This is a genomic window from Herpetosiphon geysericola, from assembly GCF_001306135.1.
Taxonomy (GTDB): domain Bacteria; phylum Chloroflexota; class Chloroflexia; order Chloroflexales; family Herpetosiphonaceae; genus Herpetosiphon; species Herpetosiphon geysericola.
Genome location: NZ_LGKP01000046.1, coordinates 57,672 through 113,166, shown reverse-complemented (window position 1 = coordinate 113,166; position 55,495 = coordinate 57,672). Strand labels below are relative to the sequence as shown.

Below are 55,495 nucleotides of genomic sequence, written 5' to 3'. Positions count from 1 at the left end.
CCATTCGAGCGATATTTGAGCCGCTGCTGGTTGACAGCCAAGGGTTGCTCACCATATTCAAAATGGCTGAATGTGCCAATGTTTTGCTCATCAAGCGTAATCACCAAAATGCCATGCGATGAATATGCTTGATCATACGAGCGGGGGAATGTTTCGTAGTTCAAACGCATATAGTCGCCTTGCAACAGCGAACGCGGATCAACTGGCGCTAATTCGAGATAAACCACCCGACCTGTATTGATAATTTCTTCGCGTTGCACAACGCTATAATTGACCAAACCGAGACATGCAATCAAGCTAAGAATAATTAATCCAATCCGAATACTCATAACGCTTCCTTTTGATTTAATTTGATGATTAATGCCCGAATTACCAATAATGTTAAGCCACTAGCAAATAAGATGATTGATTTGTAAAGCAACGAAATATTAAGATTGTAATAATACAAGCTCAATGCACTAAGCAATGCCAAGCAGCCAAACCCAAACATCACCCAATAGCCGCGCCAATAGCTGAGTACCAGGATCAGTAAAGCGATAATGATTGCTGGCGTGTTGAAGCCAATAAAGGCAATAAACAATAAGCCAATGCCGATCGACCCAAGTTCAATTGGGTTTAACTGATAGGCAAATTCATTAATAATCATCCAGATGCTGATGCCTAAGCAGATGATCCCCACCAGTGCTGGCAGCATGAAAAAATTGCTGCGTAGCGCGAGATCAGCCCAATCAACATTGGTAAATATGCTTGACGCTCCCATAAACAGCAGGATTCCATAGCCTATGGGTGCGGCACTTGGCCAAAGCTCATCGGCGTGAATTTTTGGTTCGAGCCATAGAAAGCCCGAAAACATGATAATTAAGCAACTCAACAGCAAATAAATATAATTGAAATTTTCGTTCCAACGACTCAGATCGCCAACAATCACATGGATGGCGGCGATAATTGCCAACGTTGCAATCAAGCGTTGAATGAAATCGCGTTGAATTGCAAACAGGACGATTTCGAGCACGATTACGCCAAGCGCCGATCCAATGTATGATCCATCGAGGATCACAACCCAGCCAATAACTGCCAAAATTTGGCCCGCAATGCTAGTTGCAAGCGCAAACTGATGGACAAATGTTGATGAGCTTTTGTTGTGATGCAACCCAGCCGAAACTCCACATAGAATCAGGCCAACAATTAACGCCCCAACTTCATTAATGATGATGCGAGTGATGACCAAAAAGCCAATAAACAGCAAGGCTGCCAACCATGCACCAATGCCGGCAAAAATGCGCATATACCACGGATATTCGCTTGGCGGCTGGGCAGCGGGCACAAAGCCTGGTGGCTCAAGCTCAAGGTCGGCGAATAATTGGCGAATGCTATAGCGTGCTGTGTTCATGCATGGCCTCCTTGCAATTGTTGCCGTTGACGCACCCAAACAATTGAGCCGATTGTTTGACCCAAAATAATCATGCCTAACACCAAGAAACTGATTGCAAAATCATCGGAGAGCCATTCGATCAGCCAGCGATCAACAAAAAACCAGATCGTGCCAAGGCCTGCCAAGGCGAGCAACCCATCAAAATTAATAAAATAGTGATAAGCAGTTATTGCAGCTAGTACGCCAAGCGCCAAAACGTAAAGCAAGATCGCCATAGTACTCACGTCGGTCGCTGAGTAACTGTAGACTTCATCGCCAAAGTAATTGCTGATAAGTATCAGTATCCAAAGCGTCATTAAGCCAAGCACGCGATGAAACCAATTTGTTTGTAGCCAAGCAAGCTTGCGTTGGCGCAAAAATTCAACCACGGCAAAACTTAGCCCATTGAAGCTAAACAGGCTCAATAATTCCTTCGTATGGCTAAAATCACCAGTTTGTTCATAGTAGAGGCTTAGCGTAAGATTCCACAATGCCCACCACAACAGCCACAACGGGGCAAAATTACCAGCAATGGCAAAGCCAGTGATAACCAAGGCCCAATTCAAAAAGAGGGTGTAGGCATCGGCTCCAGTTTGATAAATTTGGCCAAATAGGGCCATGAGTGCGCCAACCAAACAAGCGCTGACGGTCAGCAAAATTTTGCCTTCGATGCGCTCAAGCCCATACCACAAGGCAGCAACCGTACTAAGCAGCAAGCCGCCTTGCACTAAACCAAGTTTGACAAAGCGATGCATCGTTTGCCAATTAAAGGCAAAAAAGAAAAAGACACCGCAGACGGCCAAGCCTGCCCCAAGCACCAACAACATCAGATTCAAAAATTTGACCCAAGCTTGAGCATTCGGGGTAAATCCACTAAGCTGTAAAGCTCGTTGCAGCAGCGAACGATCGATAATGCCCTGATTGACGTAATGTTGGATTGATTCACGGGTAGGGGCTTGATCCAGCGGATCAGGAAGTTCAAGCATACAAGCCTTTCTTTCTATCACTCTAGCCCGGTGTTCTGCCTATTCTAGGCCCAAATTGCTACTATCGAATGTAACCAAAGATACAGCCATGGGATGATTTGGCTGCTGTAAGAACTACCAAAACTAGCAACCATTGGCTGTTTGAAGCGTTGATTATTGGCTTACCATGGGCTATGATGTCCAGCATTATCTCTCCGTGTACACCAGCACTTGCCATTTTACAGGAGCACCTGCATGTCGAAGATTCTTTCAATCCACTCGTTTCGGGGTGGCACGGGTAAATCAAACACAACTGCTAATCTCGCCAGCCTGATTGCCGCGACTGGTCGGCGGGTTGGGGTTATCGATACCGATATCATGTCGCCTGGTATTCACGTGCTCTTTGGCCTCGACGATGCCAGCATGAAATATTCGCTCAACGACTATTTGTGGGGCAAATGCGAAATCAAGCAAGCGGCCTACGATGTTAGCTCCAAGGTCAAGGGCTTGAATGCAGGCCAAATTTTTCTGATTCCTTCGAGCATTAAGGCTGGCGAAATTGCCCGCGTGCTGCGTGAAGGCTACGATGTGGGCTTGCTCAACGATGGTTTTCATCGCTTGGTCGAGGAGCTGAAGCTCGATGTGTTGTTGATCGATACGCACCCTGGCTTGAATGAAGAAACCTTGCTCTCGATTGCGATCTCTGATGCGTTGATTATTATTTTGCGCCCAGACTCGCAAGATTATCAAGGCACTGGGGTGACGGTTGATGTGGCGCATAAATTGGATGTGCCGCAGCTCTTTTTATTGGTCAATAAAGTGCCAACCTCGTTCAACTTTGCTGAGGTCAAGGCCCGAGTCGAAAAAACCTACAACGCCGAGGTTGCCGCCGTCTTGCCGCACTCCGATGAGATGATGACCCTTGCAAGTTCAGGCATTTTCGCGTTGCAATATCCCGATCATCCATTAACTCAATCCTTACGCGCGGTCGCCAATCGCTTAGTCTAATTGTGGAATGATGGCGAGGCATCCATGCCCAAGATTATTTCGATCCATTCGTTTCGCCCAGGCACTGGTAAATCGCAATTAACTGCTAATATTGCGACGATCTTGGCAGCAGCTGGCCAACGGGTCGCAATTATTGATAGTGATGTTAGCTCGCCCTCAATTCAAGCGATTTTTGGCGTGGCTGATAGCGCGATCACCCATAGCCTGAATGATTTTCTCTGGGGCAAGTGTGGCATCGAAGCGACAGCCGTTGAGCTGAACTCTAGCATTCGCCATGCCCTCAAAGGTCAGCTGTATCTCGTGCCATTTGCCACCCGCAATAGCACAATCGATTACGATATTCTCTTGCTTAGCGATAGTTTCGAGCTGTTGATCAATACTTTGGGCTTGGATGTGTTGTTGATTGATACCCAACCAGGTGTGCAATTTGCTGCCTTGCCATCCATTGCTTTTTCCGATATTCAGCTGCTGGTGTTGCAATTGCGCGAGCAAGATTTGCAAGGTACTGGCGTGGTGATCGATATTTCCGAGCAGCTTGGCATTGACGAGATGGTGCTGGTTGTCAACCAAATTCCTGAGCATTATAATTTGCGCGAAGTTCAGCAAAAAATCGAACAAATTTATCAACGCCCGGTCTTGGCTGCCTTGCCCTACGCCGAATTGTTGGCCGAGTATCAGCCAGCAACCGATGCCAACGCCCATATTTTTGTTGTCGACCATCCCGACCATCCTATCTCCCTACTGTTGACTAATGTGGCTGCAACCCTGACCGCTTAATCGCTGCGGACATTGTTGTACTTGCGCAAAGGATGCGAGCTGCATGCTCAAACGCTTGGAACAAGGCTTAAAAGTCCAACCGCAAGAATGGCGCTTGGTGCTTGCGCTCATGGGCTTGCTGGGATTAAATACGTTGGTGCTTGAACTGGCCGATGTGGTGGCCATGGCAGGCTTTATTAGCAGCCTTGGCACCGAACAGCTCTTGTGGCTTTGGCCAGTTGGCATGTTGCTGACGATTGTTGCTGCTGGCAGCTATGCGCTGATTGTTGATCGAACTGAGCGGGTCAAGCTGATTCAGCGCTTGTTGGCTGGTTTTGGTGCCTGCTATCTGGGGCTGTTGGCGCTGTTTTGGTTCAAGGCTCCTGCTTGGCTGCTTTATCCAGCCTTATCGATCCTCAACGAACAGCAATATGCCATATTTCCCTTGGCATTTTGGGCCTTAGCCAATGATATTTATGCCACGTCCGAGGCCAAGCGTTTATTTCCCTTGCTTGGCGCAGGCGCGACCATCGGCAGCCTCTTGGGCAACGGCCTGGCAGCGCTCATCGCCACATGGATGGTTGGTAACGACCACGACAACACGAACTTGGTGCTTGGTTTATGCGCTGGCTTCTGCTTTTTGGGGATTGGCTTCGTCTGGCTGATCTTTCATCAATCCGAATTGCGCGCGCGCCAAAGCAAAAGTGAACGCGAATCGATTCGCGCGACCTTTAATACTGGCTTGGATGTGATTCGCCATGTGCCATTGTTTCGCTTGCTAGCGCTGGTGTTATTTACAACTGGCTTGGCGTTAACCGTGATCGAATTTCACTTTTTGCGCAGCATTGACCAGATTGTGGCCGCCGATCCGTTGCGTTTTCAGCAACTGTATGGCTTCTACAAATTAGGTTTTGTGCTGGTGCTTTTGCTGTTTCAATGGCTGTTGGCTGGGCGGTTGCTCAGCAAAACTAGCCCCAAACAAGCCTTTATCGCGCTGCCCATCGTTCTGTTGCTGTGTATTCTGGGAGCTTTGGCGCAACCACTGATTGGCGGGTTGATTGGCCGTTTTGGGGCGCGTTTGGCCCAAACTGGCTGGGATGAACCCTTGCGCAAATCGGTGCAGAGTATTGTTCCCGACGAGCGGCGCGGGCGCGTAAGCGTTTTTCTTGATAGCTATTGTTATTCATTCGCGACAATCGTTGGCTGTGGGGTGATTAGCCTGATCTTGTTGCCAAGCTGGCTTGGTGGGCTAGCCGCTTCGCTAAGCACGCTGCTGTACCTTGGTTTTGCCTTGCTGGCCACGGCTGTTGGCCTGTGGGCTGCTTGGCGCATCCGCCATGTCTACGATAAAAGTCTGCTGAACTGGCGACTGTCGCGCTCTCGACGAAGGAGCGTCCTCGATGGCATCGAGTTCTGAGGCGCGCTTAGCTCAGTTTGGCGAATTAGAGCCATTGTGGCATAAGTTGCAAGATAGCGTGCGTTGGCCGATGATTCCGCCGCAAGCCAACCATGATGCGCCCAAGGGCATGCAGCTACGGGCTATTTTGGGGGCTGAGGCCAGCGAGATTGAGCTTGTGCAGGCTCTATTCGCCACAATTTTCCCGCATTTGGCCCATTATGAACCATTTTTGGCCATGTATGCAGAGCCGTTTTCGCGCAGCCATCCAGCCACGCTTGACCATTTGTGGCTGATTGAGCACAATGGCAAGCCTGTTGGGGTGCGTATGTTCAGCTATCTGTATCGGCGTAATTTTGGCCACGGCGCATTTATCGGCATCAATCAGCAAGTGCGCGGTACGGGCATTGGCCGTTGGTTGGTGCAAGCAACCCATCAACAGTTGGCGCTTGATGCCTTGTATAGCGGCAATGGGGCGGTTTTGGGCTATAGTGCTGAAGTCACGCGGGTTGAGGATGGGCTGCATGAAGATGAACGCCAAGAGCGTGAGGCGCGGCTACGCTTTCATCTCAATAATGGTGCTGTGTTATTGCCAGTTGAGTATATCGAGCCACCAGTAATAAAAAATAGTGACGAGCAGGCAGCGCGCCAACTGCCAATTGCGCCACAACCAATGCATTTAGTCTTTTATCCCAGCCAGCAGCAGCCGTTGAAGCTCACGACAATTCAAGCAATTGTGCAAGCGATTTACCATGATGTTTACTATTTGGATGACGATAATCCTTTTGTGCAGCACGCGCTTGCGTCGTTGCGGTGAGGAATAGCATTCTATGACAGCCGTAGCACCTAAAAGCCGTTTTTTGAGCCTGCGTTGGCGTTTATTGGCCATTTTTACCATGTTGTTTTTAAGTGTTTTAACCGGAGTCTTCATCTGGTTTTTGAATTATGCCACCAACAATGCCCAAGCAGAGCTTGAAGCCGATTTGATGGCGATTGCCAAAACTGCCGCCGCTGGTATCGATGGCGATGAACATAGCGCGCTGTATACCCAAGGCCAAATCGATGATCCAACCTATCTCAAAATTAATGCCTACTTGCGCGAAGTTAAAACGATTAATCCCAAGGCTTCGGGCATTTATAGCTTTGTGCAATTGCCCAACGAGCCAGAACAAGCGCGCTTTGTGGTGAGCGCGGCGATTCCGCCTGGCCAAACACCAACCCCACGCGAACAAGCGTTGGCTAGCGAATCAAGCGCTGGCTGTACGATTCGGCCAGATACCCGCCCGCTGATTAATGCACCATTTACGGCGGCTGGTGGTTTTACGCCCGATATGGCGCGTGGCTTGCGCGAACCAAGCATCGATCCCAATCCATCGACTGATCAGTGGGGCGAATGGATTGCAGGCGCTGCGCCGATTTACAATGCTAAAGGTGAGACAGTTGGCGCGGTTGGGGTTGATCTGTGTGTGGCCGAAGTAGCTGCTGTGCGCAATCGAATTAGCCAAACCCTTATTCCAGGCTTTTTGCTTGTGACCGCGCTTTTGGCGATTGCGGTTTATCTGATTGCCCACCGCCTGACCCGCCCAATTATTGGCTTAACTGCGGTTGCCACCCAAATTAGCAATGGCGATTATAGCTCCGAAGTGCCCGAAAGTAGCAGTCGCTGGCGTGATGAAGTTGCGACGCTTGCCAGCGTCTTTGCCATGATGGTCGATAAAGTGCGCGAACGGGAAAACAAGTTGCGCCAACAGGTTGCCGAATTGCAAATTATTGTTGATGAGGGCCAGCGCAAACAGCAAGTTGATGAAATTGTCGATAGCGATTTCTTCCGTAATTTGCAAGAAAAAGCGCGTGAAGCTCGCCAACGCCGCGACCGTCGTCCGCCCGACCAAACGAGCTAATTGGAATCACCCGATCACCGTGGAGTGAGTATGGAGCATTCCGACGAAATCCATGCTGGCCTGAGCATCTTGGATCTTCAGCATTTGAGCTTGGCCGAACGCAGCCTGATTCGGGCGATTTTGCGCCAGCGTGAGGTTGCTGAGCCAAAGCTTGGCGAGGCACTCGCTGCATTGCCAGATGCTCAAACATTCAGCGGGCTTGAAATTCAACAGGCACTTGCAGCGCTGCTTGAACAGCAATATCTCATTTTAATTGCTGGCGAGCCACGGTGCTATAAAGTTAATTTGCGCGCCAAAGCCAGCAATCTGCCGCGTTCAAACAATCCTGCGGCTCAAAGCCCTGCGCCCAATGATGAGCCTCAGGCGCGGCCTAGAATCGCCACGCTTTGGCAGACGCTCGACCAAGCAACAGCACCACGCGATCTGCCAAACTTCGACGATCAAGCCAACGAAGAGCACACTTAAATGGCAACATGACAGTTGATCCTGCCGTGTTGCCATTTAAAACTAGTGGGTTTTTTCTAAGGCTGTTTGGGCCACGAAATGCTCGGTCTTGTAGCTGCCAGCATCGCTTTGGAAGGTAATTGCAAAGCGATTCCACATATTAATCGTGCTAATTGCGGTAACTAATTTAACCAATTCGCTTTCGCTAAATGCGCCAAGCAAGCGTTGATAGAACTCGTCGGCAACGTGGTTTAGGGCAATTTGGGTCAACACTTCGGTTAATTCAAGCGCCAAGCGTTCGCGCTGATTGTAGTAGGGCGTATCGCGCCATGCATTCAGCCCATAAATCCGTTGCTCGGTTTCGCCAGCGCTGCGGGCATCTTTGGTGTGCATATCGAGGCAATAGCCACAACGATTAATTTGCGAAGCGCGAATTTCAATTAAGTTGACAATCGCTGGCTCTAAGCCGCTGTTGTGCGCAAGGTCACTCAATTTTAATAACGGTTTAAAGGCTTCAGGAAGGGTTGCCATATAATCTAAACGAGCTCTCATTGCTAGAAACCTCACACAAAAGAAATTCGATAGCTGTATTCTAGCAAGCGCTGTGGTTGCTACCAGTGCCAATTTTTGATCAGTTAATGGTACCAGTTTGGAGTTGCTGTAAAATCTGTCCAAGCTGCTCGATTCCAGCCCGCATAAGCTCTGGGCTAAAGCCTGCATAGCCAAGCAAAATTCCTTGGCGACTGAGTGGCCGCAACGCAAAATGGTTGACATTCTCGATCAAGAGGCCGCGCTGTGCCGCTAAGCTGGTTACCATTTGAGCATCAATACCCGCTGGGAGCCACGCCGTGCAATACATTCCCGCAGGCGGCGCATTGACTTCTAAGCCAAGTTCGCGCAGCAATTGCAGCATATAATCGCGGCGCTGAGCATAGAGTTGGCACATGCGATGAAGATGGCGGCTGAAATGGCCTGCATTGATAAATTCGGCTAAGGTTGCTTGATTAATTAATGGCGTATGCACATCGGCCAAGCGCCGCAACAGCGTGAACGGCTCAACCAAATTTGGCGGCACAACTAGGTAGCCAATTCGCAAAGCAGGAAATAGCACTTTGCTGAAGGTGCCAACGTAGAGCACCCGCTCTGCTTGATCAAGGCTATACAGCGAGGCAATTGGGCGGCCAGCGTAGCGATATTCGCTATCATAATCATCTTCAAGAATATAGGCTTGCTGCTGGGCGGCCCATTCCAAAAGTTGCAATCTACGGCTAAGGCTCAGCGTGCTGCCAAGCGGAAATTGATGTGAGGGCGTGACATACACCAAGCGGGCATGGGGCGCGAGCGCAATGCCGCTGGCCACCTGCAAGCCCTCGTGATCGACTGGCACTGGCACGATGCTGGCCCCAGCCCCCAACAAGACCCCACGCACACCCAAATAGCCAGGATCTTCCATCCAAACCTGTTCGCCCGCGTTGAGTAAGCCATGAATGGCTAGATTGAGCGCTGCCTGCGCCCCATTTGTAATCAAAATTTGCTCTGGGCTGCATTGCACTTGGCGGGTTAATCCGATGTGCTTGGCGATTGCCTCGCGTAACGGTGCATAGCCCTTCGCAGCTTGATAGCCTAAGCTGGCCTTGCCTAAATGACGAATTTGTTGATGTTGCAACCGTTGCCATAAGCCGCTGGGAAAATCGGCGATTGCTGGAATGCCCGAGCTGAGCGGTTGGCCAATTAAGTGCGCGCTGGTTGCATTGTTGGTCATTTGGGGCGCGTAAATTTGGTCTAAGGCATGGTCAGCTAAGCGATGTTGGGCTTGGCTGGGATTTGCTTGGTTGGATGATTGCAACGTTGGCAGATCAAGCTCAGGCAGATTGCGCGCTACAAATGTGCCTTGGCCGCTATAACTTTCAAGATACCCTTCGGCAATTAGTTGCTCGTAGGCATTCAGCACGGTATTGCGCGAAAGGCTAAGTTGGCTAGCGAGGCTGCGGCTGGAAGGCAATTGCATGCCGCGCTTAAGCTCGCCGTTTAAAATCGCTTGGCGCACATGTTGGTAAAGTTGTTGATAAAGGGGCTGGCTATCAGCACTTACCAATAATGGCTTGATCATACTGCATACACTCCTCGCAAGAATCAATTGCTAGTATAGCCACATTGAGCACCAATATTCGCTTGTTTTTGTGAAATTGCTACTTGACTTTTTGAAGTAAACGTGTATACTGAAATAGAACATTTGTTTTATTGGTGATAGAGGAACTTGGCCGATGAACGCAGCTGAGCAACCGAGCGCTGATTTTCCGCCTAAACTAAGCCGCCCTGCCTATAGAGCCTTGCTGCATGCTGGCTACACGAGTTTGGCCCAGCTAACCCAGGTGACCACTCTTGAGCTTGGCAAACTGCATGGCATGGGGCCAAAAGGCATCCGGCAGTTGCGCGAAGCGTTGGCTGCCAAGGGCCTAACCTTTGCTGATGAAACAAATACGCAGGATTGAGTTTGTGTTGAATGTAAGGAGTGACGACGTGAATACTCAAGTGTTTATTAATCTCGCAGTGCAAGACCTCCCCAAATCAATTGAATTTTTCAAAGGCCTCGGCTACGAACAAGATTTGCAATTTAGTGATGAAACTGCTGCCAGCATTGTGATTAGCGAAACAATTTATGTGATGCTGCTGACTCATCCCAAGTTCAAAGAATTTATTCCAAAAAATGCTGCGATTAGCGATGCCCGCAGCGCAACTGAAGTGCTGGTGTCGTTGACCATGGACAGCCGCGAAGCTGTTGACCAAATGTATGACAAGGCGCTTTCGCTTGGGGCTACCAGTTTCAGCGAGCCAATTGAAATGGGTGCGATGTACAGTCGCAGCATTCAAGATTTCGATGGCCATATTTGGGAATTCTTTAATATGGACATGAACGCTGCCCCACCCCAATAACGCTTAGCAAATAGTTTGCTTTACAACAGCACCATGAATCCATGGTGCTGTTTGTATTCCTGAGGTTTTGTTTTACACTTAGCTGGCAATTCAGCGAATGGTGGAGCTATGACGCAAGCATTGGTTGATGGAACCGTTATTCGTGGCCATGGCGTGGCTTCAGGCCACGCCAGCGATTCGCCGTATCCAGCGGGCACAATTGCCATGCAACAGCCCTATTTTGCCGCTTTGGGGCTTGATCTAACGGGCTTGTATTTGGCAACGATTAATCTTGATATTCAGCCAGCCCAATGGCGGCTGTTGCAAGCAGATTATACCTTTCGCGCACTACGCTGGACTGATTTACACCCGCCAGAAGATTTTTCATTTATTCATTGTCAGCTACTGTGGCAAGCCCAACGCTATGCTGGCTACATTTATTATCCGCATCCAGCGACCAAAATCCAACATTTTCAATCGCCGAGGATGCTGGAATTAGTGCTGCCATGGATTGCAACGATCAGTTATGGAGCGCGAGCACGCTTAATCTATCGTGCTGAGCAAATTCAAATTGAGCCGGCTGCTCTGCTATAATCGCAGCCAAAGCCGACCATTTTAGCAGGACATAACACTATGTTTGGACGTGAAATTCTTGGGCATCCGGCTGCCGCCTTGCGCCGCGAGTGGATTGTGACCAATGGTGCTGGAGCCTATGCCATGGGTTCGCTGTTGGCAAATGCGCCAATTCGTAAATACCATGGCTTGTTGATTGCCGCCTTAGAGCCGCCCCTAGGCCGAACCTTGTTGGTTGGTGGCTTGCAAGCAAGCGCGCAATATGGCAGCGAAACCTACGCATTAAGCAGCTTTGAATATAGCGATGGCCGATTAAGCGAGGGCTATCGCAACCTTGAAACCTGGCACTTGGATGGCACGATTCCAACTGCGCGCTATGGTTTGGCCGAAGCAGTGCTTAGCCAACGCATTTGGATGGAAGATGGCGCCAATACAACCTATGTGCTGTTGACCCATGAGCGGGGCAACGACCAGATTAACCTCTGCTTGCGGCCTTTGCTGACCGAGCGCGATCACCACGATACAACAGTTCAGGCCGATTGGCAGCCACGTTTTAGCGAATTAGCCAATGGCGTGTTGATGACGACTCCTGCTGGAACCAAGGTGCGCATGATCTGCGACCAAGCAACCTGGCAAAGCGAGCCAGCAAGCTGGGTCGAAGAAATTTACTATCGTGAAGAGTTAGAACGTGGCTATCCCGATACAGCGCGTTTGGTGCAAGCTGGCGAATTTAGTGCAAGCTTGCAACCAGGCCAAAGCCTAACCTTGGTATTTTCGACCGAGGCCGAGCCAAGCACCGATGGCCTGACGGCATTGGCACGTGAGCAAGCTCGCCAAGCAGCATTATTGGAGCAAGCGCGGCTCTTGCAAAAAGCGCCCGATTTTATTAAGCAACTGGTGTATGCAGCCGATCAATTTATGGTGCGGCGGGCGGTGCAATTGCCCGATGGCAGCACATGGCAAGGCTGGAGCGTGATTGCTGGATATCCATGGTTCAGCGATTGGGGCCGCGATACGATGATTGCTTTGCCTGGCTTGTTGATGGCAACTGGGCGGGCCAATTTGGCTGCTGATGTATTGCGCACGTGGAGCCATTTTTTGAGCCAAGGCATGTTGCCCAACCGCTTTCCTGATGTTGGCGCTGAGCCAGAATACAACACTGTCGATGCCACGCTTTGGTTTTTTCAAGCGTTACGCACAGTCTATCAAGCAACTGGCGATATTCAATTGGTTGCCGATTTATACCCCAAACTGGTTGAGATTATTGATTGGCATGAACGCGGCACGCGCTACTCGATCAAAGTGGCCGATGATTATCTGCTGACTGCTGGCGAACCCAATGTGCAATTAACATGGATGGATGCTAAGTTTGAGGATTGGGTGGTTACGCCGCGCGAAGGCAAAGCAGTTGAAATTAACGCCTTGTGGTATAGCGCCTTGCGCACTTTAGGCGAATTTGCCACCTTATTGGGCTATGATCACGATGTTGAGCGCTTTCGGCTGGCTGCTGAACATGTGGCGATTGGCTACCAACGCTTTTGGTCGGCAGAACACGGCTATCTCTACGATGTGATCGACGGCCCCCATGGCGCTGACCCTGCCTTGCGGCCTAATCAACTATTCGCGGTTTCGGTTGCGCACTCGCCGCTTGACGATGCCAAGGCCAAAGCGGTGGTGGATAGTTGTGCGCGCCATCTGCTGACATCATATGGGCTGCGCTCGTTGGCTCCCCACGATCCACACTATCTTGGCCTTTATGGCGGCGATTTGAAAACCCGTGATGCTTCGTATCATCAAGGCATTACTTGGGGCTGGCTGATTGGCCCATTTATTAGTGCGGTGAGCAAAGTGTATGGGGTCGAGCAAGCGCGGAGCTACTTGCAACCGTTCGCCGATCACCTCCGCGATGCTGGCATTGGCTCGGTGAGCGAAATTTTCGATGGCGACACGCCGATTACACCGCGTGGCTGTCCATGGCAGGCTTGGAGCGTGGCCGAATTGCTGCGCTGTAGCGTCGAGCTGAATAGTCGCTAATTCAACCGTTACAACCTTCGTTATTAAGAATTGATAGGTCTATCCGATTCAATTAAGATTCGCCACCCTTCCGTCCCTCCCCTGGAGGGAAACGCAGGGGGTTTTCATTCCCCTGCACCCCCTAAAGGACGATTGAAGGATTATCCTCGTTCGAGGATATCACCAAATACCCTTGTTGGAAAGCCCCTCGCCCGTCGGTCGGGAGCGGGGTTGAGGTGAGGGAACACACCGAATTCGGGCTTGCTATGGCCCAAAAAACCACTATATAGAGCGGGCCGGGCTATGCTATAATGCAGCCTGTTGCCACTGCCCTGTAGGAGACCCAACCAATGACGCACTACTACCCTGATGGTGCTGCCCCGGTCGTCATGCATACGGTTGCACGCATCGAACGCCAACTGCCAGTTGAAGGAGAAGTGCTGGTGCGGGTTGGCAGTCGGGTGGAGCCAGATGATATCGTATTGAGAGCGCAATACCCTCTTGATCCACAAATTATTAATATTGCGCGCGATCTTGGTGTATTGCCGACCCAAGTTTATTCGAAAATGAAAAAAGAAGAGGGCAATAAAGTCGCCAAGGGTGAAGTGCTGGCGCGGGCTGGATTAATTGCTGGCGCTAGCGTGGTAGCTCCGGTTGCTGGTACAATAACAACGATTGATCGCAGCACAGGCTATGTCACCCTCACCCCTAATCCCCTGCCAATCGAACTTAAAGCTCAAGTTCGCGGGATTGTGATGGAAGTGCCTGATTCGCGCACGGTAATTATCGAAACGCCAGCCTCGTATGTACAAGGCATTTTTGGCCTTGGCGGCGAGCGTTTTGGGGTGCTGCGCTTGTTGGTGACTGACCCTAAAGAGCAAGTTGATATTAGCTCGATCGATGCGCGTTCGGCCTATGCAATTTTGATTGGCGGCGCGAGCATTACGGCGGCAGCCTTGCGTAGAGCAATCGATGAGCAAGTGCGCGGCGTGATTGTTGGTGGCATCGAAGAACACGAATTGCGTGATTTCCTTGGCGATGATGGTTTTGATGCATGGCGCACAGGCTATAATACATGGCGCTTGCCAGCCCCGCCCTACAATCGTGATCCCGGCCTGACCTTGATGATCACTGAAGGTTTTGGGGTGCATCCGATGAACGAAGCGTTGTTCAAAACGCTATCGTTATATGATCAACAAGAAGCCTTGATCGAAGGCGTAACCCAACTGCGTAGCCCTCAACGCCGCCCACGGGTGGTGATTCCACTCTCGCGGGTTCGCAATATTGAGCAAGCAGCCGTCATTAAAGCAAGTTTAGCGGTTGGCAGCCCAGCCCGTATTGTAGCTGGACCCCATCGCGGGACGGTTGGCACTGTGCGCAGTTTCCCAGCCCTACCCCAACTCTTGCCCTCTGGTGTTCGTTCGCATGTCGTTGAAATAACCCTTAGTGATGGGAAGCAAACGCTGCTACCGGCAGCAGCACTTGAACCCCTGTCACCCTGATCCTACCAAGCTAGGTTGATCGAGGAGTGTAGTTGGCCATGACCGAACGCCAACCCAACGAAGCCTCTGAGTATAGTCGCGCGCCGACTATTCTTGTTGTCGATGATGATACGACGATTTGCCGCTATTGCTCGAAAGCGCTGCGCAATGTCGGCTATCAAGTTGTTGATACAACGTCGGGCTTGGTCGCGCTTGATTATATGCGCCATCAAGGGTTCGATTTGTTGTTGACCGATATTAAAATGCCTGAGATGAGCGGCCTAGAGTTGGCTCGGCAGGCTCGGGCGTTAAATCCAGGCTTGGCTGTGATTATCATGACTGGCCAAACTACCTTGGAAACGCTGCGCGAGGCGGTGCAACAGGGCGTAACCAGCTATCTGAGCAAGCCCTTTGAGATTGAAGAAATGCGCTTGAGCGTTGCCCAAGTGTTGCATCAACGAGCAACGGTGTTGCAAAAGGTCAAGCTTGAAGCAATTGTGCATCAACTCGAATTAAGCAGTGCCTTTAATCGCACGCTTTCGCTGAGTGAATTGTGCGGCGAGATTGTGCGGGTTACCAATAGCGAAATTGGCTGTCAATTTGGCTATTTCTTGTTGCAACAGCCTGAGGAAGCACCACGGTTGCTGATGGGTAATGCCACTCATCCCCAATTGAATGAAGTTGGTTGGCAGTTATTGCAAGAAACCTATCACCAGCAACAGCCAATTCAAACCACACTCAATTTAGCCAATACTGAACATAACGTCATTACGTTTCCCTTGCGGGTTGGCGGGGCGATGATCGGCAGCGCTTTATTTGATTATACTGAAGCCTTGCCGAGCGCTCAGATCGAAGGCATGATGCTGTTGCTGAATCAAGCAGCCTCTGCCTTGAATAATGCCCAGCTTTTTACGCGGGTACAAGAGGCCAACGGGCGTTTGCAAGAGCTTGATCGGCTGAAAAGCGAGTTTATTTCGATCACCTCGCATGAGTTGCGCACGCCGCTAGCGGTGGTGCTTGGCTATGGCATCGTGATTCAAGAACGCAGCGAGCAGCCAATTCGCACCTATCTTGATCGTTTGGTCGAGAGCGCTCAGCGCATGAAGGAAATTATCGACGATATGACCCACCTGCGGCGTTTGGATACGCGCCAAACCGAGTTGCAGGTTGAGCCAATTGTGCTTGATGAATTGCTGTATGAAGTTATCGAGCAAATGCAAGGCCTGGCCCAAAAGAAAGCCCAAACGATCTCATTGGCCACGCCGCCCGATGCACTTTGCACCTTGTATGCAGATCGGGCCAAAATTGCCTTGGTGTTGATGAGTTTGCTCTCAAACGCCATGAAATTTACCCCAGCAGAGGGCATGATTACGCTGCGAGCATGGTGCGAGACGGTGCAAGCTGTGCCCTATGAACACACCTATTTCAAAGGCACGCTACAACCTGGGCCATGGGTGTTTGTGAGCATCAGCGATTCGGGCATTGGGATTCCTGAATCGCAGTTGCAACGGATTTTCGATCGGTTTTACCAAGTAGCCCAATCACTCACCCGTGAGTATGGGGGTACTGGGGTAGGTTTAGCCCTTGTGCAAGGCTTGGTTGCATTGCATAATGGTCATGTTTGGGTTCAAAGCGAAGAAGGTCGCGGCAGTACGTTCACGGTTGCACTGCCACAGCGGGGGCTTTAGCCTCACAAGTAGGAGTTTGTATGGGCTACAGGGTCTTTGTGGTAGCTGGTGATAATACGGTGCTTCAATCGCTGAGTACGGCTGTCACAGGCGAAATTGAGCTTTCGATGCTGCAATCGTCCAACGAGGCATTGTGGGAATTGCAACAAATTGCGCCCGATGTCTTGATTGCCGATTATGATTTGCCCGGGTTTAGCGGCTTGGATTTGGCAGATCTTGTGCCAAATTTTGCGCCCGACACGCGGGTGATTCTGGTCGCTCGTTCGGCCAACCCAGAGGTTGCTGAGCAAGCAGCCCAGCGCGGCGTATTTCGGTTTATTGACCGCAATTTAACGGCAGTTTTGGTGCTTGATGCTTTAGATGAAGCGCTGCAAGCAGCGCCACCACCGCGTCCGGTCGAGCCTGAACCAGTCTACGAACCAGAGCCAGAGCCAGAACCACAGCCTCAAGCACCGTCGCGCTTTGCGCCACCGCCAAGCGTTTCTAAAGCGCCTGCGCCTGCCAAAATGGGTGGCCCACCGCCAGTTTCCAAAGCGCCAACTCCTGTAGTGCGGACAACTACGCCAGCCCCAGCGCCAGCCAGCATCAGTAAAGGACCGCCACCTGTTAGCCCACGCCCAACTGCACCACCTCAGCGCTCGCGGACTGCGCCACCGCCTGTTAGTGCGCGCCCAGCGCCAGCGACGCGCTCAGCGCCACCACCAGTTAGCCCACGGCCTACCGCCCAACAACCAACGCGGCCTGCGGCAACTCCTGCACGGCCAGCAACAACTCCGGCGCGCCCTGCTGCCCCAACCCAGCAAACGCCACCGCCAGCTCAGCAAACGCCACCACCAGCGAGCAATGCTGATGATGTGTTTGGCTCGAAGTTGCGCAGCGGTGGTTCGTTGGTCTTGACTGCTGAAACTTTGGCTCCCTTGGTAGCCAAACTCAAAGATCTCGGGGTGCAGCTCGGTGCTCAATCAACAATTTTGACCGACCGCTGGGGCGTTCCGTTGGTTGAAGAAGGCCACACCTCGCTGCCATTGCCGCCATTTTTGCCCTTGTTGGCCACCAGCTTTTCGACGATGGTCGATTATACCCGCCAACTGCATAACGATCCTGGCAGCGGCCTGTATATGCACGAAGGCGACATCTACGATTTTTATATTTTTGATGTCGGCAAGCAATTTTTGTTGGTTATGGTCTTCGATAAAACCATCGCCGCCCCCAAACTGGGCACGGTTTGGTTGTATGCCAAGCGTGCTGTGCGCGAATTGGCCGACGAGCTTGAGGGCTAATTGCCTATCAATGAAGCTGTGTAGCCAAGCCTCAGCAACTACACAGCTTCGTTCTCAGCATCCATTCACCCGCTAGAATGCAACTGATTAACCCTTCGGTGTCTTGCCTACATCCCATTTTCCATCGTATTCTAGGCCTAGCTAATCCGCACTTGCGACAATGACGTCACTGCATCTTTTGTGTTGTGAGGTATCCACCATGACAACCCACGCAGCTACCGGTGCATCGCAGATTGAGCACAGCTATAACGCTGGTTTTGCCGCCGCCGAGCAAGCTTGCTCGCAGCTTGCCCCCCATTTGCCCACCTGTCTAATCGCCTTTACCACCGATACCTATGATCAAGCAGCAGTTGTGCAGGGAATTCGTGCTGCCAGCCAGCAAGCGCCATTAATCGGTTGCTGCGCAGGCGGTATTATTAGTAATGCTGGCACCTATACCAATGGCGTGGTGGTTCTGGCATTGACATCCGATGCGCTCAAACTCGATTTAGGCTTAGTGGCCGGAGTAAAAGCCGATCCCAGCAAGGTTGCCGATCAATTGGCCGATCAATTGGCCGATCAATTGGAAGCTGCCTTGGATCAGGCAGCTGGTTCGCAGGCAGCGCTCGTGCTGGTCGATGGTTTGGCTGGCACCTTGACCGATTTTGTGCAACATGCAACTGCCGCGTTTGGCCCACTCTGCCCGATGGTTGGCGGCGGCGCTGGCGATAGTTTCCAGTTCAAACAGACCTATCAATTTGTCAACGATCAGGTGATTAGCGATGGGGCGGCGGTTGGGGTGTTGCAATCGCCCACGCCAATGGGAATTGGGGTGCAACATGGCTGGGAGCCAGCGGCCCGTGGCTTGGTCGTTACTCGCAGCGAAGGCACAATCATCTATGAGCTTGATGGTCGACCTGCCTTTGCGGTTTACCAGGAGCTGTTTCCCGATTTGACAGTCGAAAATTTTGGCCGCTTTGTGATTGACCACCCCATTGGCTTGCCCCAAATTAATGGCGAGTTTTTGATTCGTGATCCACTGCGCACCCATCCCGATGGCTCGATTGAATGTATTGCCAGCGTGCCCAAAAACGTGGTTGCCCACATTATGCATGGCTCGCCCGAAACCTTGTTCAACGCAGCCCAACTGGCGACCAAACGTGCTTTAGCTGCGATTGAAGGGCCGCCAGCAGCCTTAATTATTTTCGATTGTGTTTCGCGCTTGGCAATGCTTGGCGACGAAGCTGCGACCGAAGTTCAACGTATTCGCGAAGTTGCAGGCTTGGATGTGCCAGTGGTTGGGATGTTTAGTTTTGGCGAAATTGCCGCTGCGGAAACTGGCGGCGCATTGTTCCACAATAAAACCGTTGTTGTGTACGCTATTGGTCAGGCCTGACCATTGAACGGATGACGTTGTATGCTCAATCGTGAAATCGAACTAGCCATTCTCTATGAAATTTCGTCGCTGCCTTTAACGTTAACAACGATTGAGGCCACCTTGGATGTTGCCCTCGATAAAGTAACCAGATTGTTTGCCTGCGAAGTGGCGATTTGCTATCTGCTCGAAGCGCCGTTGCAATTGGTTGCTAAGGCTGCGCGTGGTGTGCGGCTCAAGCGGGTTTTGGCCACGATTGAGCTAACAGAGCCAGCCCAACTTGGCACCTATAGCCAAGCATGGCAGGGAGGCGAAGCGTTGCCATGGCCAATTGATCCCTTGCAAGGCCAATATCCAATGCAAGCAGCCATGGGCCTGCCAATTTGGAATGAAGGCGCATTGTTGGGTTGGATTTTTGCGGGGCGCTTGAAAGGCCAGACATTTAGCACCGTCGAAATCTCGTTATTTAATATTTTTGCCAACCGCATTGGCAGCGCTTTGGCGATTACGCTTGGGCGATTGCGCGATCAGCAGCAGCAACGCGATTTAGCTCAAGCCAATGCTCAGCTAGAGCAAACCCTCAGCCGATTAACCGATGTGTATCAAGAGCAAGAACGATTGCTGCAAACCATTCGCGAGCTTTCAGCGCCATTGCTGCAAATTGCCGATGCAGTGATGTTGTTGCCGCTAATTGGCACGGTTGACCAAGAGCGAGCCAGCCAAATAACCGCCAACGTCTTGCAGACAATCAGCCAACATCATGCCACAGTGTGTATTATTGATATTACGGGGATTGCGGCGCTCGATTATATTGCCGCCAATAGCCTATTGCAGCTGGCTCAATCGGCGCGCTTGCTCGGAACCCAAATTATTCTATGTGGGATTTCGCCCGATGTGGCCCAAATTTTGGTCTCGTTGAGCATGGATTTAGCTGGGATGCGCACAACCAACGATTTGCAGCATGCCTTGCGTTTAGCCTTTCAACTGGCTGGCTCGCGTGGTTATAAACTGTTTGCTTAACCAACAAATGGGTGAACTCAACCCATTGAGCGCACCCATTTTTGTATCCCGACCTACTTGGGCCTAATCTGGCTCCCAGACACCTTCGCCATCCATTACCCGTTGTAATTGTTCTGGAAACCGATCGTGGCGTAAAGGTTTGCCAATAAACCCATCGAACCCCGCAGCGCGTACTTTGGCAACGTCTTCTGCTGTGTTATCAGCACTGACTGCAACCACGATTGCATTCAGTAATTTTGGATGAACCCGAATCTTTTCGAGAATGCTGTATCCGTCATCACCAGGCAAATTTAAATCAAGCAAGACTAAATTAATTGGTGGAACGTCGTTTTTTGCCATAAATGCGAAAAGCTGCTTTCCTGATGGCCGAACATTACAATAGCGCACGCGTGGGTCATCATTGAGCATTTCGGTAATAATCCACATGTTGTCGGCGTTATCTTCGACAACCATAACAAACGCTTTTTGAATTGGGGGCATCGCTGCATCCTTTCTGTGGTATATGGAGCGCGATAATGGCGTAGCGATCTCACTCTATTGTATGCGACACTTGAAAAAAGTACAACTAGCAGCGTTACGACAGCCCTACGAATCCATCCACACAGTCAGCTTCAATTAACGCATACATTGCCTTATTTTAAGTAATTATTAATGAATTTTGCTTGCAGCTGGATAGCGAATGCAACACGCAGCCCAAAGATCTGCATAATGTGCAGGATTCGATGCAGCTTGCCAGCTAATTTGCCCCCGACCAACGAGCAACTCAAAATGAACAGCTGTATCAATTGGCTCCGATGATACCATGGCTCTAGGCGCAAGCAGCAATCAATCAGCCTTGAAAAACGTTGCAACTGTTTGGTAGATCGTGCTCTAAGCAGCGCAGACTACGCGTAGATAGACCAACGCCCCGCTTGATCAATTGATCAGCGGGGCGTTGGCTAATTAAAAAAAGAACGTGGTTTAGTGATTTAACATGTTCAAGGCATCTTTGCGTTCGCTGACGAAGCGGTTTTTCAAGCCTTGAATAACCCCAGCATCGCTGGTATTTTTGAAGTAGGCTAAGCGACCGTTTGGCAGGGTTTTGCTGCGCTCGGTATAAATCGCATTAATAATTTGCGATTCGCTCATTTGGCTGATATTTTGGCCTTTGAGGGCATTGGTGATAACGCTTGCGCCTGGGCCATGTTGGACTGACGTTGACCAAACAACATCGCGCAAGGCTGGTGAGTATTTGCTCACATCGAGGCCTGCTGCGCTGAGTTTGTTCACTTGGGGTTGATAGTGAGTGTTTTCAATATACTGATGTTGGGCAGCTTTAAAGCCTTCTGGATCGCGTGCAGCGATTTGTTTCCATTTGGCGGTAAATTCTGCACTACCAGGTTTCAAGCCTTCAAACTCTTTAGCATATTGTTGGCCAGCTGGGTTGCGCAAAAATTCAGCGACCCGTCCGCCATTGACGGCAACCAGTTTGCCATCTTTTTTGATCATGGTTTGGCTGGTCATTTGGTATGAACCGTATGAAGCCCCACCAAGGTCGCCCTTGCCCGATGAAACGGTGCCTGGGCCACGTCCGCCAGTTTCGTATTTTTCGGAAAGTTTGCCAATGCTTGAGCCGCTGGCTGCTGCACTTGCGCTGCCACCGCCACCAGAAGCTTTAGCGCCACCAGTTGGTTGTGCAGAGGCACTAGCAGTACCACCGCCACCACCGCCACCGCCACCGCCGCCACCGGAAGCTTTAGCGCCGCCAGCTGGTTGCGCAGAGGCACTAGCAGTACCACCACCACCGCCGCCACCGCCGCCACTGCCGCCAGCCATAACGCCAGCACCAGCGCTTGCAGTGGTTGTTGCTGTTTCAGCAGCACCACCACTTGCGGCACCACCACCAGAAGCGCCAGCACCTTGGGTGCTTGCTGAACCGCCGCCGGTCAGATCGCCTTTAAACAAGCCTGAGGCTTCTTGCTCTGCTTGTTGCATAACCTTTTTGATTTCTAAGGTTGTGCCTTGGGCTACTTGTAATGAGTTGATCAAGCGTTGAACTGCTGGCAACAGATCGGCTTGCATTTCGCGTTGAAAGGCATCCGATGCAGCGCCGATCCAGGTTGAACGTAAGTTTTCAATGGTTTGTTTGAGCGTGCTTTGCAATGCCGTAACGCTATCAGCATTTTTGCTTAGGCGTTGGGCAACTTGGTCAAGTACTTCAAAATCAGCTTGAACGATTGGTGCGGCCATGAATCCTCCAACACTCGCGTGCTAAAAGATGGAAATAGCCCTCGACGGTAGGCTATCGCCAGAAATCTTAACCGTATCCTGCTCTGGGGAATCATGGTAGTGTGTTGGTTGCTATACCACGACTGCCTTATAATGACATAAAAGTGCGATTTGTGTCAAATGGCTTTTAAAATAGCTAGATAGCTTCGTTTTGGAACCAATGCGGCTGTGGTTGATAGCTGTGGCCAGTATTTTGGCGCCGTGTGCCACTGAGGGCCAATGAATCGGCGACAATCAACCGCCATGGCGCAGCAACCGTATGCGGGTCGCTATTGATCCCAATGCGCGGGGTTTGGATAATTGCACTATCAGCCAAGCTTAGGCCTTGCTCAACCCACAATCCAGCCCCACTCGAACAGACATCAACGCCATCAAGCCGCTTGTCGATCGCCATCGCGCGACACAGCATGCCCGGCCCGCTAGCAATCCGCAGCGGTTTGACCAGATCTTTTTGGCCAAGCTCGGCCATGGTTGCAATTCCAGCCAATGGCTCGATCGCCCGAATCAGCACCGCCGCGCCTTCATCAAGCCCTTGCGTTACCACATTTAAGCAATGATAGATGCCATAAATGATGTAGACATAACTAATGCCACCCAATGCGAACATCGAACGGGCGCGTGGGGTGTTGCGACGATGGGCATGGCAGGAAGGATCATCAGGGGTATAGGCTTCAGTTTCAACAATCCGCCCGCGTAATTCTTCGCCACTGGCTAAGCGCCGCACCAAGGTACAGCCCAAAAGCTCACGCGCAACCAACAACGAATGGCGTTGGTAAAAATCAGCACTCAGAATCTGCGTCATACAACGTACCTATTTTCTAGCTCAATTGTGCTGATAAGTATAGCTGATTTTAGGGGTTTAGGTGGTGCTGAGCCAGGTCAAGCTAGCAATAATCAAAAATACCAGCCACGAGGGATGCTTGGCGCGCGAGCCAATCAAGGCAACGCCAAAACAGAGCAAGAAGGCAATTGAACTGGTGCGCAGCAGGGTGATGTGGCTTGCTGCAAGGTTGGTTTGCTGGGCGCAATCAAAAAAGAGCCATGCCATTGCCAAGCCTAAAATACTGGTGATGTGCCAGGTAAAGCGCAGCGTTGGTAAGCGCGATTGTAGCAGTTTATTAGAAGTTGTTTGGATTTGGCGGGCTAATGGACGCAAGATTAAGCGCTCGCCCAAAACGCTGTGGGCTACCGCCATCAGCATGGTGAGTAATCCTGCGACCATTAAAAAGCTATTCATCGCTTAAACTCGTTCACTGCGATAAATGGATGCGCAACACTTGCAATGCGCCAGCCTCAATTTGTTGAATCCGCTGCCGCGTGCGCCCAACAACTGCGCCAACTTCGGAAAGCGAACGACTTTTGCCATCGTTCAGGCCATAGCGCAAAGTCAACACCTCTTGCTCTTGCTCAGAAAGTTGGTTAAGCATTGCCCGCGTATATTGGGCATCGATGCTGGTCAGCAAGCATTCAAGTTCGTCTTCCCAATCTTCGTCGGGCAAGCTATCGCCAAGCAACATATCGGTTTCTTCATTTTTCGGGGTTGCCAGCGAAATTGGCACTTGAGCAATGCTCAGTAAATCGCAAATTTTCTCTTCTGGTACGCCCAATGCAGTGCTAATTTCGTGGGCGCTTGGTTCACGGCCAAGGGCTTGCAGCAATTTGGTTTCAACTCGCCGCACTTTGATCAAGAGTTCCCAGCGATGAACTGGCAAGCGAATAAGCCGACCTTGATTGGCCAGCGAACGGGTAATCGCTTGGCGAATCCACCATGTTGCATAGGTGGAGAAGCGCACGCCTTTGGTTGCATCAAAGCGCTCAATTGCATTCATAAGGCCAATATTGCCCTCTTGAATTAAATCTTGGAAGGGCAGACCAAAGCCGCGGTAGCGTTTAGCAATACTGACGACTAAGCGCAAATTAGCCCGCACTAGTTGCTCGTGGGCTGGCTCTCGAAGCTTGCTCACGCATTGCTCAAAGAGGGCGCAACTTGGGCAGCGTTCAATCCGACAAGCTGCTGAGGGTTGGGCTTGACGAGCCACATGAACAATCTGGGTTAGCTTTTGCTCCTCTTCTGCTGCTAGGAGTGGAGTTTCAGCAATTTCATTAAGATAACGTTGCAGCCCGTCATCAAGGGCTGGTTCGTTGCTGGCGTGCAACATCATTGGTTCACTCCTATTAAATCGATGCTGTGGCGGGCGTATAGCTAGTCTAACCACGATCAGCCAGCTTGGCATCAGGTCGCGACCTGATCTTGAGGTTGTTAATTGGCTGGTTGGGGTATCCGCCGCCAGCATTTTGTGGCATAGCCTCTGCTATAGATGGGGTTCAGAATTAATAAGCTAGAGTGCTAGCTAGCGCCCTAGGTAGTCAATGAGGTTCACATTTATGCAAAGCGAAGCCAATGCTGACGCTTCACCAACCGTTGCTAGTTTGCCCGATGGGGTTTGGATGGGTGCGCACGATCAAGGCAATGGCAAGGTTGCTTTTGCGCTGTATGCACCGTGGAAGCAGAGCGTCCACCTGATTGGCTCGTTTAACGATTGGGATCAAACCGCCGACCCGTTAAGTATCTCGGATCGTGGCGTTTGGTGGATTATCAAAGAGAATTTAACGCCTGGCGAACATGCCTATCAATTTGTCGTCGATGGCGAAACGATTATCGGCGATCCCTATGCCCGTGAATTGCGCTGGGCTGGCGGCGATCAACCGCAAGCAATTATCCACGTTGGTGAGCCAGCCTATGAGTGGCACGATGCTGATTTTGGCATTCGTCCACTCAATGAATTGGTGATTTACGAAATTCATGTTGGCGATTTTAGCGAGGCTGGAACGTTCAAAGCGGTGACCGAGCGCATTCCTTATTTGCAGGATTTAGGCGTTAACGCGCTTGAACTGATGCCTTTGTTTGAGTTTCCAGGTGATCGTTCGTGGGGCTACAATCCCGCCTACTTTTTCGCGCCTGAATCAACCTATGGCACGCCTGCAGATTTGCGCGAACTGATCGATACGGCGCACCAACATGGCATTGGCGTGATTTTGGATGTGGTGTTTAATCACGTCGATCACTCAAGCCCGATCAATTATTTGTATCCCTACGATCAAAGCCCGTTCTTTAGCAGCGATGGCAACCCATGGGGCTTCCCCGATTTGAACCACTGGAACGAAGCGGTCAAGCAATTGATGAGCGATGTGCAACAATATTGGCTCAGCGATATGCACGTCGATGGCTTCCGCTATGACCATGCTGAAGGCATTGGCTTCGATGGCGAGAACGGGGTTTCGTTCTTGGGCTGGCAAGCACGCCAAGTCAAGCAGCATGTCTATTTGATTGCCGAAAATCTCAAAGATTACACTGGCATGGTGCTCAACACCGATATGGATTCGTCGTGGCATCGCTCGTTCCATTCGCAAATGTTTGCCAACTTGCGCGAGGGCGATTTCGAGGGCAATCAATATGGCAATGTTGAAGCAACTATGGGCATTGTTGATTTTCGCAATGCTGGCTATAGCGATAATGCGCAAGCGATCAATTATCTTGAATCGCACGACGAGCAGCGGATTATTTACGAAGCTCAAACCAATGGCAATATTAGCCGCGAAACTGCCTATTTGAAATCACGCTTGGGTGCGATTGTGCTGTTTACCGCTGCTGGCGTGCCCATGCTCTACCATGGCCAAGAATTTGGCATGGATACCGAGCGCACAATCGATAAGAATGTGCTGAAGTGGGAGCTGTTGGAAACGCCAGAAGGCAGCGATTTGCACGCATTTTATCGAGGCATGATCCAATTGCGTACCTCGTCGAAGGCCTTGGTTGGCAACAATGTTCAACCAATTGCGGTCGATGCTGAGCGCAAATTGTTGGCCTACTATCGTTGGGCCGACGATGGCAGCGAGCATGTAATTGTGGTGGTCAATTTTGGCATCACCCTGCAATACCTTGATGTGCATTTCCCAGTTGGTGGCCTATGGCACGAATGGGTCTATAACTACGATCGCGAAACGCCGGAAGGCATTGCCACGATCGAAGTGCCTGGATCTGGTGGCAAGGTCTTTGTGCTACGCTAAAACGCGGTGTTCTATTAACCCCAACCCCTCTTCTGCTAGGCAGGAGAGGGGCTTTTTTATGCCGAACAGCGCTATTTTGAGCCATAGTTGTAGGCTGATGCTAAATAATATTCGAACGAATGTGTTGATTTTGGCCTAAAATCTGCTATACTAGCTGCATTTGGGAGGCTTATGCACGTTCTTGTACCATCAACCACCCAGCTCGTCTGGCAATCGCGCCAATATATTGATGGCGCTTATGCAGCTCCATTGGAATTGCCTGCTATCGCCGAGCAGATTGGCTTTTCGCACTATCATTTTTTACGCCTCTTTCAGCGCAACTTTGAAATTACGCCGCACCAATATTTAATTCAACGCCGCCTTGAACGCGCCCGCGATCTGCTGATTAGCAGCGATTTATCGGTGACTGAGGTTTGTTTTGCCGTTGGGTTTCAAAGCCTTGGCTCATTTAGTAGCCTCTTTCAACGCAGCACAGGCCACGCGCCGAGCCACTATCGCCGCCGCCATTTTCAAGGCATCAGCCTGCCGCGCCACTTTATCCCCGGCTGCTATCGCACGATTTTTGGGCTTGGTTTGCAGCGCGCCAACTAGCTGCGCAATTTTCAAGAAGTTTTCTGCTGCTGCTTCCTGTATACTCACGTTATGAACGAATGTTCGACTGTGTTAGGAGCAACAATGATTACCAAACTTTCGCATGCCACCATTTACGTGCTTGACCATGAGCTAGCCTATGATTTTTATGTGAATAAATTGGGTTTTGACGTGCGTATGGATATGAAGTTGGATAATGGCTTTCGCTGGTTGACGGTCGGCCCAAAGAACCAGCCTGAAGTCGATATTGTGCTGTTTGAGGTCAAAGAGGGTGGCACGATGATGAGCAATGAGATTGTGGCGCAAATGCGAGCCTTATTACAAACTGGCGTGGTTGGGCCTGGCGTTTTCCAAACTGACGATTGTGATGCGAGCTATAACGAATTCAAAGAGCGTGGCGTTGAGTTTGTGGCTCCACCACAAGATCAATTTTATGGGATCGAAGCAACCTTCAAAGATCCCTTTGGCAATATTTTCAGCCTAACCCAGCCCAAATAGCCTAAACGATGTGGTTGCGCCAATCGGCGATGAACTGGCGTTGGAGATCGTTACTGGGCGATGGATAACGCTCATCACGGGAGCCTTGGCGTAACGCAGCAATGTGGGCCAAGGCTTCGGTGTATTCCCAGCCATGCTGTATGAGCAAACAGCCAAGCACGGTGCCCGTTCTGCCCAAGCCGCCCCAACAATGTACATAGACGGTTCGTTGCTGGTCAAGCGCCACAATAATCCGCGCAAGAATCGCCTGCATCTGCACGATTGATGGAACCTGCATATCGGGAATTGGCGCATGGTAACGAATCGGTACTGGTTGTTGATTCAATTGCACTTGCTGAAATGCCGCCAGATAATCGCCAAGCTCGTGGGTTTCGTCCTGCTCAGTCAGGTCAATAAAAAGGCTGATATTTGCTGCACTGAAGCGTTGCAAGCGCACATGCAGTGGTTCTTTATCTTGCAACATTGGATGTTCGCCAGCAAGCAAGCGATTTGGAAGCACCCAATAAGCAGCTGGAATTGGCACAGTGGGCATGCTTTCAGGTTCGGCTGGGCTTAGGCGTGGATGTTTCGCTGCCATTAATTGCTCACTCGTGAGCTGGTTTTAGCGGCATGCAGTTGGCGCAGTAGCTCGGCTGTTGCTGTATTGGCTGGGAAAAACGCCTCAATCGCCAATTCAGAAACCGTCACATCGATTGGCGTGCCAAACACCATGGTTGTGCTAAAAAAGCTGAGCACACCGTGTGGAGTGCGTAACGCAAAGGGCAAGGCAATATCCATGGTTTCATGGTAGGCAGGAATTGGCGTGGAATGCGCTTGATTGGTAGGATAGGCTGCCAATTCTTGGTAGAGTTCGCTCAACGAGCCATCGGCGGTTAGCTCGATTTGATGGCGTAACCGGGCCAACAAATGGGCTTTCCAGGCTGCCAAATTGACGATTTGCGGTGCCAAGCCCTGAGGATGTAAGCTCAAGCGTAGCACATTAACTGGTGGGGTCAAGAGTTCGCTTGCAACGCCTGCCAGAAAATAATCAATACAATTATTCGCCATGATCATCTGCCAATGGCGATTAATCGCAATCGCCGGATATGGCTCGTGACCGTGTAAGACATGCTGAATTGCCTCACGCGCAGGGTCTAAATCATCATCATCAAGCGAACGCTCGCTGAACAACGGCGCATAGCCTGCTGCCACCAAGAGCACATTTTGCTCGCGCAATGGCACTTCTAAATGCTCGGCCAAGTGCAACAGCATATCGCGGCTTGGCTGCGAGCGCCCAGTCTCCAAGAAACTCAAATGTTTGGTCGAAATATTGGCATCGCTGGCCAGATCGAGCTGGCTCAAATGGCGTCGTTGCCGCCATGTACGGATGAGTGAACCAATTGCTGCTTGTTTCATAGCCACATCTTAGCACAAATTGGGTAGTTGCCACGATTACCTCTGAGGTAATTGTGCCAGCAACTATCAGCGCCTATGCTGCAACTAGGTTTTGAAACCTGACCCTGTTGGGATTTGAGTTTATGCTAAGGAGCAATGCGATGCGTTGGTTACAACACCCTCAATTATTACGCTATGCGATTCGGTTTGATGGCGTAAGCGCTGGAACCTTGATGCTTGGTTTGCTTGGTCTCAATCAACCGCTGGCCCATTTTTTCGGCTTGCCAAGCAGCTTTTTGTGGTATGTTGGCTTGGGCTTGATTCCTTGGGTGACGTGGTTGGTTTGGTTGTCGTTTCGCCCGACGATCAGTCGGGCGGCAGCTTGGTTTGTGGTGGTGGTCAATGGGCTGTGGCTGGCCGAAAGCATTTGGCTAATCGTGGGGCCAACCTTCGAGCCAACAGTTTGGGGCTATGGCTTCTTGATTGCGCAAGCTATTTTGGTGGCGCTGATTACCGAGACCGAAATTATTGCGCTGCGCCGCAAGCTGGTTAATGCCTAAATTATGAGCGTATGCAAAACCCCGCGCCGACACTGCAGGCGCGGGGTTTTGCTGCTGTTATGATACGTACACTTGTGGTCGGTTAATTGCCAGCGATTTCCAACATACGTTCCAAGGCCAAGCGGGCTTTTTGTTTGATTGCGGTTGGCACGGCAATTTGATTAACCACCTTGCCCTCGACCAAATTCTCCAACACCCAGCACAATTCCTCGGGATCGATCCGATACATGGTTGAGCAAAGACAGGCAAACGGTGAAACCGAGACAATCGTTTTATCGGGATTATTGCTTTGCAAACGATTAACCAGGTTGATTTCGGTGCCAACTGCCCACATACTGCCAGCTGGAGCCTCGTTGATCGTTTTGATGATATAGGCGGTTGAGCCAACATAATCTGCTTCGTTGGTTACACCCAAGGTGCATTCTGGGTGCACAATCACATTAATTTCTGGGTGCTTTTCGCGCCATGCTTTGATATAGGCTGGGCGGAATTGCGCATGGACTGAGCAATGACCAGCCCAAAGCAACACTTCGGCCTCGCGAATTGCTTCTGGGGTGTGGCCACCATAGCGCAAATTGGGATTCCAGACCAACATTTTATCGAGCGGAATGCCAAGTTTGGCAAAAGCCGTATAGCGGCCAAGGTGTTGGTCGGGCAAGAAGAGCATTTTGGGGCGCAAGCTTTTGGCCCAACGCACAATTGGCTCGGCGTTGGATGAGGTGCAGCATGCACCGCCATGTTCGCCAACAAAGGCCTTGACGGCGGCAGTTGAATTGACATAGGTAATTGGCATGACCTGGGCTTCTGCATCGCCCAAAATTTCGTCAAGCTCCTCCCAAACTTCTTCAAGTTGTTCGATGTCGGCCATATCGGCCATCGAACAGCCAGCAGTATGGTCGGGCAGAATCACGGTTTGGTCGTCGCGCCCAAGAATATCGGCGCTTTCGGCCATGAAGTGAACCCCACAAAAGACGATATATTCAGCGGCAGCTTTACGGGCATCAACCGAAAGCCCGTAGGAATCACCGCTCAAATCGGCATGCTTAACCACATCATCACGTTGATAGTGATGGCCCAGAATAACCAACCGCTCGCCCAATTTGGCCTTAGCCTCAGCAATCCGTTGATCCAATTCTGCGATTGATAGCCCTGCATAGTCCTCGGCACGCTCGTGTGCCACACCAATTGCTTCGGCTGCGATGACGGCCATGATGACCCTCCATTGGGTTAATATGCGATTAGTGTCATTTTGACACTATAAATCGTGAGAAAAAGAGCGGGACGCAGCAAACGCCCCTAATATTGTCATTCTAACACAATGATCAGTAGTGTCAAGATGACAATTTCAAATGAGGGATTAGGGGCTAGGGTTCAGGGGCCAGTCTGGTAGCTAAATATAGGATCATGCATTTTTAACCACGAAGGACACGAAGCTGGATTAATCGAGTTTACTTGTTTTGGCTGGCCGTGGCTCGATGATTAATGGCTGCAAGCGGGGCCAGCAATGCCAGGCAATTGCAATGGCAGCCAAACATTCGAGGCTGCTGGCGATGGCGATTGCTGCCGACCACGGCCAAATACTGGCCCAAACTAGCACTGCCAGCGCAGCCTGCAACAAGCCGCTCGCCGACCAAACCAGCCATGGTGAGCCGCGCCAGCCATGGGCATCAAGCCGTGGCAAAATCCAAAAAGCTACCCCAAAAATCAGGTTGAGCAACCAGCCCACCAGCATGGCGTGAATGTGGGCTGTGCGCCAATACCAAATCCAAGGCCAAACCCCAATTGCCTTGCTGACCAACATGATGCCGCCAACGCTGCCGCCAATCACCAAATAGAGCAAACTGGCGCGAATGCTGAAGAGACTAAATTTTGGCATGATTGCACCTCTGCGCTATTTGGCTTTGCTCACTTTGGCTTTGACTCGGGGCCAAAGCATCAGCAAAATCAACCACAAGGCGGCGACTTGCAAACAGGCCGCGCCAACGATCGCCCATTTGACGAGGCCGCTTGGTGCCCATTGCAACAGTGGTTCGACGATGCTGCGCAGCCCAAGCCCAAGGTTGAACGTGGCATAGGCGGCCCATGCTACGTTTTCGTTGCCTCGTGGTTGCTCGCGGCTATGCACTGGAAACAGCCAAATCGCCACGCCAACGATTAATTGGGTGACCCAGCCAACCATCAAGGCGTGATAAAACACTATTTGCAAAGCCGCCAAGGGATTGGTTTTGAGCGCCCAAAGCTGGCTGGTGAGCATGGCGATGCCAATCGCGAAGGCCAAGACCAGCCAGACAAATGCGGTGCGAATATAGTAACGAGCAAGCGTTGGCATGGTCTTGGCTCCTTTGCAAACTAGGCTTCTTTGGCCAAAATCGCGCTGAGAGCGGCCACGATTGGCGCAAGCTCGACGTTATGGGCTTGCGCGGCCTGACTTAGGCTCAAGCCGCCGCCACAGCACAAATCAAAACCATGCTCGCGTAAAACGGCCATGACATTGGGGTGGGTATCAGCCAAACTGGTTAAAGTTGTTTCGGCGATCACATCGGGCGTTAAGCTTGTTGCTTGCATCATGTTGCTCCTTGCAAAAATAAAGCTGAGCCTACAATAGCTGATGCTTACTCAACCAGCAGCGACTTTTCTCACAAGCAAGGATTCAGCAAGCATGCGAGAAAAGTCACAGCCAAGGCGTTGCAGCGGTTCTAAGCTAGGGCTATGTAATTACAACGGCTGGCCTAATCCAATTGCATATCGATCACTGGCGATTCCCAGCATCGATTGATGGTTCGCTTTCAAGCAAGGAGCGTCGCAATGAACCGCCGATCATTCACTATGGTAGTGATTTTTAGTCTGTTATTAACCAGTATCGTCGCCTGTGGCGACCAAGTAAGTCGCACGAGTTCGCTCTCACCAACGGCTTCGCATAATCCCGAAAGCCAAGCCATGAGCCAGCAAACGAGTCAACAAACGAGCCAAGCAGTGCTCGAAATTCATTCGTTTGAAATGGGCTTCAAGCCCCAGAATCTGACTGTGCCAAGTGCTGGCGTCTATACGATTAAATTAGTCAATGATGGTGTGATTCCACACGACATAACCTTGCCTGATGGCACCAAAATTAGTGCTAATAGCAACGAAACGGTGACTGCCGATGTGACGGTTCCCGCCGAAGGTCTGAGTTTTATTTGCGCAGTGCCTGGCCACGAAGCCGCTGGCATGAAAGGCACGATTCAAGTTGCCTCGGCCAATGCAGCCGTCACGCCAACGATGATGGATGACCATAGCGGGCCAGCGCCAGAGAGCAATATTGCCGCCGATGAGTCGGCTCCAGAATATATGTTGTACGATGCCAAAGCTCCTGCTGCGCTCGAAGGCACCATCCACGAGATTGATTTGGTGGTTGAAGAAAAAGATATGACCGTAGCTCCAGGCTATGTGCAGCATGTCTGGACGTTTGGTGGCACAGTGCCCGGCCCCGTCATTCGGGTTAAAGTTGGCGATACCGTGCGGATTCACCTGAAAAACCCAAGCTCCAACGAGGTGCCCCACTCGATCGACTTCCACTCCAGCGAGGTTGCTTGGAACGACGAAATGACCTCGATCAATGTTGGCGAAGATAAAGTTTACGAGTGGCAAGCCAATTATGCTGGGGTTTGGATGTATCACTGTGGCACGACTCCAGCGCTGCATCACATTGCCAATGGGATGTATGGAATGGTGATTGTTGAACCCAAAGAAGGCTTGCCCGCAGTTGATCACGAAGTTGCCTTGGTGCAAAGCGAATGGTATCTCGGCCCACAAGGCGATTTGGTCAGCCTTGAAAAAGCTGCTTCGGCAGCGCCAGCGCCTGAATATGTGGTGTTCAACGGTGTTGCCAACCAATATAAAGATCATCCAATCGAGGTCAAAACTGGTGGCACAGTGCGGGTATTTGTGCTGAATGCAGGCCCAAGCATCGATAGCTCATTCCACGTGGTTGGCACAATTTTCAACACCGTGATCAAAGAAGGCGTGCAATTACGGCCTGAAACCGCTAATGGCTATGGCTCGCAGGCTGTCGATTTAGCGCCAGCCCAAGGCGCAATTGTCGAATTCCGCACCGCCGAAGATGGCTTGTATCCAATCGTGACTCACGCGTTCAACTTTGTGGGTCGGGGGGCCTTGGGCCTCTTCCAAGCAGGCGATGGCGACCCCAAAAACTAAACGAGCATCAATTGAGCTGGCAGCGCCGGTTTTGGCTCGCGCTGCCAGTGAACGATCGGAGTTGATGATGTTTTTGCCAGTGATCAATCTGCAACGTTGTGTTGCCTGTGGAGTTTGTGAAACTGTTTGCCCAACCAAGGCAGTAACGCTTGAGCAACAACAAGCAGTCTTGAGCCAGCCCGAAGCCTGTACCTTTTGCGATCGTTGCGAAGCTGCCTGCCCAACTGAGGCAATTAGTCGTTCGTTTGCGATTCGCTTTGCGCCAAGCAGCCAGCCATTGACTAAAGCTCAGCTTGGGCAGCTAAACCTTGGGGATCGATAATGTCGATCATGCCGCGATCAAGTCGTATCAAGCCTTGGGCATCAAAGGCCTTGAGCGCCCGCCCAACCATCTCGCGCACTGAGCCAATATGGGCGGCCATTTCGGCTTGGGTTAATGGTGCTAATTGCGGGTTGTGTTCGGCGAGGCTAGCCTGTTGCAACAACAAGCGCGCCAAGCGCCCGTTGACCGTATGCAAAGCCAAATTTTCAATCAAGCCAACCAAACTATGCAAGCGATTGGCAAACTCGCCCAAGATTGCCAACGCCAATTCGGGATATTGTTGGGCAACTTGGCGAATATGCTCACGCGGAATTGCTAATAATTGGCTGCTGACTAGGGCTTCGCTGGTAGCGGGGCAGCGCGGCTCACGAAACATCGGCACTGTATTAAAATGATCATTGGCCTCAACCAAGTGTAAAATATGCTCACGGCCCTCGATTGAATGGCGCACAACCTTGATGCGCCCACTATACAGCAAATACATGGCGCTGGCTGGCTCGCCCTCAAGCGTAATAATGCTGCCACGTTCGACGGTTTGTTCATAGGCATGGCTGCTCAACGCAGCAATAATTGGTGGCGATAGATCGCGGGTGAAACTGACATGGGCAAATAAGGCATTTCGATCCATCTGTAGTATCCTCGTTGCACTAGAACGCTCCCATCATAGTACAAGGAATTTGCCCAATGCATGCATTACTTTCGCAATTGATTGTTGGTACGTTTGCGCCGCTGGATTTGGCTCAACTGCGCAGCCAGAGCGAAATTGACGGGCCGTTGTGGAGCTACACGACCGAGCAACTAAACCTTAATTTGTTGCGGTTTCGGCTTGGCGATGGGATTCCCAAGCATCAAAATAATGAAGTTGATGTGTTGCTGTTGGTGCTTGAAGGCACAGGAATGTTGGAGATCGATTTGGTGCAGCAGCCGATTGGCGCTGGCTCGATTATCTGTATCCCCCGTGGCGCTGCTCGTTCGATTCAAGCTACCAGCGCCGAATTGATCTATTTTAGTTGCCATCAACGGCGTGCTGGCCTGTTTCCAACCGTCACTAATCGTAATGCCATGTGAGAAATATCGCTGTGCTGAAGGCACTTTCTGCATAGACTAGCCTTAGATCGGCTCGTTAATGGAGAATTTGTATGGCGCGGCATAGTAAATTATTTTGGCTTAGTGGCCTCGCAGCCTTGTTGCTGGCTACGCTTGTGCATTTGGCTTTGACGGCTGCTGGCCCGCAGCGCTGGGATGCGTGGGTGCATCTGCTGCTCTATGGCTGGATTAGCTGTAGTATTTTTGCGGTTAATTATCATACAACTCCGGTATTTAGTGGCCGCAACTTTACCAAACCAGCTTGGCTTGAAGTGCACTGGTTGGTTTGGAGCTTGGGCGTGGTGTTGGCTAGTAGCGGCCTTGTGTGGTATAGCCAACTGAGCTATCGGCTTGGCTTGGGCTTGGAGTGGCTGGGCAGTTGGTTATTTATGGCGAATATTATCCAACTCTTGCGTAGCCCCAAATTGCGCCCAAGTATGCCTGCTTCGCCGCAGCAACAACAGATCGATCGGCTCTCGACCCTCGCGACCAAAACCTCGGGCGCAAGTTTACCTGTGGCCCTGAGCTTAATTCTTGCCCGTGAATTTGGCTTAATTCATGCCCGCTGGCTGTTGAGCGCCGAGCATGTGCTGACCCTTGGCTGGATGATGTTGATGATTATCGGGGTTAGCTGCCATGTATTGCCGCGTTGGTCGGGTCAAGCGCCGCGCAATCCAGGCTGGTTGCGGGCGGGCTTGGTCCTGCATCACGTTGGCTTGCTGAGCATTGTGCTTGGCTTGGGCTTTGATCTGCCAGCCTTATTTGCGCTTGGCGCGAGCTTGGTTTTGTGTGCGCTTTGTTGCTGTGTCTGGTTGTTGATTCCAGTTTTAGCAACCGTCGCCAAGCAGCAAACCAATCAATTGAACATCGTGCAACCGCGGCGCATTGGGCCTTTGACCATGTGGTGCATTCGGGCTGCGGTTTTCTATTTGGCGGTTGGCATCGGCTTTGGCATTAGCTTTGCCTTTGATCGGGCTTTGGGCGCGCAACTTCGCCCAATCCATGTTGAATCGAATTTAGCTGGCTTTGCGACGATGTTGATTTATGGTATGGCCTATTTTATGTTGCCGCGCTTTATGGGGCGGCCATTGGGCCTCGCCGGAGTTGCCAATTGGCAAGTGGTTTTGGCAATTAGCGCGGTCTTGCTGATTGACCTTGGTTGGGCTGGTTTGGTGGCAAACGTGGCATTGGCACGTTGGTTGCTGGTGTTTGGCGCAAGCCTGCATGGCTTGGCAGCTCTGCTCTTTAGCCTGAGCATGCTGGCAACAATCTATCAGCCAGTGCATGTGCGGCGTTTGGCGCATAAATCCTAATCTAGCCTTTAATTCAGGGGCTACGATTGTGGCGTATAGTGAGCCAGGCCTGAACCTTGGGGTTTTGCAAATTTTAGATAGTTCAACTGAGCCAAAGCAAGCGCTTGGCGTGCGGATTCGCTTTTTAACCAAGCCAGCGATCTTTAATTATTATAGCAAGCTATGGTTTGGTTGAACAATCAGCGTGGCAAATTATCAAGTGCAATTGCTCGCAATTGAGCAACAATCAATTCAGGTAGCGATTCGTTTGACTGCTGAACAGGCCCCTAGTTTGCCAATTGAAGCTTTTGCCCATGAACAACTTTTGATTGCGCCGCCCAAGACGAGCGTTGGCGATGGCTATTTAACGATTACGCTTGGTGAATATTATCCGGACAGTGAAGAGCAAGCAGCGCGCATCGAATTGAGTTTTTGGGTTAGCAGCAATGTGCCAGCGCTTGAACTAGTAGCAACGCTTGGGCAAGTCATCGAATACGAAGGCTACTGAGTGCGGGTGCTGTGGCTGCCGAATGCAGCTTATCCAATGGTTGCACTTGGCTTGCAGCCTGAATAAATTTATTCAATCCGCGAGAGTGAATTCTGACGGCCAGCTAGAAATATGCTACAATAAGCGCTGATGTTTAAATTTGAGGTGACATAATCCACGATGGCACGCACTACTCGCGCTATTCCACAACGTACACTTTCTGCTGAAGATCGGGCTACATTTGAGCGGATGGCTGAGAGTATCCGTTCGTTGGTTGGAGTACATATTAATCAACAGCCTGGGCGTTTCATGTTGGATACGCGGATTATGCTCGATTTGGTGCGTTTTCCGGTGATGCGGCCAACGGGCGGGCGGGTAACCTGGGGCGGCTATTTCACCTATTCGCCGACCTATGCCTCATTAACCCCAGAACAACGCTGGAATTATATTGCCTGGTTGGCTGGCGACGAGAGTTGCGCAATCCAACTGTTTCGGATTATGCGGCTGTATGCCTTATGCGCCGAATTAACTACCACCCGCCGCGATGAGGCGATTACGGCCATGCGCCAATTGTACGATTCGAGCACCAACGATGCGGTGGCCCAAAGCTCAATTGGCAATGTTTTGACCTTGGCCTATGCAGCCTCACAAGCAGATGGATTAGGCGAGTGGTTAACCATTTTTACTCCCTCAAATGCAATTCCCGCCGATGTGTTGATTCGCTGTTTCGCCTTGGCCTCGATCGAAGCCAGCGGCCCGTTGCTTTTTGATATCGCCTCGCGCTGTAATTTCAAGCTTGGCCGTGGTTTAGGCGGCAAACGCGCAACGATCGAACAAGCCATGCGCGATATTGCTGATCGTTGGGGCGAGCGCCATCAGACCACCGTCATTCGCACGATGGTTGAGCAAACACCAACCATGCCGGTTGCGCTGAATTATAGCGATACCTTGGTGATGTGGGTTGCCCGCGCCTTGGAGCTTTCGCAAGGGGTCTTTTTATTCGATCGCTCCGATGCTGCCAGCTTTATTCGAGGTTTGGCTGCCGCTGCCCAAGAGCAAGTACGCTCAAACAAAAAAGGCAGCACGCCGCTCGATGGCCTCGAATTGCTCGATGGCATTCTCAAGGGCGATGGCGGTGTGGTTCAATTTGATCTCTCTGGCTCTGCTGAATATGTGATGACTGAGGAAGAAGAGGAGATTCTAGAGCAAAAGTTAAATCGCATCCAAAAAGTACCTGGGGTCAAAGTCGTCAAAAACGAATGGGATGTTTTTTCCTATTGGAGTGGCCGCCAAAATACCTCGCCCGATGCGGTGCTGATTCGTAGTTTGCCGATTAAGCAACCAAGCTCACCAGAACCATGGAATGCCCCAACGCCGCCAACCTACGCCGTCGCTTCCTACAAAACCTTAACCCCAGAACAACGCTGGTGGTATTTGGATTGGCTGGCAGGCGAGGATGTGAAGCCTTTGGAAGTGTTTTGGTCGGTGCGTTTTAAAGGCTTAGAGGCAGCGTTTAGCCGTCTTACTCCGCAAAAAGCCCAGGAACAGACCGATTCGTGGTTTGACGAGCGTGATCCGCGTTTGCTTAAACATAACATTGTGGGCATGCTCGAAACCATTTTCGATCAGACTAATGATGAATCGTTGATGCGGGCTGGCCTCGATTTGCTGATGCCGCTGTATAGCGATTTTGGCGATGTTGAACGGGCAAATGCAGCCTTCAATCGCACGCCGATGAACCCCGATCAAGCTACGCGCTTGCTGGAATTGTTGTGGAATGCAGGCGGGGTGGTTGATGGCCGCGGCTTGTTGTATGTGGCGCGAGTTGGCGGTTTCAATCATACGCCATTGACCCGCGAATGCTTCGACCAAATTGCCGAACGTGCCGAGCAATTGCTTAGCGAATGGGAAATGGATAATGGCCCGCTCAGCGATTTGCCAATTGTGAATTTCAGCTACACTCGCTCCAAGCGGCGGGTGGTGAGTGCGGTCAGTGTTGCTGCCGATGTGGCGCGTCAAGCCCAAGAAGAAATTAAGGCGCAACGCCGCTCTGCTCCACGTACTGCTCGCATGAGCGCCGAGGAAATCGAGGCCGAACAAGCAGAGTTGGCCGAACTGCCAACCAACGCTGGCGATGGCCCAGCCGAGGCTATCTATGTGCAATTGGCCAGCGACCCACAGTTGGTCGAGCTCTATTTGACCTATGGAGCAGAAGCGCTCGATCAAGGGCGGCCAACCGAGGCTGTAGCCTTTTTGCGCCGTGCAGCCGAGCTTGATCCACGGAGCCATGCCAGTTTATTGTTGCCCTTAGCGCGTTTACGCTTAAGCGAAGCCGCTCACGACCAGAAGCCAAATCAGTAGAAAATAGGTTCATATCAATGGAAGAATTACGTCGCCAGCGCTATCTTGAGATTTTGGCGAGCTTGCCTGAGCCAGCCTTTGAGCTAACCCAACTTGTGCAAGCACTGCCTGAGATTGATCAGCCTGAAATTGAAGCAGATTTATTGCATTTAGGCTTTGAATTAGATGAATATTTGATCCGCGCCGATTTTGAAGCGGCCTTAACGCCCAATACTCGGGCAACTCGCCCGCAGATTCCGGTTGCTGCGCCGCCGCGCCTGCAAGCTTTGCCGCCAATTTTGAATGAATTGCGTTTTCGACCACCAACCGATGGCGAACGCGCGCGCTTGCTGAGTGGCCACGTTACGCCAGCCGATCGTTGGGCAGTGCGCGAACAAGCTGAACATTACACCCTCAAAGGTGGTTTCGACCACTTGCTTTCGCTCGAATATGCCGCGATTGATGCCAAGGAATATCAATTACGTGCCGTGCGGCGGGTTTTGGGCGAAATGCATGGCAACGCGATTTTGGCCGATGAAGTTGGTTTGGGTAAAACCATCGAAGCTGGCTTGATCATCAAAGAATATCATTTGCGCGAAATGATTCGTACATGTTTGATTTTGACCCCAGCGCCGCTTTCCGAGCAATGGCTCGAAGAAATGCACGATAAGTTTGGCATGAATTTTCATCGTTTAGGCGATGATACTGATATTGGCCAATATCCGTTGGTCGTTGGCTCAATTGATCGTGCTAAAGGCGCCTATCGTAAAGCATTGACCGACCGAACTTGGGATATGTTGGTGATTGATGAATGTCATATGCTTAAAAATCACCGAACTGGGCGTTATAAATTTGTTTTCAACTTGAATCGCAAACATTGTTTATTGCTCTCAGCAACCCCTGTTCAAAATGAGCTGCGCGAATTGTATAATTTGATTACGGTTGCCCGGCCTGGTCATCTCAAAGGGCCACGTCAATTCCAAAAACTATTTATGGAAGATCGGCGTCATGCGCGTAACGTTGATCATTTACGGGCATTGCTCAACGAGGTGATGATTCGCAACCGACGTTCAAATACTCTCACCGAGTTGCCACCGCGCTTAATTCATCATCATGAAATTGAATTAACCGATGATGAGCACGATTTTCACGATGCAATGGTTCGCTTTTGCAAGCATATCTACCAACGCTATGTTGAAGGCGAAATTGTGCTGCAAAGCATCGATGGTAAAGTTGTTGTTTCAAAATTGGTTTTAGTGCTCATGACGTTGCTCAAAGAAATGACTTCTAGTCCGCGCGCTGTTGGCCATACGTTACGTGGCGCAATGACTGCACGCTTGGGCAAGATGGATGGTGCTGATAGCGGCGAATTGGATCGCTTGCTTAAAATCGTTGATGAGATGCAGATTCCATCCAAAGCGCGTACATTATTGAAAATTGTCAAGAACGATGATAGCAAAATTATCGTGTATACCGAGTTTGTGGCAACCTTGGAATTCCTACGCGATTTCTTGGCTGATCACGGAGTCGAATCGGTGCTCTTCCACGGTGGCCTGAGCGGGATGCAAAAACGCAGCGCGGTTGAACGTTTCCGTGATGGCAAAGCCCAAGTCTTTTTATCAACCGAGAGTGGCGGGCAAGGGCTTAACTTACAATTCTGCCATCGCTTGGTTAATTACGACTTGCCATGGAATCCAATGCGGATTGAGCAACGGATTGGGCGGGTGCATCGTTATGGTCAAGAACGGCCTGTTGAAATTTATACCTTGATTTTACGTGGCACAATCGAAGAATATATTTTGCACGTGCTGACTGGTAAAATCGATATGTTCCAAACCGTCATTGGCGAAATTGATGCAATGCTTTCGTTTATGCACGAACAACAAAGCCTTGAAGTACGCATAACTGATATTATTTTGCATTCAAAGAGCTTTGATGAAATTCGGGCCCAAATGGAATTGCTTGGCGAAGAGTTGCGCAAAGCCAACGATACACTCAACGAAGCCGAAAAAACCAACGCCGCCTTGTTGGATAGTGTATTGGGATGATAGAACATAGAACATAGAACATAGAACATAGAACATAGAACATAGAACATAGAACATAGAACATAGAACATAGAATGAATCTGCTTAAATTATAAATATTCTTTACTCTATTTAATAATTATGCTATGCATAGTGATTATAACTTATTGATGAAGTATAATTAAATTTATGCTCTATGCTCTATGCTCTATGTTCTTACTAAAGGGAATATACAATGTTTACAGGCATTATTGAAGAAATTGGCACAATTTTGGTGGCGAATACTGGCCTTGAGCGCGATAATAGCTTGCGTATTGGCTGTAGTTTGGCTACCAGCGATGCTCAATTAGGCGATAGTATTGCAGTCAACGGTGTTTGTTTGACCGTAACGGCCTTTGAAACCGATTGGTTTGAGGTTGGTTTAGCCCCAGAAACTTTGCGCCGTACCAACTTGGGCCAGCTCAAGGTTGGTAGCGCAGTCAATTTAGAGCGCGCGTTGGCCGCTGGGCGACGCATGGGCGGCCATTATGTGCAAGGCCACGTCGATGGCACTGGCGAAATTATCGCCATCGAGCCAGAGGGCGAATCCAAGGCAATTACGATTCGGGTTGCGCCAGGCTTGATGCGCTATATCGTCGAAAAAGGGTTTGTTGCGGTTGATGGCACGAGCTTGACGATCACGCGCACCACCGACGATAGCTTTGGCTTGGCGATTATTGCCCATACCCAAGCCTGGGCGATTATTGGCCAACAGCAGGTTGGCGATACGGTGAATATCGAAGTTGATATTTTGGCCAAGTATGTTGAAAATATCGTGCGTTTTGATCGCAAAATGCTTGCAGAATAAGCACCATTTGTCTAGATGGAACCGATAAATGATGTATAACGACTATGCCCGTTACTATGATGACGGGCAGCTCCATTTTAGCGTCTTGATGTTTGATTATTTGCAACGGGTGTTGGAATTGCATCCCGTGGCTGGCCGTTCGATGATCGATTTGGCATGTGGCACGGGTACGTTGGCCTTGATGCATGCCGATTTGGGCTGGGATGTATTGGGCATTGATGCCTCGCGCGAGATGCTGCGCGTCGCCCAACGCAAGGCTCGTGGCGACGTAACTCAGCAACGTTCAATTCGTTTTCGGCGCGCCGATATGCGCGATTGGCAGGTCAGCACGCCAGTGCAATTAGTCACTTGTTTTTACGATAGCCTCAATTATTTGCTTGAAGAAGCTGATTTGGCTGCCACCTTTGGCTGTGTGGCGGCAGCGCTGGAGCCTGGCGGACGCTGGATTTTCGATATTAACACGCCCTATTTTTTGGAGCATGTTTGGCAGCCAGTTGAAATCGATGAACGCGATGGCTATGTCCATATTATGCATTCGCAATTTGAGCCAGAACGCTGTATCTCGTGGTTGCAACTAACTGGTTTTGCCCAGCGCGATGATGGCTTGTTTGAGCGATTTAGTGAGCAGCATGCAGAACGTGGCTATAGCCAAGCCATATTAGAGCAGCTTTTACGGTTAAACGGGTTTACAATAGAGGCCGTGTACGATTGTTTCGTGCTGACTGAACCAACCCCGATCAGCCATCGCTGGCTTTGGGTCTGTACCAAACAATGAGTGTTTGATTGTCGCATAAGGAGTGAAGCTATGCCGTTGGCAAGCATCGAAGAAGCACTGCAAGATTATGCAGCAGGAAAAATGGTGATCATCGTCGACGATGAGGATCGCGAAAACGAGGGCGATCTCGCATGTGCTGCCCAGTTTGTTACGCCACAGGCAATTAATTTTATGGCTAAAGAAGGCCGTGGGCTGATCTGCTTGGCCATCACTGGTCAGCGCCTTGACGAGTTGGAAATTCCCATGATGGTTACCTCGAATAATTCTAAGTTTGGTACGAATTTCACGGTTTCAATCGAAGCTGCGCAAGGCGTAACTACTGGCATTTCAGCCTATGATCGAGCGCATACCATCCAAACTGTGATTAATCCCAATTCCAAGCCAAGCGATATTTCGCGGCCTGGCCATGTGTTTCCTTTGCGCGCTGCCGAGGGCGGTGTTTTGCGGCGGGTTGGCCAAACCGAAGCCTCGGTTGATTTGGCACGCTTGGCTGGTTTGTATCCTGCTGGGGTCATTTGCGAAATCATGAACGACGATGGCACGATGGCCCGCATGCCTGATCTTGCAATATTTGGCGAAAAGCATGATCTGAAAATTATTAGCGTTGAGCAATTGATTCGCTATCGCCGCGAACGCGAATTGTTGGTGACACGCACCGCCGAGGCCCGCTTGCCAACTAAATATGGTGAATTTCAAATTATCTCCTACGAAAGCAAAATCGATACGCCCGACCAACAAGCCAAAGAAGCTGTAGCATTGATTATGGGCGATATTTCAACCGCCGAGCCAGTGTTGGTGCGGGTTCACTCCGAATGTTTAACTGGCGATGCTTTTGGCTCGTTGCGCTGCGATTGCGGCCCGCAACTCGAAAAAGCCATGCAACGGATTGCCCAAGAAGGCCGTGGCGTGTTGCTCTATTTGCGCCAAGAAGGCCGTGGCATTGGCCTGACCAACAAAATTCGTGCCTATATGCTGCAAGACCAAGGCTTAGATACGGTTGAGGCCAACGAACGCTTGGGCTTCCCTGCTGATTTGCGCGATTATGGCTTGGGCGCGCAAATGCTGGCCGATTTGGGCTTACGCGATTTACGCCTACTCACCAATAATCCCAAAAAGATCATTGGCTTTGAAGGCTATGGCTTGCACGTTGTCGAACAACTTTCCTTGGAAACCGACCCAAATAGCGAAAACCAAGCCTATTTGCGCACCAAGCGCGAACGCATGGGCCATACCTTGTCGAATTTGAATTCGGCAGAATAACCTACAGCCAAGCCAAGCGCCGTTCGCGCATACTGACCCAGCGTGCTTGACCGATCACCAAATGGTCAAGCACGTCAATATCGAGTAACTGCCCAGCCTGAATCAATTGCTTGGTCACTAAAATATCGTCGGGCGAGGGCGTTGGGTCGCCGCTTGGATGATTATGCACAACAATAATTGCCGCCGCATTTAAGCGAATTGGCTCACGAAACACCTCTGCAATGCGCACGCTAGCACTATTCAACGAGCCAATTGTCACGTTTTCGATTTTCAGCACATGGTTTTTGGTATTGAGAATCACCACCCGCAGATGCTCCTTATCCAAATGGCTCATCTCCACTTGCAGCAAGCCCACCACATCAGCAGGCGAGGTGATTTGCAGCGGCTGGTTGGGTGCTGCCAGCAGCAAACGCCGCCCAATTTCCAGCGCGGCCTTGATATGGGCTGCTTTGGCCTCGCCCATTCCACGAATGCGGCATAAATCGCTGAACTCGATCTTTTGCAGGCCATGCCAGCCGCCATGCTCGCGTAGCAATAGTTGGGCAAGCTGAAGCACATTCATGCCTTGCACACCCACCCGCAACAAAATCGCCAAAATTTCAGCATCAGACAGCGCTTGTGGCCCAAAGTCACGCAGGCGTTCGCGTGGCTGTTCGCTGGATGGTAATTCCTTAATTGAGATAAAATAGTTGCTCATACTATCGAACTCGCACTAAAATGGTTGGTAGTGGAGAGCCACAACGGTGGCAAATTTGGCATGCTTGGCTATGAATTTGGCAAAATTGGCCAAAAAGGTGTTGATAATGAGCAATGATCCAGCGGTGTTGGCGCGCCGAAACCATGAATTGACGATTTTGAATCAGGTTGCCGAGGCCCTTAACCGCAGCAACCAGCTTGATCAAGCGTTGCAAACCGTTTTGGAATTGGTCGCAGAGTTGCTTGGTTTGCACACTGGTTGGGTTTGGCTGCTGCGCGATGATCAAACAACCCATTATTTGGCGGCGGCTTACCATTTGCCTCCGGTGTTGTGCCATCCCCAAGCCTTAGAAGACGATTGTTATTGCTTGGAGCGCTTTCGTGATGATGATTTGGAACGCGCGGCCAATATCAGCGTGATTCGTTGTAGCCGTTTACGCCATGTGCCGCAAGGCACTGCTGAAGTACGCTTCCATTCGTCGATTCCCTTGATGGCCCATGGGCGTAAACTAGGGGTTTTTAATGTGGCTAGCCCCGATTGGTGCGAACTGAGCGCCGCTGATTTGCGCTTGTTGCACACCGTCGGCGATTTGCTGAGCATGGCGATTGAGCGCACCCGCCTGTTTGAGCGCTCGCTGAGCTTGGGCGCGGTCGAAGAGCGCAACCGAATTGCCCGCGAAATCCATGATACCTTGGCCCAAGGCCTGACTGCGGTTTTGTTGCAGCTCGAAACCGCCGATGCCTTGTTTGAGGTTGGCGCAACCGAGCGCGGTCGCGCCAAAATTCATCAAGCCTTGCAATGGACGCGCTATAATCTTGATGAGGCGCGCCGTTCGGTGCTCGATCTGCGGGCTGCGCCTTTGGAAGGCCGGAGTTTGGTCGAAGCCTTAGCAACCTTGAACCACGAGCACGATCCATTTAACCTTGAATTACAAACGATTGGCGCTTTGCAACCATTGCCCTTGCGAATTGAGGTTGGTTTGTTGCGGATTGTGCAAGAAGCCCTGAATAATGTGCGCCAGCACGCCCAAGCCAGCCAAGTGGTGATCGAATATCATGCCACGCCAAGTCAGATTGAAATTTGCGTGCACGACAATGGCTGTGGTTTCGACCCAACTCTTGCCAAGCCTCAGCATTTTGGCTTAATTGGCATGAATGAACGTACCCGTTTGCTTGGTGGCAGCCTTGAAATCAAAAGCACCCTTGGCGCTGGTACTGAGGTTTGTATTGCCGTGCCATTAGGGAGTTAAATCCATGATTCGAATTCTTGTTGTTGATGATCATCCGGTGGTGCGCGAGGGCTTAGTGGCAATTTTGAGCACCCAAGCCGATTTTGCGGTAGTTGGTGAGGCCAGCGATGGCCGCCAAGCCTTGGCATTGTGCCAGCAACTTCAGCCCGATTTATTGTTGCTTGACCTTGAATTGCCTGAATTAGATGGCGTGGCGGTGCTTGAACAGCTCAATCTCGCGACAGCCGAGCTGCGGGTTTTGGTGTTTACCGCATTTGATACTGATGAGCGGATTATTGGGGCAGTGCGGGCTGGCGCGCAGGGCTATTTGCTCAAAGGTGCGCCACGCGACGAATTATTTGCCGCAATTCGTTTGATTTATGCTGGCGGCTCGACCTTGCACCCGTTGATTGCCTCAAAACTGTTGCGCCAGGTGCAGCGCGATACGAGTTTGGTTGAATTAACTCCGCGTGAGCACGAAGTTTTGCAGCATTTAGCCCAAGGCTTTGCCAATAAACAGATTGCCTATACATTGAATATTACTGAACGCACGGTTAAGTTTCATCTTAACAGCATTTTTCAAAAGCTTGGTGCTCATAATCGTACCGAAGCGGTTTCGATTGCCTATGAGCGTCAATTAATTTAGCTAGATTGATAGGTTTTATGACTTCAACTCGTTATCAAATTCCGGCGAATGAGCATAAATTTGAACAAGATATTAAACACTCGCGCTTTATTGCTACGGTTGTGCATGCACCAACCTTGGCTGAAGCTAAACAAGCAATTGCCACAATTGCTGCACGCTATCCCGATGCAAACCACAATTGTTGGGCTTTTCAAATTGGGCTTGGCCCGCACGCTGACATTGGCTCATCTGATGACGGCGAACCTGCTGGCACCGCTGGCCGCCCGATGTTGCAAGTATTGCAGGGCAGTGGGATTGGTGATATTGCAGCGGTCGTAACCCGTTATTTTGGCGGGATCAAATTAGGCACTGGCGGCTTGGTACGCGCCTATGGCGGAACCTTGCAAAAAGCGCTCAACGATTTACCAACTAAAGAACAAGTTATTCGGCGCACTGGTATGGTGACGATTAATTACAATCAATATGAATTATTGCGGCGTTTGCTGACGAGCTTTGATCCGGTGATTGAAAGTGAAGATTTTGCCAGCGATATTACCTTGATGCTGGCGTTGCCTCAAGATCGCTGGCAAGAATGTGCTGTGGCTATTCGTGAATTAACCTATGCTGAAAGCGAATTAATTGCCCTCGATGATTAAATAATCGGCGTTGTGTGATCCATTTCAAAGTGAATATTTTGAAATTCGCCTTGATCTGGCCGATCGTCGTAGATTTCGCTGGTTGGCAGCGAGCGCCAAAACTGCTCGGCTCCGGCAATCGCTGGGTTGGTATGCAAATAAATTGTACGATATGTGCCTTCGTTGAGAATCCAGTTACGGGTTAGACTCACCAAGCGACGCGCCAAGCCTGCCCGACGATGATCTGAAGCGACATAAACCCGCACGAGTTGGGCGGTTTCGGCAGTGTTATAGCGTTCCACCAGCCATTCTGGCTTGTAGGGTGGTTTGGGGCCGCCGGTACGCACCGCGCATGTGCCAACAACCTCGCCAGTTGCCTGAACGACCGCCACAAACAGCACTTGGCGCGGGTTTGCCAAATAGGTTCCGGCTAAATCATCAACGTCAGCATGCCATTTGGCAACGTAGCCAATCCCAAAATCGTGCTCAAAGGTATGTAACATCAGCTGGCGGGCTCCCGCTAAATCAGCGCTCGTTGCTTCGCGCAGCGTATAGATTCCATGATCAAGGCGCATGCCAATTCCTCATATGGTTAAATTACTGATATATTATATCAATAAATGAAAACTAATTTGCCAAAAAATCTAATATGCGCTATAATCTTGCTCGTTGCGCCGAGGTGGCGGAATGGCAGACGCTGAGGTCTTAAACATCTCTCCTCGCAAGGGGGTGCGGGTTCGACTCCCGCCCTCGGCACCAACCACAGGCTCGTTGATCAGACTTGATCAGCGGGCCTGCTGTTATTTAATCAATTAACAAAGCTAGCCTTTGGTATACTAACAACGACGTTTTTTAGCTGAGGAAACTGCTATGCGCCGTTGGATTTGGCTGTTACTGCTTGCTGGTTTATTGCCTCGCGCCGCCGCTGCCCATAATTTATGCTTCGTCGAAGTCAACAACCCCTATTGTTTGGAAGAACCATTCAGCGATTATTGGGACGATAACGGTGGCTTGCCAGTTTTTGGCTACCCAATTACCTTTGCCAAAGCCGAACCAAACCCAGATACGGGCATGAGTTATCATACCCAATGGCTTGAACGCAATCGCTTTGAAGTGCACCCAGAAAATGCGGGTACTGCCTACGAAGTGCTCTTGGGCTTATTGGGCAAAGAACGCTTGCAACAGCTTGGGCGAGCTGTTGCAGACCGTGAAGCTGGGCCAGTTGAAGGCTGTTTGTGGTTTGAAGAGACTGGCCATAACGTTTGCGATCAAAGCAATGGGCTTGGTTTCAAAAGCTATTGGCAAGCGCATGGCCTCAAAATTCCTGGCTTAGATAATTATGCCCGTTCGTTGCAACTCTTTGGTTTGCCGTTGACTAGCGTGAATCTTGAAACCAATGCCAATGGCGATACGGTGCAAACTCAATGGTTTGAGCGGGCGCGGCTCGAATGGCATCCTAATAATCCTGACGAATTTAAAGTTTTGCTGGGCTTATTGGGCAAAGAAGTTTTGGACAACAGAGGCGTAATTCCGCAGCCACAGCCGCAGCCACCAGTAACGCCAACGCCTGCGCCGATTGTTACGCCCACCCCAACCCCAATTCCTGCACCTCCACCACCATCGTTTAATAATTGCCAAGCCGACCCAACCGTGGCCAGCAATTATCCAGTGAAAATTGTTAGCGTGGATAAGGCTGCCGAAAAAGTTGTGCTGCAAAATGTGAGCAATGCGCCAGTTGCGATTGATGGCTGGAGAATTTGCAGCATTCGCGGCAACCAATTGCATGCAACGCTGGCTGGAAGTTTGGCTGCTGGCGAAACTCGCACGATTAATTCCACCGCATCAGGCCCAATTTGGAATAATAATGATCCAGATGATGCTTCGTTGTACGACGCAGAAGGCCGTTTGATTTCGTTTTTGGCTAATTAGGTGCTTAAACATCAATGGGCGCTAGCCAACTGCTAGCGCCCATTGATTCTATTTGAGCTAGCCCATGCCTACCACAAACGCGATTGCTTGCTCGCCGCTATGCGAAAGGCTGACCGACCAATGGCGAATGCCTAGCTCTTCAGAGCGTTGATGGGCTGCACCGTGGAGCCGCAACATAGGCTTGCCTTGAGGATCATTAGCCACTTCAATCTCGCGCCATGCAACCGAACAAGCGGGATGGCCGATGCCCTTTAAGCCAACACCAAGGGCTTTAGCAGCAGCTTCCTTGGCTGCCCAGCGTGCGGCGAGCGATTGAGCGCTATCACGGCAACGCAACCATTCTGCCTCTGTCCACACGCGGCGGGCAAAACGCTGGCCCCAGCGCGAAACTGCCTGATTAATCCGATCGATCTCAATTAAATCAACACCTGTTACCAACATATGCTTTTACATCCTTGCTACCACGAACATGGTGGTTGCTTGTATTGTAGGCTGATTTATTAAAATGGCCAAATCAATAATTAAATTCGCGGCAAGGTTACGCCTGTTTGGCCTTGATACTTGCCCGAACGATCATCATAGGCCACTTCTGGCAACTCATCGCCCTCGAAAAACAGCACTTGGGCGATGCCTTCGTTGGCGTAGATTTTGGCTGGCAATGGGGTGGTATTACTAATTTCGATCGTCACGTAGCCTTCCCAGCCTGGCTCGAAGGGCGTTACATTCGCGATCAGACCACAGTTTGAAACAAAAACGCCTGCATCAAGCGCAAAGTTGCCAGCTTCAGGCACCGATAAACAATAGACATCGTGTGTGCCAGCCAATTCCTTGATCGCGGTGATTTTGTGGTTGACTGGTTGGGGCGTGTGCTGCCCAACTGGCGCTTGACGGTAATGCTGTTGATTGGTCTGATTGCGCTGATCATTTAACGTCTGGATTGATTGCAAAGTTGCTGGTTGACGCAATTGGCGATACTCAGCATCCATGCGCATGATGTTCCATGGTTGGTTGTTGAGGCGATCATGGTCAATGTGATGGCGATGGGTATGAGCTTGCTCGGCATAAATATTATGGCGAAGATTCCATTCATCGGCTAGGCGATGGGTTGGGAAATAATGGCCATTGATCAATTGATAGACCATTTCATAGCCACGAAAAAGTTGGCGATATAAGGGCATCAAAGAATCGTTTGGCCGCAAATTGGCTGCTTGCACCATCGTGCCATCGCGCCGCATAAACTCATGATCAGGAGTGCATTGGATGGTCTGTCCATTATCAAGCGTGATTTCCAGCAAGCTGTCGCGCCCGATGTAGCGTGGCTGTTCAAGCAGCGTCACAATGATTCGGCCATTTGGCCCAATGCTATAGCCCCAGAATAGCTCGCCTTGCTCTGAGCGTTTAGCCATTTCCGCCAAGGTTGGGTTTGTGCCATCAACCAGCGCGACCCGAGTATCGCCGCTAAAACAGCGTGCATACGTTGATTTGCCGACGCACACGCACAGCACATTGCGCGGAATGCGGAAATATTCGATGGTGCGGCAGAGCACAAACGAGTTTGGTGGAATGATACAGACATCAGCTTTGACATCGACGAATGAGCGCGGATCGAAGTTTTTGGGGTCGATAATTGCCGAATTGACATTGGTGAAAATTTTAAATTCATCGGCGATCCGAATATCGTAGCCATACGACGACAAGCCATAGGAGACGACTCCGCCGCGCACTTGGCCATCGATAAATGGCTCGATCATGCCGTGTTCTTGGGCCATGCGCTTAATCCAGCGATCAGCTTTGATTGACATATAAACTCCTTAAGGCGTCGCCGTTGGCGCATTTGGATCAAGGGTTGGGCTTGGTTCTGGCGTTGCTGTTGGCGTTGGGCTGGGGGTTGCCGTCGGCGTGAGCGTTGGGGTTAATGTTGGAGTCGCCGTCGGCGTTGGCGTGAGCGTTGGCGTGGCGGTTGGGTCGCTGAACATCGCCCGCACGTTGGTTGTGACGTTGCGCATTTCTTCAGGGAAGAGCAGGGCAATTGCGCCTGAACCCAAGCCACAAGTTAACAGCGCCACGAGGCTCAAAACCAACGGCCACGAAATTCGGCGTTGATAGCGCACTGGCTGACCGCCCAAATTGCGGAGGGTTTCAACATCGCTATGGTGTAAACGCCGAAACTCGGCCAAGGCCTGGGCTGGATCTTCGCTCAAAAATTGGGCATAACGTTGCACAATTTCTTCGGCGGCGCTGCCACGCGGCAACAAGGCATATTTTTCTTCTTCGATTGCCTGAATATAGTACATTTGGATTTTAGTATCCAAATTGGCTTGGACGAGCGAGATATTGCGCTGCTTGCGAGCTTGGCGCAGTCGCTGACCAAGCGGAATATTCAAGGCAGGCGCTGCGACCTCAACCACTGGTTCAGGCTCAGGCGTTTCGATTATAGGCTCGGCTGCCAATTTGGGCGCACGGGTATCGGCGCGTTGCAGGGAAGGTGGCGGGGCTTGGCGCAAGCGAATCGCAATCCGTGCCAGCAATTCTTCAGTGCGATAGGGCTTGGTAATATAATCGGTCGCGCCAGCACGCAAGCCACGGGCAATATCCTCGGCGCTGCTGCGATGCGACATCACCATGACCCGCAAGCCCAAGCCAACCAGTTCATCAAGCAAGGCCCAGCCTTGTTCGCGGCCCAGCTCAAGATCGAGCAAAATCAGGTCGGGCTGTTGGGTGCGGGCAACTTCGCGGGCGCTGGTTTCAGTCCACTCGCGCATCACCCGATAACTAGCCATCTCTAAAGTGCGAGCGAGCGTGGCCGAAAACGCCCGATCTTCATCAAGCAACAAAATGAAGGTCAAAACCAAAATTCCTATCCACAAGCCAATGCCAAGGCATAGCCAGATTGAGCGAGAATAATGCAGCGATTATAGCACGTTAGATCGACTCGATCGTCAAGTTTTGGCGTTCGAGGGCGGCCATTAAGCCACTTTGCAAATCGGCGCGGGTGGCGATGCTATCCAAGCGAATGCCTAATTGCACAATCGTTTGGGCGATATCGTTGCTAATGCCTACCACAATCGTTTCGGTGCCAAGCAACTTAAGCGCGTTGATGGCCTGCAAAATGTAGTTGGCCACAGCGGTATCAACCACTGGCACGCCAGTCAAATCTAAAATCACGGTGTCGGCGTTGTTGCGCGAGCTGGCTTGTAACAAAGCGGTGATAATTTGATCAGCTTGGACGGGATCGATGCCGCCAACCAAGGGCAAGACCAAAATACCTGGCAAAATTGGCACAACTGGCACCGCCCGCGCAGCAATTTCGGCCTTGAGCAAAGAATCTTGCTGGCTCATCCGGGCAATTTCGTCGCGGCGGGCGCTAATTTGGGTTTCCAGCTCCATTGCTTCGCTGACATCGTGAAAATAGCCCACGACATATTCTGGTGGCTGAACATCGCCCAGTGGTTTGAGCGTAAACCGTGCAGCTAAGTGGCGATTGCTTGGCTGGCCATGGGCATCGACAATCACATAATCTAAAGTTGGCAAAAGGACTTTTTCGCCAGCAAAGGCGCGTTTGATCGCGGCCTGAACCTCGGGATCGGCTAGCGAAGGATCATCAAATAAATTGTAGTTGCCCTGAAGCTCCAACATTTCTGCTGGGCTGAGATTGAAAATCCGCCGCAAGGCAGTGTTGGTATAGACCGCCTTGCCAGTGCTGTCGTAAATTGCTGATCCGATTGACATAACCGACCAAGCGCTACTACGAATGAGTGTATTTAAGCTAGAAGCCATGGGCGCACCTCACGAACGAGCACGAATAACTTGGCCTTGCCGACGGAGCGCAGTTTGCAAGCCGCTTTGCAAATCGGCGCGGGTGGTAATATCTTCAAGCCGCAAGCCCAATTGAACCAAGGTTTGGGCAATTTCAGGGCTGATGCCAACGACGATTGTATCGGTGCCAAGCAGCTTAAGCGCTTTGATTGCTTGCAGCAGATAATTAGCAACTGCGGTATCGACAACTGGAATGCCCGTTACATCAAGCAATAATGTGTCGGCGCTATGCTCTGAGGCAGCTTCCAACAAACAATTCAGCACATATTCGGCGCGGCGTGAATCGACTGCGCCAACCAGTGGCAGCACCAAAATGCCAGGCAGAACTGGCACAACCGGAGCGGAGCGGGCCTCGATTTCGGCGCGCATCGCTTCTTGTTGCTGTTCTACAAGCTGAATTTCGTGCTTGCGAGCATCCAGTTCGCGGCGCATTGTTACTTGAGCGGTAATATCGGTAAAGAACGCCACAATATACTCGCCAGTTTTTTCCTCGACACGCAAGGGAGCAAGATTGAGCCGCGCCACGATATGCTTGCCAGATGGACGGGCATGGACGTTCAGCAACTCATAATCAAGCTCGCTGATGCGGGATTTTTTGCCCTCGAATGCGGAGGTAATGGCATTTTTGGTGAGTGGCGCTTGGAGCGAAGGGTCACGATGCAGATTATAATGCTGTTGCGCTTGGGTGGCTTCTTCTGGTTGATATTGCAATAACTCCATTCCCGCAAGGTTGAGTAATTCGGCGCGCCCGCTGCGGTGGTAAATCAGCGAGGCAATCGGAGCGTGAATCCAGCCATGGCTCATTTGTTGAATAAGTGTTTCTGGCAACATATGCGACCCTCAATCACTGGCATTGTTTGTAAATTATAAGCGAGGTGGCAATGGATGAACAGCGGATGTGGTGGGAAGAATTGTTTCAAATTCACGAGTTTGCAACTTATGCTGATGTTGCCGCAAGCTTGACCAACAATGAAGTTGATTTTTTGGAAACGGTGTTGAATTTAACCCCAGATATGCGGATTTTGGATTTGGCCTGTGGCAATGGGCGGCATCTGTTGGGTTTGGCGCGGCGTGGCTATCACATTGATGGGGTTGAATTAGCAACGCCCTTAGTTGAACAGTTGAGCGCCCACATTACTGCTGAACAATTGCCCGCGCGGGTGATTGCTGGCGATATGCGCCAACTTGACGATTTGGGAATGTATGATGTCGTGCTGATTATGAATAGCTCGTTGGGCTTTTTCAGCGATCGTGAACATCAACAACTGCTGAACGATCTGGCCGATCATCTCGTACCCCAAGGGCGGTTGGTGCTGCAATGTATCAATCCCTATCAGATTAGTAGCTATATGCAACATTATCGACGAGGTTGGCATCAGGTTGGGCCAGGCTATGTGCTCCGCGAATCGCACTTTAATCCCATCACTGGTACGATTGAAACCGCCTATCGCTATATTGAGCCAAATGGCGGCGAGGCGGTGCATCCAGGCGAGCGAATTCGTTTGTATACCTTCCCCGAATGGCAGCAGCATTTGCAACGAGCTGGCCTACGGGTGCAAGCTGTGTTTGGCGATGCAGTCTTGCCAATCGTTGCCTTCGATGAAACGAGCCAATGGCAAATTTTGATGGCGATGAAGTAATATTGGTGATCGGTTGTTGGGGGCTGGGAATCGGTATGGATAGGCTATAGGCTTTTGGCTATAGGCTGGTTTGAAATTCCAATAAATCTTCGATAGCCAATAGCCCAACGCCACGCTGAGTTAAATCCCGATCCCTAATCCCCAACCCCCATGAATTCGATTAAAATACCAATCATTGAAGCATTCATTCTTCGCAGCAAAGGAGCAGCGATGATTGCCCTGATTGTCCATGGTGGGGCTTGGAACATGCCCGATGATCAAATTGAGGCCCACAAACAGGGCTGTTTGGCGGCGCTCGATGCTGGTTGGGCGGTATTGGCACAAGGCGGCAAGGCGCTTGATGCGGTTGAAGCTGCGATTCGGGTGCTCGAAGATGACCCAACATTTGATGCTGGGGTGGGTTCGTTTCTGAATGCGATTGGCGAAGTTGAATTGGATGCAGGGATTATGGATGGCGCGAGTATGCGGGCTGGCTCGGTTGCTGCAGTCCAACGGGTGCGGCATCCGATTAGCGTTGCCCGCCAAGTGCTTGAAAGCGATTATGTGTTGATTGTTGGCAATGGTGCTGAACAATTTGCAATCGAGCATGGCGCAGAGTTGTGCGATCCTGCTGAGTTGGTGGTGGAGCGTGAACGTCAACGCTGGCAAGAACAACAATCAAACCCCAACTACAAAGGCCGCGATGCCTTTCATTCGGCCCACGATACGGTTGGTGCGGTGGCGCTTGATAGTT

At 50.8% G+C, this 55,495-nt stretch carries 60 protein-coding genes and 1 tRNA gene (2 of these 61 only partly in view); 37 read left to right on the top strand and 24 right to left on the bottom strand.

Features of this window, described 5'->3' with window-relative positions; translation table 11 throughout:
* The 3 genes in view from SE18_RS26555 to SE18_RS26545 are tightly spaced (each overlapping or abutting the next) and all read right to left on the bottom strand, a layout consistent with a single transcriptional unit that may run on beyond the window.
* Positions 1-329, bottom strand: the 5' portion of a protein-coding gene (locus tag SE18_RS26555) for a GDYXXLXY domain-containing protein (RefSeq protein ID WP_054537502.1). Its footprint begins 154 nt before the window's first position; the window shows 329 of its 483 coding nt (coding positions 1-329); it begins with the start codon at positions 327-329; its stop codon lies beyond the left edge, outside the window.
* Positions 326-1,390, bottom strand: a complete 1,065-nt coding sequence (locus SE18_RS26550) for a DUF4401 domain-containing protein (RefSeq protein WP_054537501.1) — start codon at positions 1,388-1,390, stop codon at positions 326-328. The genes SE18_RS26555 and SE18_RS26550 overlap by 4 nt, the downstream gene beginning before the upstream one ends.
* On the bottom strand, positions 1,387-2,397 hold the full coding sequence (locus SE18_RS26545; RefSeq protein WP_054537500.1) for a DUF2157 domain-containing protein: 1,011 nt from the start codon (positions 2,395-2,397) through the stop codon (positions 1,387-1,389). Before SE18_RS26545 ends, SE18_RS26550 begins: the two co-directional genes overlap by 4 nt.
* 234 nt (positions 2,398-2,631) lie before the next feature.
* Between SE18_RS26545 and SE18_RS26540 the strand changes: the two genes are divergently transcribed.
* Genes SE18_RS26540 through SE18_RS26515 form a run of 6 tightly spaced genes read left to right on the top strand, consistent with a single transcriptional unit; the run spans position 2,632 to position 7,902 of the window.
* A complete protein-coding gene (locus SE18_RS26540; RefSeq protein WP_054537499.1) occupies positions 2,632-3,384 on the top strand; it encodes a MinD/ParA family ATP-binding protein in 753 nt (250 codons plus the stop codon).
* Positions 3,385-3,408: 24 nt separating this feature from the next.
* A complete protein-coding gene (locus SE18_RS26535; protein ID WP_054537498.1) occupies positions 3,409-4,161 on the top strand; it encodes a MinD/ParA family ATP-binding protein in 753 nt (250 codons plus the stop codon).
* Between the two features lie 43 nt (positions 4,162-4,204).
* Positions 4,205-5,557: an Npt1/Npt2 family nucleotide transporter gene (locus tag SE18_RS26530; protein ID WP_054537497.1), complete on the top strand. Its 1,353-nt coding sequence runs from the start codon at positions 4,205-4,207 to the stop codon at positions 5,555-5,557.
* Complete coding sequence (locus SE18_RS26525; protein WP_054537496.1) at positions 5,541-6,353, top strand: GNAT family N-acetyltransferase; 813 nt, start codon at positions 5,541-5,543, stop codon at positions 6,351-6,353. The genes SE18_RS26530 and SE18_RS26525 overlap by 17 nt, the downstream gene beginning before the upstream one ends.
* A gap of 13 nt (positions 6,354-6,366) precedes the next feature.
* Positions 6,367-7,437, top strand: coding sequence for a HAMP domain-containing protein (locus tag SE18_RS26520; protein ID WP_054537495.1), 1,071 nt, complete (start codon positions 6,367-6,369; stop codon positions 7,435-7,437).
* A 30-nt stretch (positions 7,438-7,467) separates the two neighbouring features.
* Complete coding sequence (locus tag SE18_RS26515; RefSeq protein WP_054537494.1) at positions 7,468-7,902, top strand: hypothetical protein; 435 nt, start codon at positions 7,468-7,470, stop codon at positions 7,900-7,902.
* A 42-nt stretch (positions 7,903-7,944) separates the two neighbouring features.
* On the opposite strand, the gene SE18_RS26510 is transcribed toward SE18_RS26515, so the two are convergent.
* Both SE18_RS26510 and pdxR read right to left on the bottom strand, forming a co-directional pair.
* Positions 7,945-8,433: a carboxymuconolactone decarboxylase family protein gene (locus tag SE18_RS26510; RefSeq protein WP_054537493.1), complete on the bottom strand. Its 489-nt coding sequence runs from the start codon at positions 8,431-8,433 to the stop codon at positions 7,945-7,947.
* Positions 8,434-8,512: 79 nt separating this feature from the next.
* A complete protein-coding gene (gene pdxR, locus SE18_RS26505) occupies positions 8,513-9,991 on the bottom strand; it encodes a MocR-like pyridoxine biosynthesis transcription factor PdxR (protein ID WP_054537492.1) in 1,479 nt (492 codons plus the stop codon).
* A 154-nt stretch (positions 9,992-10,145) separates the two neighbouring features.
* Between pdxR and SE18_RS26500 the strand changes: the two genes are divergently transcribed.
* The 9 genes from SE18_RS26500 (at position 10,146) to SE18_RS26460 (ending at position 20,203) form a co-directional block, all read left to right on the top strand.
* Complete coding sequence (locus tag SE18_RS26500; RefSeq protein ID WP_054537491.1) at positions 10,146-10,373, top strand: helix-hairpin-helix domain-containing protein; 228 nt, start codon at positions 10,146-10,148, stop codon at positions 10,371-10,373.
* A gap of 28 nt (positions 10,374-10,401) precedes the next feature.
* Entirely contained in the window at positions 10,402-10,815 is a 414-nt protein-coding gene (locus SE18_RS26495) for a VOC family protein (protein ID WP_054537490.1), read from the top strand.
* Positions 10,816-10,923: 108 nt separating this feature from the next.
* Positions 10,924-11,388 (top strand): hypothetical protein, encoded by a 465-nt coding sequence (locus SE18_RS26490; RefSeq protein WP_054537489.1) that lies wholly within the window; start codon positions 10,924-10,926, stop codon positions 11,386-11,388.
* Between the two features lie 39 nt (positions 11,389-11,427).
* A complete protein-coding gene (locus tag SE18_RS26485) occupies positions 11,428-13,401 on the top strand; it encodes an amylo-alpha-1,6-glucosidase (protein ID WP_054537488.1) in 1,974 nt (657 codons plus the stop codon).
* Positions 13,402-13,730: 329 nt separating this feature from the next.
* Positions 13,731-14,882 carry a hypothetical protein gene (locus tag SE18_RS26480; protein WP_054537487.1) on the top strand — a complete coding sequence of 384 codons (1,152 nt, stop codon included), beginning with the start codon at positions 13,731-13,733 and terminating at the stop codon, positions 14,880-14,882.
* Positions 14,883-14,920: 38 nt separating this feature from the next.
* The gene (locus SE18_RS26475) at positions 14,921-16,549 is read left to right on the top strand and encodes a hybrid sensor histidine kinase/response regulator (RefSeq protein WP_054537486.1); all 1,629 of its coding nucleotides are present in this window, start codon (positions 14,921-14,923) and stop codon (positions 16,547-16,549) included.
* Between the two features lie 20 nt (positions 16,550-16,569).
* Positions 16,570-17,829, top strand: coding sequence for a response regulator (locus tag SE18_RS26470; RefSeq protein ID WP_054537485.1), 1,260 nt, complete (start codon positions 16,570-16,572; stop codon positions 17,827-17,829).
* A gap of 199 nt (positions 17,830-18,028) precedes the next feature.
* Entirely contained in the window at positions 18,029-19,204 is a 1,176-nt protein-coding gene (locus SE18_RS26465; protein WP_054537484.1) for an FIST signal transduction protein, read from the top strand.
* A 21-nt stretch (positions 19,205-19,225) separates the two neighbouring features.
* Positions 19,226-20,203, top strand: coding sequence for an STAS domain-containing protein (locus SE18_RS26460; protein WP_054537483.1), 978 nt, complete (start codon positions 19,226-19,228; stop codon positions 20,201-20,203).
* A gap of 63 nt (positions 20,204-20,266) precedes the next feature.
* Here SE18_RS26460 and SE18_RS26455 read toward each other — a convergent pair whose 3' ends face one another.
* From SE18_RS26455 to SE18_RS26435, 5 genes are all read right to left on the bottom strand, one after another.
* Complete coding sequence (locus tag SE18_RS26455; RefSeq protein WP_054537482.1) at positions 20,267-20,683, bottom strand: response regulator; 417 nt, start codon at positions 20,681-20,683, stop codon at positions 20,267-20,269.
* A 480-nt stretch (positions 20,684-21,163) separates the two neighbouring features.
* A complete protein-coding gene (locus tag SE18_RS26450; protein ID WP_054537481.1) occupies positions 21,164-22,432 on the bottom strand; it encodes a WXG100 family type VII secretion target in 1,269 nt (422 codons plus the stop codon).
* A 175-nt stretch (positions 22,433-22,607) separates the two neighbouring features.
* The gene (locus SE18_RS26445; protein WP_054537480.1) at positions 22,608-23,273 is read right to left on the bottom strand and encodes a DNA-3-methyladenine glycosylase; all 666 of its coding nucleotides are present in this window, start codon (positions 23,271-23,273) and stop codon (positions 22,608-22,610) included.
* A gap of 57 nt (positions 23,274-23,330) precedes the next feature.
* The gene (locus tag SE18_RS26440) at positions 23,331-23,708 is read right to left on the bottom strand and encodes a hypothetical protein (protein WP_054537479.1); all 378 of its coding nucleotides are present in this window, start codon (positions 23,706-23,708) and stop codon (positions 23,331-23,333) included.
* A gap of 13 nt (positions 23,709-23,721) precedes the next feature.
* On the bottom strand, positions 23,722-24,633 hold the full coding sequence (locus SE18_RS26435; protein ID WP_054537478.1) for a sigma-70 family RNA polymerase sigma factor: 912 nt from the start codon (positions 24,631-24,633) through the stop codon (positions 23,722-23,724).
* Positions 24,634-24,856: 223 nt separating this feature from the next.
* Here SE18_RS26435 and SE18_RS26430 point away from each other — a divergent pair, with 223 nt between their 5' ends.
* The 3 genes from SE18_RS26430 (at position 24,857) to SE18_RS26420 (ending at position 27,628) form a co-directional block, all read left to right on the top strand.
* Positions 24,857-26,539 (top strand): alpha-amylase family glycosyl hydrolase, encoded by a 1,683-nt coding sequence (locus SE18_RS26430; protein WP_054537477.1) that lies wholly within the window; start codon positions 24,857-24,859, stop codon positions 26,537-26,539.
* A 171-nt stretch (positions 26,540-26,710) separates the two neighbouring features.
* Positions 26,711-27,130 carry a helix-turn-helix domain-containing protein gene (locus tag SE18_RS26425; RefSeq protein WP_054537476.1) on the top strand — a complete coding sequence of 140 codons (420 nt, stop codon included), beginning with the start codon at positions 26,711-26,713 and terminating at the stop codon, positions 27,128-27,130.
* 84 nt (positions 27,131-27,214) lie between these two features.
* A complete protein-coding gene (locus SE18_RS26420; protein WP_054537475.1) occupies positions 27,215-27,628 on the top strand; it encodes a VOC family protein in 414 nt (137 codons plus the stop codon).
* A gap of 1 nt (position 27,629) precedes the next feature.
* Here SE18_RS26420 and SE18_RS26415 read toward each other — a convergent pair whose 3' ends face one another.
* Both SE18_RS26415 and SE18_RS26410 read right to left on the bottom strand, forming a co-directional pair.
* On the bottom strand, positions 27,630-28,205 hold the full coding sequence (locus SE18_RS26415) for a protein-tyrosine phosphatase family protein (RefSeq protein WP_054537474.1): 576 nt from the start codon (positions 28,203-28,205) through the stop codon (positions 27,630-27,632).
* Positions 28,205-29,023: a helix-turn-helix domain-containing protein gene (locus tag SE18_RS26410; protein ID WP_054537473.1), complete on the bottom strand. Its 819-nt coding sequence runs from the start codon at positions 29,021-29,023 to the stop codon at positions 28,205-28,207. Before SE18_RS26410 ends, SE18_RS26415 begins: the two co-directional genes overlap by 1 nt.
* A 140-nt stretch (positions 29,024-29,163) precedes the next feature.
* Here SE18_RS26410 and SE18_RS26405 point away from each other — a divergent pair, with 140 nt between their 5' ends.
* Positions 29,164-29,562, top strand: a complete 399-nt coding sequence (locus SE18_RS26405; RefSeq protein ID WP_054537472.1) for a hypothetical protein — start codon at positions 29,164-29,166, stop codon at positions 29,560-29,562.
* Between the two features lie 82 nt (positions 29,563-29,644).
* Here SE18_RS26405 and nadA read toward each other — a convergent pair whose 3' ends face one another.
* The 4 genes from nadA to SE18_RS26385 all read right to left on the bottom strand — a co-directional run bounded on the left by nadA (position 29,645) and on the right by SE18_RS26385 (position 32,130).
* Complete coding sequence (gene nadA / locus SE18_RS26400; RefSeq protein ID WP_236707020.1) at positions 29,645-30,772, bottom strand: quinolinate synthase NadA; 1,128 nt, start codon at positions 30,770-30,772, stop codon at positions 29,645-29,647.
* A 228-nt stretch (positions 30,773-31,000) separates the two neighbouring features.
* The gene (locus SE18_RS26395) at positions 31,001-31,438 is read right to left on the bottom strand and encodes a heme-copper oxidase family protein (protein WP_054537471.1); all 438 of its coding nucleotides are present in this window, start codon (positions 31,436-31,438) and stop codon (positions 31,001-31,003) included.
* A 15-nt stretch (positions 31,439-31,453) separates the two neighbouring features.
* Entirely contained in the window at positions 31,454-31,891 is a 438-nt protein-coding gene (locus SE18_RS26390; RefSeq protein ID WP_054537470.1) for a hypothetical protein, read from the bottom strand.
* 20 nt (positions 31,892-31,911) lie between these two features.
* Complete coding sequence (locus SE18_RS26385; protein ID WP_083470184.1) at positions 31,912-32,130, bottom strand: DUF542 domain-containing protein; 219 nt, start codon at positions 32,128-32,130, stop codon at positions 31,912-31,914.
* A 237-nt stretch (positions 32,131-32,367) separates the two neighbouring features.
* Here SE18_RS26385 and SE18_RS26380 point away from each other — a divergent pair, with 237 nt between their 5' ends.
* A complete protein-coding gene (locus tag SE18_RS26380; RefSeq protein ID WP_054537468.1) occupies positions 32,368-33,756 on the top strand; it encodes a multicopper oxidase domain-containing protein in 1,389 nt (462 codons plus the stop codon).
* Positions 33,737-34,078: an ATP-binding protein gene (locus tag SE18_RS26375; RefSeq protein ID WP_236707018.1), complete on the top strand. Its 342-nt coding sequence runs from the start codon at positions 33,737-33,739 to the stop codon at positions 34,076-34,078. Before SE18_RS26380 ends, SE18_RS26375 begins: the two co-directional genes overlap by 20 nt.
* Here SE18_RS26375 and SE18_RS26370 read toward each other — a convergent pair.
* Positions 34,038-34,706: a Crp/Fnr family transcriptional regulator gene (locus SE18_RS26370; protein WP_054537467.1), complete on the bottom strand. Its 669-nt coding sequence runs from the start codon at positions 34,704-34,706 to the stop codon at positions 34,038-34,040. The genes SE18_RS26375 and SE18_RS26370 overlap by 41 nt on opposite strands.
* A gap of 56 nt (positions 34,707-34,762) precedes the next feature.
* On the opposite strand from SE18_RS26370, the gene SE18_RS26365 reads away from it, so the two are divergent.
* The 9 genes from SE18_RS26365 to SE18_RS26330 all read left to right on the top strand — a co-directional run bounded on the left by SE18_RS26365 (position 34,763) and on the right by SE18_RS26330 (position 44,192).
* Positions 34,763-35,146 (top strand): cupin domain-containing protein, encoded by a 384-nt coding sequence (locus SE18_RS26365; protein WP_054537466.1) that lies wholly within the window; start codon positions 34,763-34,765, stop codon positions 35,144-35,146.
* Between the two features lie 71 nt (positions 35,147-35,217).
* Positions 35,218-36,477 (top strand): heme-copper oxidase family protein, encoded by a 1,260-nt coding sequence (locus SE18_RS26360; protein ID WP_054537465.1) that lies wholly within the window; start codon positions 35,218-35,220, stop codon positions 36,475-36,477.
* 28 nt (positions 36,478-36,505) lie between these two features.
* Positions 36,506-36,652 (top strand): hypothetical protein, encoded by a 147-nt coding sequence (locus SE18_RS27675; protein ID WP_160319562.1) that lies wholly within the window; start codon positions 36,506-36,508, stop codon positions 36,650-36,652.
* Between the two features lie 9 nt (positions 36,653-36,661).
* On the top strand, positions 36,662-36,964 hold the full coding sequence (locus tag SE18_RS26355) for a hypothetical protein (protein WP_054537464.1): 303 nt from the start codon (positions 36,662-36,664) through the stop codon (positions 36,962-36,964).
* A gap of 159 nt (positions 36,965-37,123) precedes the next feature.
* A complete protein-coding gene (locus SE18_RS26350) occupies positions 37,124-39,304 on the top strand; it encodes a hypothetical protein (RefSeq protein ID WP_152976781.1) in 2,181 nt (726 codons plus the stop codon).
* Between the two features lie 17 nt (positions 39,305-39,321).
* Complete coding sequence (locus SE18_RS26345) at positions 39,322-41,331, top strand: DEAD/DEAH box helicase (RefSeq protein WP_054537462.1); 2,010 nt, start codon at positions 39,322-39,324, stop codon at positions 41,329-41,331.
* 214 nt (positions 41,332-41,545) lie between these two features.
* Positions 41,546-42,157, top strand: a complete 612-nt coding sequence (locus SE18_RS26340; RefSeq protein ID WP_054537461.1) for a riboflavin synthase — start codon at positions 41,546-41,548, stop codon at positions 42,155-42,157.
* 28 nt (positions 42,158-42,185) lie between these two features.
* Positions 42,186-42,932 carry a class I SAM-dependent DNA methyltransferase gene (locus SE18_RS26335; protein ID WP_054537460.1) on the top strand — a complete coding sequence of 249 codons (747 nt, stop codon included), beginning with the start codon at positions 42,186-42,188 and terminating at the stop codon, positions 42,930-42,932.
* A gap of 30 nt (positions 42,933-42,962) precedes the next feature.
* Positions 42,963-44,192, top strand: a complete 1,230-nt coding sequence (locus tag SE18_RS26330; RefSeq protein WP_054537459.1) for a bifunctional 3,4-dihydroxy-2-butanone-4-phosphate synthase/GTP cyclohydrolase II — start codon at positions 42,963-42,965, stop codon at positions 44,190-44,192.
* A gap of 1 nt (position 44,193) precedes the next feature.
* Here SE18_RS26330 and radC read toward each other — a convergent pair whose 3' ends face one another.
* Complete coding sequence (gene radC / locus SE18_RS26325; RefSeq protein ID WP_054537458.1) at positions 44,194-44,889, bottom strand: RadC family protein; 696 nt, start codon at positions 44,887-44,889, stop codon at positions 44,194-44,196.
* A 106-nt stretch (positions 44,890-44,995) separates the two neighbouring features.
* Between radC and SE18_RS26320 the strand changes: the two genes are divergently transcribed.
* Genes SE18_RS26320 through SE18_RS26310 form a run of 3 tightly spaced genes read left to right on the top strand, consistent with a single transcriptional unit; the run spans position 44,996 to position 47,398 of the window.
* Complete coding sequence (locus SE18_RS26320; RefSeq protein WP_054537457.1) at positions 44,996-46,138, top strand: GAF domain-containing sensor histidine kinase; 1,143 nt, start codon at positions 44,996-44,998, stop codon at positions 46,136-46,138.
* Positions 46,139-46,142: 4 nt separating this feature from the next.
* Positions 46,143-46,763 (top strand): response regulator, encoded by a 621-nt coding sequence (locus SE18_RS26315; RefSeq protein ID WP_054537456.1) that lies wholly within the window; start codon positions 46,143-46,145, stop codon positions 46,761-46,763.
* Positions 46,764-46,780: 17 nt separating this feature from the next.
* Positions 46,781-47,398, top strand: a complete 618-nt coding sequence (locus tag SE18_RS26310) for a YigZ family protein (protein WP_054537455.1) — start codon at positions 46,781-46,783, stop codon at positions 47,396-47,398.
* On the opposite strand, the gene SE18_RS26305 is transcribed toward SE18_RS26310, so the two are convergent.
* A complete protein-coding gene (locus SE18_RS26305; RefSeq protein ID WP_054537454.1) occupies positions 47,395-47,952 on the bottom strand; it encodes a GNAT family N-acetyltransferase in 558 nt (185 codons plus the stop codon). The genes SE18_RS26310 and SE18_RS26305 overlap by 4 nt on opposite strands.
* Positions 47,953-48,050: 98 nt before the next feature.
* Between SE18_RS26305 and SE18_RS26300 the strand changes: the two genes are divergently transcribed.
* A tRNA-Leu gene (locus SE18_RS26300) sits at positions 48,051-48,136 on the top strand.
* Between the two features lie 111 nt (positions 48,137-48,247).
* On the top strand, positions 48,248-49,306 hold the full coding sequence (locus SE18_RS26295; protein ID WP_054537453.1) for a hypothetical protein: 1,059 nt from the start codon (positions 48,248-48,250) through the stop codon (positions 49,304-49,306).
* 57 nt (positions 49,307-49,363) lie between these two features.
* On the opposite strand, the gene acpS is transcribed toward SE18_RS26295, so the two are convergent.
* The 5 genes from acpS to SE18_RS26270 all read right to left on the bottom strand — a co-directional run bounded on the left by acpS (position 49,364) and on the right by SE18_RS26270 (position 53,953).
* On the bottom strand, positions 49,364-49,747 hold the full coding sequence (gene acpS, locus SE18_RS26290; RefSeq protein WP_054537452.1) for a holo-ACP synthase: 384 nt from the start codon (positions 49,745-49,747) through the stop codon (positions 49,364-49,366).
* A gap of 80 nt (positions 49,748-49,827) precedes the next feature.
* Entirely contained in the window at positions 49,828-51,108 is a 1,281-nt protein-coding gene (locus SE18_RS28415) for a dCTP deaminase domain-containing protein (protein WP_083470181.1), read from the bottom strand.
* A gap of 9 nt (positions 51,109-51,117) precedes the next feature.
* A complete protein-coding gene (locus SE18_RS26280) occupies positions 51,118-52,152 on the bottom strand; it encodes a response regulator (protein WP_054537451.1) in 1,035 nt (344 codons plus the stop codon).
* A 76-nt stretch (positions 52,153-52,228) separates the two neighbouring features.
* The gene (locus SE18_RS26275) at positions 52,229-53,083 is read right to left on the bottom strand and encodes an STAS domain-containing protein (protein WP_054537450.1); all 855 of its coding nucleotides are present in this window, start codon (positions 53,081-53,083) and stop codon (positions 52,229-52,231) included.
* A gap of 9 nt (positions 53,084-53,092) precedes the next feature.
* Positions 53,093-53,953 carry an STAS domain-containing protein gene (locus SE18_RS26270; RefSeq protein ID WP_054537449.1) on the bottom strand — a complete coding sequence of 287 codons (861 nt, stop codon included), beginning with the start codon at positions 53,951-53,953 and terminating at the stop codon, positions 53,093-53,095.
* Between the two features lie 50 nt (positions 53,954-54,003).
* On the opposite strand from SE18_RS26270, the gene SE18_RS26265 reads away from it, so the two are divergent.
* Together SE18_RS26265 and SE18_RS26260 are read left to right on the top strand one after the other, a co-directional pair.
* Positions 54,004-54,762, top strand: a complete 759-nt coding sequence (locus SE18_RS26265) for a class I SAM-dependent methyltransferase (RefSeq protein ID WP_054537448.1) — start codon at positions 54,004-54,006, stop codon at positions 54,760-54,762.
* A gap of 210 nt (positions 54,763-54,972) precedes the next feature.
* Positions 54,973-55,495, top strand: partial view of an isoaspartyl peptidase/L-asparaginase family protein gene (locus tag SE18_RS26260; RefSeq protein WP_054537447.1) — the 5' portion only. Its footprint extends 392 nt past the window's final position; 523 of the gene's 915 nt are visible here — the first part of the coding sequence; its start codon is at positions 54,973-54,975; the stop codon falls past the right edge of the window.

What these genes read in the sequence shown, in the direction of transcription:
- acpS (WP_054537452.1), bottom strand. Translation starts at nt 49,747, where the DNA reads ATGTTGGTAACAGGTGTTGATTTAATTGAGATCGATCGGATTAATCAG.
- SE18_RS26545 (WP_054537500.1), bottom strand. Translation starts at nt 2,397, where the DNA reads ATGCTTGAACTTCCTGATCCGCTGGATCAAGCCCCTACCCGTGAATCA.
- SE18_RS26475 (WP_054537486.1), top strand. Translation starts at nt 14,921, where the DNA reads ATGACCGAACGCCAACCCAACGAAGCCTCTGAGTATAGTCGCGCGCCG.
- SE18_RS26435 (WP_054537478.1), bottom strand. Translation starts at nt 24,633, where the DNA reads ATGATGTTGCACGCCAGCAACGAACCAGCCCTTGATGACGGGCTGCAA.
- SE18_RS26380 (WP_054537468.1), top strand. Translation starts at nt 32,368, where the DNA reads ATGAACCGCCGATCATTCACTATGGTAGTGATTTTTAGTCTGTTATTA.
- SE18_RS26450 (WP_054537481.1), bottom strand. Translation starts at nt 22,432, where the DNA reads ATGGCCGCACCAATCGTTCAAGCTGATTTTGAAGTACTTGACCAAGTT.
- SE18_RS26330 (WP_054537459.1), top strand. Translation starts at nt 42,963, where the DNA reads ATGCCGTTGGCAAGCATCGAAGAAGCACTGCAAGATTATGCAGCAGGA.
- SE18_RS26550 (WP_054537501.1), bottom strand. Translation starts at nt 1,390, where the DNA reads ATGAACACAGCACGCTATAGCATTCGCCAATTATTCGCCGACCTTGAG.
- SE18_RS26500 (WP_054537491.1), top strand. Translation starts at nt 10,146, where the DNA reads ATGAACGCAGCTGAGCAACCGAGCGCTGATTTTCCGCCTAAACTAAGC.
- nadA (WP_236707020.1), bottom strand. Translation starts at nt 30,772, where the DNA reads ATGGCCGTCATCGCAGCCGAAGCAATTGGTGTGGCACACGAGCGTGCC.
- SE18_RS26540 (WP_054537499.1), top strand. Translation starts at nt 2,632, where the DNA reads ATGTCGAAGATTCTTTCAATCCACTCGTTTCGGGGTGGCACGGGTAAA.
- SE18_RS26535 (WP_054537498.1), top strand. Translation starts at nt 3,409, where the DNA reads ATGCCCAAGATTATTTCGATCCATTCGTTTCGCCCAGGCACTGGTAAA.
- SE18_RS28415 (WP_083470181.1), bottom strand. Translation starts at nt 51,108, where the DNA reads ATGTCAATCAAAGCTGATCGCTGGATTAAGCGCATGGCCCAAGAACAC.
- SE18_RS26305 (WP_054537454.1), bottom strand. Translation starts at nt 47,952, where the DNA reads ATGCGCCTTGATCATGGAATCTATACGCTGCGCGAAGCAACGAGCGCT.
- SE18_RS26360 (WP_054537465.1), top strand. Translation starts at nt 35,218, where the DNA reads ATGGCGCGGCATAGTAAATTATTTTGGCTTAGTGGCCTCGCAGCCTTG.
- SE18_RS26455 (WP_054537482.1), bottom strand. Translation starts at nt 20,683, where the DNA reads ATGCCCCCAATTCAAAAAGCGTTTGTTATGGTTGTCGAAGATAACGCC.
- SE18_RS26490 (WP_054537489.1), top strand. Translation starts at nt 10,924, where the DNA reads ATGACGCAAGCATTGGTTGATGGAACCGTTATTCGTGGCCATGGCGTG.
- SE18_RS26385 (WP_083470184.1), bottom strand. Translation starts at nt 32,130, where the DNA reads ATGATGCAAGCAACAAGCTTAACGCCCGATGTGATCGCCGAAACAACT.
- radC (WP_054537458.1), bottom strand. Translation starts at nt 44,889, where the DNA reads ATGAGCAACTATTTTATCTCAATTAAGGAATTACCATCCAGCGAACAG.
- SE18_RS26515 (WP_054537494.1), top strand. Translation starts at nt 7,468, where the DNA reads ATGGAGCATTCCGACGAAATCCATGCTGGCCTGAGCATCTTGGATCTT.
- SE18_RS26370 (WP_054537467.1), bottom strand. Translation starts at nt 34,706, where the DNA reads ATGGATCGAAATGCCTTATTTGCCCATGTCAGTTTCACCCGCGATCTA.
- SE18_RS26335 (WP_054537460.1), top strand. Translation starts at nt 42,186, where the DNA reads ATGATGTATAACGACTATGCCCGTTACTATGATGACGGGCAGCTCCAT.
- pdxR (WP_054537492.1), bottom strand. Translation starts at nt 9,991, where the DNA reads ATGATCAAGCCATTATTGGTAAGTGCTGATAGCCAGCCCCTTTATCAA.
- SE18_RS26270 (WP_054537449.1), bottom strand. Translation starts at nt 53,953, where the DNA reads ATGTTGCCAGAAACACTTATTCAACAAATGAGCCATGGCTGGATTCAC.
- SE18_RS26525 (WP_054537496.1), top strand. Translation starts at nt 5,541, where the DNA reads ATGGCATCGAGTTCTGAGGCGCGCTTAGCTCAGTTTGGCGAATTAGAG.
- SE18_RS26460 (WP_054537483.1), top strand. Translation starts at nt 19,226, where the DNA reads ATGCTCAATCGTGAAATCGAACTAGCCATTCTCTATGAAATTTCGTCG.
- SE18_RS26395 (WP_054537471.1), bottom strand. Translation starts at nt 31,438, where the DNA reads ATGCCAAAATTTAGTCTCTTCAGCATTCGCGCCAGTTTGCTCTATTTG.
- SE18_RS26265 (WP_054537448.1), top strand. Translation starts at nt 54,004, where the DNA reads ATGGATGAACAGCGGATGTGGTGGGAAGAATTGTTTCAAATTCACGAG.
- SE18_RS26365 (WP_054537466.1), top strand. Translation starts at nt 34,763, where the DNA reads ATGCATGCATTACTTTCGCAATTGATTGTTGGTACGTTTGCGCCGCTG.
- SE18_RS26425 (WP_054537476.1), top strand. Translation starts at nt 26,711, where the DNA reads ATGCACGTTCTTGTACCATCAACCACCCAGCTCGTCTGGCAATCGCGC.
- SE18_RS26430 (WP_054537477.1), top strand. Translation starts at nt 24,857, where the DNA reads ATGCAAAGCGAAGCCAATGCTGACGCTTCACCAACCGTTGCTAGTTTG.
- SE18_RS26470 (WP_054537485.1), top strand. Translation starts at nt 16,570, where the DNA reads ATGGGCTACAGGGTCTTTGTGGTAGCTGGTGATAATACGGTGCTTCAA.
- SE18_RS26410 (WP_054537473.1), bottom strand. Translation starts at nt 29,023, where the DNA reads ATGAAACAAGCAGCAATTGGTTCACTCATCCGTACATGGCGGCAACGA.
- SE18_RS26320 (WP_054537457.1), top strand. Translation starts at nt 44,996, where the DNA reads ATGAGCAATGATCCAGCGGTGTTGGCGCGCCGAAACCATGAATTGACG.
- SE18_RS26310 (WP_054537455.1), top strand. Translation starts at nt 46,781, where the DNA reads ATGACTTCAACTCGTTATCAAATTCCGGCGAATGAGCATAAATTTGAA.
- SE18_RS26350 (WP_152976781.1), top strand. Translation starts at nt 37,124, where the DNA reads ATGGCACGCACTACTCGCGCTATTCCACAACGTACACTTTCTGCTGAA.
- SE18_RS26275 (WP_054537450.1), bottom strand. Translation starts at nt 53,083, where the DNA reads ATGGCTTCTAGCTTAAATACACTCATTCGTAGTAGCGCTTGGTCGGTT.
- SE18_RS26405 (WP_054537472.1), top strand. Translation starts at nt 29,164, where the DNA reads ATGCGTTGGTTACAACACCCTCAATTATTACGCTATGCGATTCGGTTT.
- SE18_RS26485 (WP_054537488.1), top strand. Translation starts at nt 11,428, where the DNA reads ATGTTTGGACGTGAAATTCTTGGGCATCCGGCTGCCGCCTTGCGCCGC.
- SE18_RS26480 (WP_054537487.1), top strand. Translation starts at nt 13,731, where the DNA reads ATGACGCACTACTACCCTGATGGTGCTGCCCCGGTCGTCATGCATACG.
- SE18_RS26315 (WP_054537456.1), top strand. Translation starts at nt 46,143, where the DNA reads ATGATTCGAATTCTTGTTGTTGATGATCATCCGGTGGTGCGCGAGGGC.
- SE18_RS26390 (WP_054537470.1), bottom strand. Translation starts at nt 31,891, where the DNA reads ATGCCAACGCTTGCTCGTTACTATATTCGCACCGCATTTGTCTGGCTG.
- SE18_RS26415 (WP_054537474.1), bottom strand. Translation starts at nt 28,205, where the DNA reads ATGGCAGCGAAACATCCACGCCTAAGCCCAGCCGAACCTGAAAGCATG.
- SE18_RS26345 (WP_054537462.1), top strand. Translation starts at nt 39,322, where the DNA reads ATGGAAGAATTACGTCGCCAGCGCTATCTTGAGATTTTGGCGAGCTTG.
- SE18_RS26465 (WP_054537484.1), top strand. Translation starts at nt 18,029, where the DNA reads ATGACAACCCACGCAGCTACCGGTGCATCGCAGATTGAGCACAGCTAT.
- SE18_RS26440 (WP_054537479.1), bottom strand. Translation starts at nt 23,708, where the DNA reads ATGAATAGCTTTTTAATGGTCGCAGGATTACTCACCATGCTGATGGCG.
- SE18_RS26530 (WP_054537497.1), top strand. Translation starts at nt 4,205, where the DNA reads ATGCTCAAACGCTTGGAACAAGGCTTAAAAGTCCAACCGCAAGAATGG.
- SE18_RS26510 (WP_054537493.1), bottom strand. Translation starts at nt 8,433, where the DNA reads ATGAGAGCTCGTTTAGATTATATGGCAACCCTTCCTGAAGCCTTTAAA.
- SE18_RS26340 (WP_054537461.1), top strand. Translation starts at nt 41,546, where the DNA reads ATGTTTACAGGCATTATTGAAGAAATTGGCACAATTTTGGTGGCGAAT.
- SE18_RS26520 (WP_054537495.1), top strand. Translation starts at nt 6,367, where the DNA reads ATGACAGCCGTAGCACCTAAAAGCCGTTTTTTGAGCCTGCGTTGGCGT.
- SE18_RS26420 (WP_054537475.1), top strand. Translation starts at nt 27,215, where the DNA reads ATGATTACCAAACTTTCGCATGCCACCATTTACGTGCTTGACCATGAG.
- SE18_RS26295 (WP_054537453.1), top strand. Translation starts at nt 48,248, where the DNA reads ATGCGCCGTTGGATTTGGCTGTTACTGCTTGCTGGTTTATTGCCTCGC.
- SE18_RS26375 (WP_236707018.1), top strand. Translation starts at nt 33,737, where the DNA reads ATGGCGACCCCAAAAACTAAACGAGCATCAATTGAGCTGGCAGCGCCG.
- SE18_RS26445 (WP_054537480.1), bottom strand. Translation starts at nt 23,273, where the DNA reads ATGACGCAGATTCTGAGTGCTGATTTTTACCAACGCCATTCGTTGTTG.